General features: G+C 60.8%; 61 protein-coding genes and 1 tRNA gene (2 of these 62 cut by a window edge). 35 read left to right on the top strand and 27 right to left on the bottom strand.

The genetic code is table 11. The features are described 5' to 3' along the window. The 3 genes in view from DFR46_RS04780 to DFR46_RS04770 are tightly spaced (each overlapping or abutting the next) and all read left to right on the top strand, a layout consistent with a single transcriptional unit that may run on beyond the window. Window positions 1-465, top strand: partial view of an intermembrane phospholipid transport protein YdbH family protein gene (locus tag DFR46_RS04780; RefSeq protein ID WP_116235412.1) — the final stretch only. It extends 2,694 nt beyond the left edge of the window; 465 of the gene's 3,159 nt are visible here — the last part of the coding sequence; its start codon lies beyond the left edge, outside the window; its stop codon occupies window positions 463-465. Then, a complete protein-coding gene (locus tag DFR46_RS04775) occupies window positions 462-701 on the top strand; it encodes a YnbE family lipoprotein (protein WP_245953682.1) in 240 nt (79 codons plus the stop codon). The genes DFR46_RS04780 and DFR46_RS04775 overlap by 4 nt, the downstream gene beginning before the upstream one ends. Then, window positions 698-1,081, top strand: a complete 384-nt coding sequence (locus tag DFR46_RS04770; protein WP_116235411.1) for a YdbL family probable chaperone protein — start codon at window positions 698-700, stop codon at window positions 1,079-1,081. Before DFR46_RS04775 ends, DFR46_RS04770 begins: the two co-directional genes overlap by 4 nt. A gap of 6 nt (window positions 1,082-1,087) precedes the next feature. On the opposite strand, the gene DFR46_RS04765 is transcribed toward DFR46_RS04770, so the two are convergent. Further along, a complete protein-coding gene (locus DFR46_RS04765; RefSeq protein ID WP_116235410.1) occupies window positions 1,088-1,831 on the bottom strand; it encodes a PdaC/SigV domain-containing protein in 744 nt (247 codons plus the stop codon). Between the two features lie 196 nt (window positions 1,832-2,027). On the opposite strand from DFR46_RS04765, the gene DFR46_RS04760 reads away from it, so the two are divergent. The 5 genes from DFR46_RS04760 (at window position 2,028) to DFR46_RS04740 (ending at window position 4,618) form a co-directional block, all read left to right on the top strand. After that, complete coding sequence (locus tag DFR46_RS04760) at window positions 2,028-2,348, top strand: AtpZ/AtpI family protein (protein WP_116235409.1); 321 nt, start codon at window positions 2,028-2,030, stop codon at window positions 2,346-2,348. 80 nt (window positions 2,349-2,428) lie between these two features. Next, the gene (locus DFR46_RS04755; RefSeq protein ID WP_211306450.1) at window positions 2,429-3,181 is read left to right on the top strand and encodes a F0F1 ATP synthase subunit A; all 753 of its coding nucleotides are present in this window, start codon (window positions 2,429-2,431) and stop codon (window positions 3,179-3,181) included. A gap of 46 nt (window positions 3,182-3,227) precedes the next feature. Continuing rightward, window positions 3,228-3,455, top strand: coding sequence for a F0F1 ATP synthase subunit C (locus tag DFR46_RS04750; RefSeq protein ID WP_116235407.1), 228 nt, complete (start codon window positions 3,228-3,230; stop codon window positions 3,453-3,455). 73 nt (window positions 3,456-3,528) lie between these two features. Next, window positions 3,529-4,023, top strand: a complete 495-nt coding sequence (locus tag DFR46_RS04745; RefSeq protein ID WP_116235406.1) for a F0F1 ATP synthase subunit B family protein — start codon at window positions 3,529-3,531, stop codon at window positions 4,021-4,023. After that, window positions 4,016-4,618 carry a F0F1 ATP synthase subunit B family protein gene (locus DFR46_RS04740; RefSeq protein WP_116235405.1) on the top strand — a complete coding sequence of 201 codons (603 nt, stop codon included), beginning with the start codon at window positions 4,016-4,018 and terminating at the stop codon, window positions 4,616-4,618. The genes DFR46_RS04745 and DFR46_RS04740 overlap by 8 nt, the downstream gene beginning before the upstream one ends. A 69-nt stretch (window positions 4,619-4,687) precedes the next feature. On the opposite strand, the gene DFR46_RS04735 is transcribed toward DFR46_RS04740, so the two are convergent. Then, window positions 4,688-5,092, bottom strand: coding sequence for a cupin domain-containing protein (locus tag DFR46_RS04735; protein WP_116235404.1), 405 nt, complete (start codon window positions 5,090-5,092; stop codon window positions 4,688-4,690). Between the two features lie 137 nt (window positions 5,093-5,229). On the opposite strand from DFR46_RS04735, the gene uvrC reads away from it, so the two are divergent. Further along, window positions 5,230-7,155, top strand: coding sequence for an excinuclease ABC subunit UvrC (uvrC, locus tag DFR46_RS04730; RefSeq protein WP_116235403.1), 1,926 nt, complete (start codon window positions 5,230-5,232; stop codon window positions 7,153-7,155). Between the two features lie 9 nt (window positions 7,156-7,164). Here uvrC and DFR46_RS04725 read toward each other — a convergent pair whose 3' ends face one another. Beyond that, window positions 7,165-8,223, bottom strand: coding sequence for a hypothetical protein (locus DFR46_RS04725; RefSeq protein WP_211306373.1), 1,059 nt, complete (start codon window positions 8,221-8,223; stop codon window positions 7,165-7,167). A 94-nt stretch (window positions 8,224-8,317) separates the two neighbouring features. Further along, window positions 8,318-9,400 (bottom strand): GNAT family N-acetyltransferase, encoded by a 1,083-nt coding sequence (locus DFR46_RS04720; RefSeq protein WP_116235401.1) that lies wholly within the window; start codon window positions 9,398-9,400, stop codon window positions 8,318-8,320. A 118-nt stretch (window positions 9,401-9,518) separates the two neighbouring features. Between DFR46_RS04720 and DFR46_RS04715 the strand changes: the two genes are divergently transcribed. Together DFR46_RS04715 and DFR46_RS04710 are read left to right on the top strand one after the other, a co-directional pair. Beyond that, entirely contained in the window at window positions 9,519-10,475 is a 957-nt protein-coding gene (locus tag DFR46_RS04715) for a polysaccharide deacetylase family protein (protein WP_116235400.1), read from the top strand. Window positions 10,476-10,546: 71 nt separating this feature from the next. Further along, entirely contained in the window at window positions 10,547-11,374 is an 828-nt protein-coding gene (locus tag DFR46_RS04710) for a GNAT family N-acetyltransferase (RefSeq protein ID WP_147297617.1), read from the top strand. A gap of 9 nt (window positions 11,375-11,383) precedes the next feature. Here DFR46_RS04710 and DFR46_RS04705 read toward each other — a convergent pair whose 3' ends face one another. The 3 genes from DFR46_RS04705 to DFR46_RS04695 form a co-directional block, all read right to left on the bottom strand. Beyond that, window positions 11,384-13,687 carry a patatin-like protein gene (locus DFR46_RS04705; RefSeq protein ID WP_116235398.1) on the bottom strand — a complete coding sequence of 768 codons (2,304 nt, stop codon included), beginning with the start codon at window positions 13,685-13,687 and terminating at the stop codon, window positions 11,384-11,386. 51 nt (window positions 13,688-13,738) lie between these two features. Next, window positions 13,739-15,385, bottom strand: coding sequence for an ATP-binding protein (locus tag DFR46_RS04700; RefSeq protein ID WP_116235397.1), 1,647 nt, complete (start codon window positions 15,383-15,385; stop codon window positions 13,739-13,741). Between the two features lie 106 nt (window positions 15,386-15,491). After that, a complete protein-coding gene (locus DFR46_RS04695; RefSeq protein WP_342769823.1) occupies window positions 15,492-16,328 on the bottom strand; it encodes an LD-carboxypeptidase in 837 nt (278 codons plus the stop codon). 52 nt (window positions 16,329-16,380) lie between these two features. Between DFR46_RS04695 and DFR46_RS04690 the strand changes: the two genes are divergently transcribed. From DFR46_RS04690 to DFR46_RS04670, 5 genes are all read left to right on the top strand, one after another. Then, window positions 16,381-17,790 (top strand): UDP-N-acetylmuramate--L-alanine ligase, encoded by a 1,410-nt coding sequence (locus DFR46_RS04690; protein ID WP_116235395.1) that lies wholly within the window; start codon window positions 16,381-16,383, stop codon window positions 17,788-17,790. A 31-nt stretch (window positions 17,791-17,821) separates the two neighbouring features. Then, the gene (gene radA / locus DFR46_RS04685; protein ID WP_116235394.1) at window positions 17,822-19,195 is read left to right on the top strand and encodes a DNA repair protein RadA; all 1,374 of its coding nucleotides are present in this window, start codon (window positions 17,822-17,824) and stop codon (window positions 19,193-19,195) included. A gap of 9 nt (window positions 19,196-19,204) precedes the next feature. Continuing rightward, entirely contained in the window at window positions 19,205-19,732 is a 528-nt protein-coding gene (locus tag DFR46_RS04680) for a CvpA family protein (RefSeq protein WP_116235393.1), read from the top strand. 67 nt (window positions 19,733-19,799) lie between these two features. Then, window positions 19,800-20,231 carry an iron-sulfur cluster assembly scaffold protein gene (locus tag DFR46_RS04675; RefSeq protein WP_116235392.1) on the top strand — a complete coding sequence of 144 codons (432 nt, stop codon included), beginning with the start codon at window positions 19,800-19,802 and terminating at the stop codon, window positions 20,229-20,231. Then, entirely contained in the window at window positions 20,231-22,048 is a 1,818-nt protein-coding gene (locus DFR46_RS04670; protein ID WP_116235391.1) for a cation:proton antiporter domain-containing protein, read from the top strand. The genes DFR46_RS04675 and DFR46_RS04670 overlap by 1 nt, the downstream gene beginning before the upstream one ends. A gap of 3 nt (window positions 22,049-22,051) precedes the next feature. Here the strand turns inward: DFR46_RS04670 and aroB are convergent, their stop codons facing one another. Continuing rightward, window positions 22,052-23,152, bottom strand: coding sequence for a 3-dehydroquinate synthase (aroB, locus tag DFR46_RS04665; protein WP_116235390.1), 1,101 nt, complete (start codon window positions 23,150-23,152; stop codon window positions 22,052-22,054). Next, entirely contained in the window at window positions 23,149-23,706 is a 558-nt protein-coding gene (locus tag DFR46_RS04660; protein WP_116235389.1) for a shikimate kinase, read from the bottom strand. The genes aroB and DFR46_RS04660 overlap by 4 nt, the downstream gene beginning before the upstream one ends. A gap of 80 nt (window positions 23,707-23,786) precedes the next feature. Between DFR46_RS04660 and DFR46_RS14775 the strand changes: the two genes are divergently transcribed. From DFR46_RS14775 to DFR46_RS04640, 5 genes are all read left to right on the top strand, one after another. After that, entirely contained in the window at window positions 23,787-23,924 is a 138-nt protein-coding gene (locus DFR46_RS14775; RefSeq protein WP_162843394.1) for a hypothetical protein, read from the top strand. Then, complete coding sequence (locus DFR46_RS04655; RefSeq protein ID WP_147297616.1) at window positions 23,905-25,728, top strand: hypothetical protein; 1,824 nt, start codon at window positions 23,905-23,907, stop codon at window positions 25,726-25,728. The genes DFR46_RS14775 and DFR46_RS04655 overlap by 20 nt, the downstream gene beginning before the upstream one ends. A gap of 70 nt (window positions 25,729-25,798) precedes the next feature. Beyond that, window positions 25,799-26,653, top strand: coding sequence for a tyrosine-type recombinase/integrase (locus tag DFR46_RS04650; RefSeq protein WP_116237152.1), 855 nt, complete (start codon window positions 25,799-25,801; stop codon window positions 26,651-26,653). A gap of 10 nt (window positions 26,654-26,663) precedes the next feature. Continuing rightward, complete coding sequence (locus DFR46_RS04645; RefSeq protein WP_116235387.1) at window positions 26,664-27,608, top strand: acetyl-CoA carboxylase carboxyltransferase subunit alpha; 945 nt, start codon at window positions 26,664-26,666, stop codon at window positions 27,606-27,608. 80 nt (window positions 27,609-27,688) lie between these two features. After that, window positions 27,689-29,155 (top strand): M48 family metalloprotease, encoded by a 1,467-nt coding sequence (locus tag DFR46_RS04640; protein WP_116237151.1) that lies wholly within the window; start codon window positions 27,689-27,691, stop codon window positions 29,153-29,155. A gap of 77 nt (window positions 29,156-29,232) precedes the next feature. Here the strand turns inward: DFR46_RS04640 and DFR46_RS04635 are convergent, their stop codons facing one another. Together DFR46_RS04635 and DFR46_RS04630 are read right to left on the bottom strand one after the other, a co-directional pair. Next, complete coding sequence (locus tag DFR46_RS04635; RefSeq protein ID WP_116235386.1) at window positions 29,233-29,394, bottom strand: Flp family type IVb pilin; 162 nt, start codon at window positions 29,392-29,394, stop codon at window positions 29,233-29,235. Window positions 29,395-29,539: 145 nt separating this feature from the next. Further along, window positions 29,540-29,719 (bottom strand): Flp family type IVb pilin, encoded by a 180-nt coding sequence (locus tag DFR46_RS04630; protein WP_116235385.1) that lies wholly within the window; start codon window positions 29,717-29,719, stop codon window positions 29,540-29,542. A 74-nt stretch (window positions 29,720-29,793) separates the two neighbouring features. Here DFR46_RS04630 and DFR46_RS04625 point away from each other — a divergent pair, with 74 nt between their 5' ends. Continuing rightward, window positions 29,794-30,198, top strand: a complete 405-nt coding sequence (locus tag DFR46_RS04625) for a (deoxy)nucleoside triphosphate pyrophosphohydrolase (RefSeq protein ID WP_116235384.1) — start codon at window positions 29,794-29,796, stop codon at window positions 30,196-30,198. A 9-nt stretch (window positions 30,199-30,207) separates the two neighbouring features. Here DFR46_RS04625 and DFR46_RS04620 read toward each other — a convergent pair whose 3' ends face one another. Next, complete coding sequence (locus DFR46_RS04620; RefSeq protein WP_116237150.1) at window positions 30,208-31,068, bottom strand: methyltransferase domain-containing protein; 861 nt, start codon at window positions 31,066-31,068, stop codon at window positions 30,208-30,210. Window positions 31,069-31,112: 44 nt separating this feature from the next. Here DFR46_RS04620 and DFR46_RS04615 point away from each other — a divergent pair, with 44 nt between their 5' ends. From DFR46_RS04615 to DFR46_RS04595, 5 genes are all read left to right on the top strand, one after another. Then, window positions 31,113-31,862, top strand: a complete 750-nt coding sequence (locus DFR46_RS04615; RefSeq protein WP_116235383.1) for a ComF family protein — start codon at window positions 31,113-31,115, stop codon at window positions 31,860-31,862. A gap of 61 nt (window positions 31,863-31,923) precedes the next feature. Beyond that, a complete protein-coding gene (gene grxC / locus DFR46_RS04610) occupies window positions 31,924-32,181 on the top strand; it encodes a glutaredoxin 3 (RefSeq protein ID WP_116237149.1) in 258 nt (85 codons plus the stop codon). Window positions 32,182-32,190: 9 nt separating this feature from the next. Continuing rightward, window positions 32,191-33,027, top strand: coding sequence for a carbon-nitrogen hydrolase family protein (locus DFR46_RS04605; protein ID WP_116235382.1), 837 nt, complete (start codon window positions 32,191-32,193; stop codon window positions 33,025-33,027). Further along, a complete protein-coding gene (locus tag DFR46_RS04600) occupies window positions 33,024-33,488 on the top strand; it encodes a DUF1178 family protein (RefSeq protein WP_116235381.1) in 465 nt (154 codons plus the stop codon). Before DFR46_RS04605 ends, DFR46_RS04600 begins: the two co-directional genes overlap by 4 nt. Before the next feature lie 35 nt (window positions 33,489-33,523). Beyond that, window positions 33,524-33,600: transfer RNA gene (locus tag DFR46_RS04595), tRNA-Arg, on the top strand. A 46-nt stretch (window positions 33,601-33,646) separates the two neighbouring features. Here the strand turns inward: DFR46_RS04595 and DFR46_RS04590 are convergent. From DFR46_RS04590 to DFR46_RS04565, 6 genes are all read right to left on the bottom strand, one after another. Beyond that, window positions 33,647-34,147: a DUF411 domain-containing protein gene (locus DFR46_RS04590; RefSeq protein ID WP_116235380.1), complete on the bottom strand. Its 501-nt coding sequence runs from the start codon at window positions 34,145-34,147 to the stop codon at window positions 33,647-33,649. A 37-nt stretch (window positions 34,148-34,184) separates the two neighbouring features. Then, entirely contained in the window at window positions 34,185-35,246 is a 1,062-nt protein-coding gene (locus DFR46_RS04585; RefSeq protein ID WP_211306372.1) for a copper resistance protein B, read from the bottom strand. Further along, window positions 35,243-36,970 carry a copper resistance system multicopper oxidase gene (locus tag DFR46_RS04580; RefSeq protein WP_116235379.1) on the bottom strand — a complete coding sequence of 576 codons (1,728 nt, stop codon included), beginning with the start codon at window positions 36,968-36,970 and terminating at the stop codon, window positions 35,243-35,245. The genes DFR46_RS04585 and DFR46_RS04580 overlap by 4 nt, the downstream gene beginning before the upstream one ends. 81 nt (window positions 36,971-37,051) lie before the next feature. Further along, window positions 37,052-37,345, bottom strand: a complete 294-nt coding sequence (locus DFR46_RS14680) for a hypothetical protein (RefSeq protein WP_147297615.1) — start codon at window positions 37,343-37,345, stop codon at window positions 37,052-37,054. A gap of 40 nt (window positions 37,346-37,385) precedes the next feature. Then, window positions 37,386-37,775 carry a hypothetical protein gene (locus DFR46_RS04570; protein WP_116235377.1) on the bottom strand — a complete coding sequence of 130 codons (390 nt, stop codon included), beginning with the start codon at window positions 37,773-37,775 and terminating at the stop codon, window positions 37,386-37,388. Window position 37,776: 1 nt separating this feature from the next. Beyond that, the gene (locus tag DFR46_RS04565; protein WP_116235376.1) at window positions 37,777-38,049 is read right to left on the bottom strand and encodes a metal-sensitive transcriptional regulator; all 273 of its coding nucleotides are present in this window, start codon (window positions 38,047-38,049) and stop codon (window positions 37,777-37,779) included. A 264-nt stretch (window positions 38,050-38,313) separates the two neighbouring features. Here DFR46_RS04565 and DFR46_RS04560 point away from each other — a divergent pair, with 264 nt between their 5' ends. From DFR46_RS04560 to DFR46_RS04550, 3 genes are all read left to right on the top strand, one after another. After that, window positions 38,314-40,638, top strand: a complete 2,325-nt coding sequence (locus DFR46_RS04560; RefSeq protein ID WP_116235375.1) for a heavy metal translocating P-type ATPase — start codon at window positions 38,314-38,316, stop codon at window positions 40,636-40,638. A 187-nt stretch (window positions 40,639-40,825) separates the two neighbouring features. Continuing rightward, the gene (gene folE / locus DFR46_RS04555) at window positions 40,826-41,443 is read left to right on the top strand and encodes a GTP cyclohydrolase I FolE (protein WP_116235374.1); all 618 of its coding nucleotides are present in this window, start codon (window positions 40,826-40,828) and stop codon (window positions 41,441-41,443) included. A 16-nt stretch (window positions 41,444-41,459) separates the two neighbouring features. Beyond that, a complete protein-coding gene (locus DFR46_RS04550) occupies window positions 41,460-41,987 on the top strand; it encodes a hypothetical protein (protein ID WP_116235373.1) in 528 nt (175 codons plus the stop codon). Window positions 41,988-42,026: 39 nt separating this feature from the next. Here DFR46_RS04550 and DFR46_RS04545 read toward each other — a convergent pair whose 3' ends face one another. The 5 genes from DFR46_RS04545 to rpsF form a co-directional block, all read right to left on the bottom strand. Then, window positions 42,027-42,689 carry a Fe2+-dependent dioxygenase gene (locus tag DFR46_RS04545; protein ID WP_116235372.1) on the bottom strand — a complete coding sequence of 221 codons (663 nt, stop codon included), beginning with the start codon at window positions 42,687-42,689 and terminating at the stop codon, window positions 42,027-42,029. Window positions 42,690-42,691: 2 nt separating this feature from the next. Then, window positions 42,692-43,753 (bottom strand): sulfotransferase domain-containing protein, encoded by a 1,062-nt coding sequence (locus DFR46_RS04540; RefSeq protein ID WP_147297614.1) that lies wholly within the window; start codon window positions 43,751-43,753, stop codon window positions 42,692-42,694. Window positions 43,754-43,843: 90 nt separating this feature from the next. Further along, window positions 43,844-44,536 carry a 50S ribosomal protein L9 gene (gene rplI / locus DFR46_RS04535; RefSeq protein WP_116235370.1) on the bottom strand — a complete coding sequence of 231 codons (693 nt, stop codon included), beginning with the start codon at window positions 44,534-44,536 and terminating at the stop codon, window positions 43,844-43,846. 11 nt (window positions 44,537-44,547) lie between these two features. Then, complete coding sequence (gene rpsR / locus DFR46_RS04530; protein ID WP_116235369.1) at window positions 44,548-44,772, bottom strand: 30S ribosomal protein S18; 225 nt, start codon at window positions 44,770-44,772, stop codon at window positions 44,548-44,550. A 25-nt stretch (window positions 44,773-44,797) separates the two neighbouring features. Beyond that, complete coding sequence (rpsF, locus tag DFR46_RS04525) at window positions 44,798-45,160, bottom strand: 30S ribosomal protein S6 (protein ID WP_116235368.1); 363 nt, start codon at window positions 45,158-45,160, stop codon at window positions 44,798-44,800. Between the two features lie 403 nt (window positions 45,161-45,563). On the opposite strand from rpsF, the gene DFR46_RS04515 reads away from it, so the two are divergent. From DFR46_RS04515 to DFR46_RS04500, 4 genes are all read left to right on the top strand, one after another. Continuing rightward, complete coding sequence (locus tag DFR46_RS04515; RefSeq protein ID WP_116235366.1) at window positions 45,564-47,165, top strand: leucyl aminopeptidase; 1,602 nt, start codon at window positions 45,564-45,566, stop codon at window positions 47,163-47,165. Window positions 47,166-47,251: 86 nt separating this feature from the next. Then, complete coding sequence (locus DFR46_RS04510; protein ID WP_116235365.1) at window positions 47,252-48,064, top strand: hypothetical protein; 813 nt, start codon at window positions 47,252-47,254, stop codon at window positions 48,062-48,064. A 21-nt stretch (window positions 48,065-48,085) separates the two neighbouring features. Next, complete coding sequence (locus DFR46_RS04505; RefSeq protein WP_116235364.1) at window positions 48,086-48,643, top strand: pseudouridine synthase; 558 nt, start codon at window positions 48,086-48,088, stop codon at window positions 48,641-48,643. A 144-nt stretch (window positions 48,644-48,787) separates the two neighbouring features. Then, window positions 48,788-48,988: a hypothetical protein gene (locus DFR46_RS04500; RefSeq protein WP_245953679.1), complete on the top strand. Its 201-nt coding sequence runs from the start codon at window positions 48,788-48,790 to the stop codon at window positions 48,986-48,988. A gap of 21 nt (window positions 48,989-49,009) precedes the next feature. On the opposite strand, the gene DFR46_RS04495 is transcribed toward DFR46_RS04500, so the two are convergent. The 4 genes from DFR46_RS04495 to DFR46_RS04480 all read right to left on the bottom strand — a co-directional run bounded on the left by DFR46_RS04495 (window position 49,010) and on the right by DFR46_RS04480 (window position 53,192). Next, window positions 49,010-50,152, bottom strand: coding sequence for a cupin domain-containing protein (locus DFR46_RS04495; protein WP_116235363.1), 1,143 nt, complete (start codon window positions 50,150-50,152; stop codon window positions 49,010-49,012). A 32-nt stretch (window positions 50,153-50,184) separates the two neighbouring features. After that, complete coding sequence (tdh, locus tag DFR46_RS04490; protein ID WP_116235362.1) at window positions 50,185-51,219, bottom strand: L-threonine 3-dehydrogenase; 1,035 nt, start codon at window positions 51,217-51,219, stop codon at window positions 50,185-50,187. Continuing rightward, window positions 51,216-52,436, bottom strand: coding sequence for a glycine C-acetyltransferase (locus DFR46_RS04485; RefSeq protein WP_116235361.1), 1,221 nt, complete (start codon window positions 52,434-52,436; stop codon window positions 51,216-51,218). Before DFR46_RS04485 ends, tdh begins: the two co-directional genes overlap by 4 nt. A 102-nt stretch (window positions 52,437-52,538) precedes the next feature. Beyond that, window positions 52,539-53,192, bottom strand: a complete 654-nt coding sequence (locus DFR46_RS04480; RefSeq protein ID WP_116235360.1) for a hypothetical protein — start codon at window positions 53,190-53,192, stop codon at window positions 52,539-52,541. Between the two features lie 245 nt (window positions 53,193-53,437). On the opposite strand from DFR46_RS04480, the gene DFR46_RS04475 reads away from it, so the two are divergent. Continuing rightward, on the top strand, window positions 53,438-54,528 hold the 5' portion of the coding sequence (locus DFR46_RS04475) for a tryptophan halogenase family protein (RefSeq protein ID WP_211306371.1). It continues 442 nt past the right edge of the window; only the first 1,091 of its 1,533 coding nucleotides appear in the window; the start codon lies at window positions 53,438-53,440; its stop codon lies off the right edge, out of view.

The raw sequence follows: 54,528 nt of genomic DNA, 5'->3' as shown, positions 1-54,528 counted from the left end.
CCGATGGTCTTCGATATCAATGGCGGGCGGATTGAGGACGGATATCTGGTTTCCCGGGCCGGCGGCGGCACATTTTCCTATGTCGGCGAGATTAGCGACGTGAATCTGGGGCTTTTCGGCTCGCTGGCGTTCAACGCGCTGGAGCTGATCCGCTATTCGGAACTGAGGATCGATTTCGACGGCGCGATCGACGGCGAGATGGTCACCAATATCAGTTTTACCGGCGTTTCGCCGAATCTGGATCGGGAGGGCCAGGGCTTCATCGTCGGCGGCTTTACGCGGGAACTGGCCGAAATTCCCATCCGTTTCAATATCCGGATGAACGCGCCGTTCAACCAGATGCTCTATTCCTTCCGCCTGCTCGACGACCCCGGTTTTCTCGTCAATCAGGCAATTCGTGCCCGCATAAACCGAATACAGGCCGAACGTGATGTTCAGGCCACCGAAAGCGAAGATTTGCCATGAAGACTGCCATATTGACGTTGAAGGAGCGCAATGCGACCCATGGATGGATGAAATTGCCGCCTCTTTTAATCGCAGCAGCTTGCGCTGTGTTTACAAGCGGCTGCGTTCAGGTGTCGGCCCCAGTGGAACCCATTGTGATCGAATTGAATATCAGTGTGCAACAGACTGTCGACGTGAACTTGCAGGAAGATGTCGAGAATCTGATCGAAAATAACCCGGAGTTGTTTCCAGAATGACCAAGCGTAACAAAAGCCTCGCCGCCATTTTTGCCACTGCCGCGATTGTCGGTGGTCTCGCAACCATGGCCCCAGCCCAGAACAGTGCTGTGAGCCAGGCGATTTCGCAAGGAATCGTGGGCGAAACAGCCTCGGGCTATCTCGGTTTTGCGCAGACCCCATCGGCGGAACTGCGCGCCCAGGTCGATGCCATCAACCTTGGGCGCCGCTCGGCCTTTTCCGATCTTGCCCAGCAGCGCGGGACGACGCGCCAGCAGGTTGCCGAAGAAACCGCATGCAATCGTCTGTCTAGTGTCAGTCCGGGCCAGGCTTATCAGCTGCGTGACGGTGTCTGGCGGACCCGCGGCTCCGCGCCGATCCCGACGCCCGATTATTGCTAGGCTGGCCTAGCCGCCGGGCAGGGCGAAGCTCTCGCGATATGCAGGCTTGAGGGCGTCGATCATTTCCGCGGTTACCGGCACGTCGACATCGAACGAGCCGGCTGAATAGGGGCCCGCGATATAGGGCGGCACACGCACCCGAAATCCCGTGAAGGACACACCGTCTCCGCCCGTCGGCGCAATTGCGACCTGATCGAGCGAGGGGCAATCGGCCCAGAGATCATCCTCTGCAATATCGCCCATTCGTTCTCTCTGCTGATCGCGCAGCGCGGTACAGAAGGGTTGGTCGATCATCGAGAGTCCGTGATAGCGGTTGGCGAACAGGCCGAGGATACCGATCGGCCGATCGCCGGCCACATCCCAGATCAGGGCGTCGAACGCGGTATTGCCGTGCGCACCACCGGTATAGCTGAAGGTTTCGCTGTCCAGACCGATAAGCGCGTCGGTGCGTCCCGTAACCGTCCACTGCTGGCTATGCTGGTAGGCGCTCGCGGCAGCGGATTGCAATTCCGCCAGTTCGGCGCGTCCCCGGTCATAGTCCGACCGCGCGCGATCGCGCAGCGATTCGAGTTGGTTCTGCAATAGTGGCGCGGAATCGGGCAGCGTCGGAATCGTGAAGGTGAAGCCGCCATCTTCCGCTTCCGTCTGCTGGGCAGAGCCGGGTGCGGCAGGGAAGGCGGCAGCTATAGTCAGGCCAATAGCCAACATGCCGAGAAGAGCACCTCGCAAGCGGTTGTTTTGCGCCTTCATATCCTAACTCCCGGGTCAATTTTCGATACCATCGACAGTCGTCGATTTCGCCTGCGCAAACAATCCCCAAATGCCATGCCGCACTGCATCATATGCGGTTGACTTGAATAGGGCCGCTCACTAAACGGGCCGTGCCTTGGCGGGGTCGATCGCCTCCATGCGCGCGTCCGGCGTTATTTGGCCAATAGGAGCAAGCATGGCGGAGAAAGAAACCGCACAGGATCCCTTCGTCGCGGAAGATTCGCGGCTTGAGTCGCTTGAAGAGCGATTGCAGGCCGCCCAACGCGCAGAAGAGATACGGTCTGGCAAGCGCAACAAGGTTCCCGCCAAGGGTTATTCTCAAGGGAACCGTGTGCTTGCCGAAATGATCGGGGGTCCTGTTGGTGGGGGTGTGATCGGCTGGTTGCTAGACCTGTGGTTCAACACCTTCCCATGGCTGATGCTGGCGATGATGTTCCTCGGGTTCGCTGTCGGCATCAGGAATGTGTTTCGAATTGCCAAAGAGCGCCCGGAATGATCGTGCTGTATGATCTTGGGCGCTTTTTGACAGAATGAACGGGATGTTTGAGCGTGGCTGAAGGCGGCGAAATCGATCCGATGCACCAGTTTCAGGTGGAGCCGCTTGTCGGCGCCTGGGATCCAGCTGGCGGAAGCATCGTGTTCACCAACTCCACCATGTGGATGCTGATTGCGCTGGCCGCGATCTGGCTGTTCATGTGGGGCGGCATGAAGCGCGAACTGGTCCCTGGCCGTTGGCAGCTCGCCGTGGAAGGCCTGACCGGCTTTATAAACAATATGGTTTCAACCAGCATCGGGCCGAAGGGTAAGAAATATATTCCCTTCGTGTTCACGATCTTCATGTTCATCCTGTTCGCCAATATGCTGGGCCTGGTGCCGATTGGCGTAGTGGGTGGTCATCCCTTCACGGTAACGAGCCATTTCGTGATCACCGGTACGATGGCGGTGATGAGCTTCTCGATCGTGCTCGCGGTAGGTTTCTGGAAACATAAGCTGAAGTTTTTCACGCTGTTCATCCCGCACGGTACGCCGTTGCCGATGGTTCCGCTGATCTTCATGATTGAGCTGATCTCTTTCATGGTTCGTCCGTTCAGCCTTGCGCTGCGACTGTTTATCGCAATGACAGCCGGCCATATCCTTCTCAAAGTATTTGGCAGCTTCATCGTCCAGGGCATGAATGCCGGTGCGGAATATGGCCTGCTGGTCAGCCTGCCGAGCTTCCTCCTGATCGTGTTCATCAGCGCGCTCGAGCTGCTGGTTTGCGCCATTCAGGCCTATGTATTTGCACTGCTGACGACTCTCTACATCAACGATGCAGAAAACCTGCATTGATCCTTATTCCAACCATTATTCAGATACGACAAAAGGAGTTAATTCCATGGAACTTGAAGCTGCAAAAATGATCGGTGCCGGTCTTGCTGCAATCGGTGTTGGCGCTGCCGCCACCGGTGTGGGCAACGTTTTCGGATCGTTCCTTGAAGGCGCACTGCGCAATCCGGCTGCCGCCGATGCCGAACAGGGCCGTCTGTTCATTGGCTTCGCTGCTGCCGAGCTGCTCGGCCTGATCGCCTTCACCGTAGCCATCCTGATCCTCTTCGTATTCTAGTCTGATCTGGCGCTGCCTTCGGGCAGCGCCTGTTCGGTTTAGAGTTGAAGACAAGCGATAGGATTTCGGTCTCATGCCACAAATAGATCAGGTCATGATCAGCTACGCGTCACAGATTGTGTCGCTGCTCGTCGTGCTCGCCATTATCTATTTCGGTATCGCCAAGGCGATGCTGCCCAAAGTGCAAAATACGATCGACGCGCGCGCCAAGCGCGTGACGGACGATCTTGCAGCTGCAGAGGCAGCGCATCAGCGGGCGGACGAGATTGAGGAAACCTATCGCAACCAGATGAACGACGCGCGGTCGGACGCCAATGGCGTTACGACCGAGGCAAAGGCAAACGCTGCTGCCGAAAATGACAAGCGCGTCGCGGCGGCCGATGAAAAGCTTGATGCCAAGCTCGCCGAAGCCGAAGTTGCACTGGCCACGGCGCGCGCTGCCGCGCTGACCGAGATTGAAAATGTCGCTGTGGAGGCGACACAGGACATCGTGGCCAAAGTTTCCGGCGGTAAGGTTGCCAAGGCGGATGCCAGCAAGGCCGTAAAAGAGGTGATGGCCAATGGCTGAAGGTAACCCGGAACTGGAACAGGAACTTTCGAACGAAGTTCATGACGATTTGGGGCTTCCCGTTACGGAGGCCCATACCGAGGAGGCTGCGCACGCCGAGCCGACGGCCCTGTTCCTCGATGCCAATGGCTGGGTTGCGATGGCGATGATATTCGTCATTGCCGTGATGCTGTGGAAGAAAGTCCCGTCGATCATCGGCGCCGCGATGGACAAGCGCATTGCCGCTATTCGCGCCGAGATTGACGAAGCCTCGAAGCTGCGTTCCGAAGCCGAAGCGATCAAGGCCGAATATGAAGCCAAGACCGCCAATGCCGACAAGGAAGCCGCCGCGATGCTCGACCGGGCCCGCGAAGAAGCTGATAGCATTGTCGCTCAGGCGCACACCGATGCCGATGCGCTTATCGAACGTCGCAGCCGCCTTGCGGAAGACAAGATCGCAGCTGCCGAGCGCAGTGCAATTGCCGAAGTCCGTGCCAAGGCTGCAAGCGCTGCGACCGCTGCCGCCGCAGCGCTGATCCAGCAGAAGCATGATGCCGATGCGGACAAGGCGCTGATCGACAGCACGATTTCCGGCATGGATGTGCGCCTCAACTAGGCTGCTCGATTGCCCGAAAGTTTTGATCGCCGGGGCGGATCGTTTGGAAACGGAACGATCTCGCAATCGTCAGGATTTCGGTTCGACAATCAGGTAGACGCCCGTTTCCGTACCGATATTGACCGCTTCATGCCAGTCGACGCCGTCACTCCACCAGGATACACCGCTTTCCAGCCTGCGCTCTTCCGTGCCATCGGCATCGGTAATCCGCATGGTGCTGCCTTCCAGGATATAGCCCCAATGCGGGGGGTGGAAATGGCGCTCATGGCCGATTTCGGGCGGAAATGTACAGCGCCCGACGCGCATATCGTCATTCTCGTATAGCAGCTCGCACACTTCTTCGCCCTGCCAGCCCGCATCGAACGCGGTTGGCAATTCTTCGGTGGTTTGCGCGGCAAGCGAAACCGCACAGCCGAATGCGACGAGGAAAAGCGGCGCAAAAGATATCGTCTTTGCGTTCGGATATGCAGGCATGTGGTTCGTTCCTCCGGGAAAGTTCTCGCTGGTAGAAGTTCGTGGTGTCGCGGACAATGCGGTTGACTGCAAAACGGGCGCTGCGGGAATTTGGATTGCCGTTTGCGGCCGGGTCGCCAAACTCCTAAATCCCTCCTGTGAACGATCAACCCAACGCCCCGGACCGGTTCAATGAAGACAAGGCCACCTTCACGGTCAAGGGCAGCGATATGCCCGATCTCGACGCGGGTGTAGCGGCAATCCGCGATGTCGTGAAAACGCTGCCCGCACGGCCCGGCGTCTACCGGATGCTCGATGCGCGCAGCGATGTGCTTTATGTCGGCAAGGCGGCGAGCCTGAAATCGCGCGTGCCTAATTATGCGCAAATCCAGCAATTGCCCAAGCGGCTTCAGCGCATGGTCGCCCAGACCCGGGCGATGACGATCGTAACGACCGAGACCGAGGCCGAAGCGCTGCTGCTCGAGGCGCAGCTGATCAAACGCTATCGGCCGCCCTATAACGTCCTGCTGCGCGACGATAAGAGCTTTCCGTTCATCCTGCTCCGCGAGGACCATGATTTTCCGCGGATCATGAAGCATCGCGGTGCGCGTCGCGCCAAGGGGCAGTATTTCGGGCCGTTCGCCAGCGCCGGTTCGGTAAACCAGACGATCAATGCCCTGCAGAAGATGTTCCTGCTCAGAAACTGCACAGACAGTTTTTTCAGCAATCGGGACAGGCCATGCCTGCTTTATCAAATCCGCCGCTGTTCGGCGCCCTGTGTCGGGCGGATCAGCGACCAGGATTATGGCGAGCTCGTTGAAGATGCGAAAAGCTTCCTCTCTGGCAAGAGCACCGCTGTGCAGAAGAAGCTTGGCGTACAGATGGAGAAAGCCTCGACAAATCTCGATTTCGAGATGGCGGCGGTTTACCGCGACAGGCTAAAGGCGCTGACCTTCATCCAGGGCAGTCAGGCGATCACGGCGCAGGGGGTGTCGGACGCCGATGTTTTCGCTCTGGCGAGCAAGGCGGGAACGGTTGGTATCCAGGCGTTTTTCATTCGCGGCGGCCAGAATTGGGGCCATCGCAGCTTCTTTCCCGCGCACACCAAGGACGTTCCCGAGGAGGAAGCTTTGCAGGCCTTCCTCATGCAATTCTACGAAGAGGTCCCGCCACCCAAGCTTGTCTTGATCGACCGCGAATTGCCGGATGCTGCTCTTCTGGCGGAAGCTCTGGCCGAGCGCGCGGGCCGGAAGGTCAGGCTCAAGATTCCGCAGCGCGGCGATCAGCGCAAATTGCTAGAGCAGGCGACGCGCAATGCGGCCGAGGCGCTCGAGCGCCGGTTGGCGGAATCCTCGAGTCAGGCGAAGGTGATGCGCGAATTGACGGAACTGTTCGAACTGGACGATCTTCCCGACCGGATCGAGATTTACGATAACAGCCATGTTTCGGGCACCAATGCTGTGGGCGCGATGGTGGTCGCAGGGCCGGAAGGGTATCGCAAATCCAGCTATCGCAAATTCAACATCAAACGGCCTGAAACCGCGCCCGGCGATGATTTCGCGATGATGCGCGAAGTGTTCGAACGGCGCTTTGCCCGGGCCGAGAAGGAAGATCCCGAGCGGCGCAAGGGCGAATGGCCCGATCTCGTGCTGATCGATGGCGGCAAGGGACAGGTGAGCGCGGCGGCAAACACGCTTGAGGAAATGGGGATCGGCGATGTTGCGCTGATCGGTATCTCCAAGGGGCCGGATCGCAATGCGGGGCGCGAGCATTTCCACTTTCCCGACGGGAGGGAAGAATTGCTGCCGCCGAACAGCGCCCTGATGTTCTACCTCCAGCGCCTGCGTGACGAAGCCCATCGTTTTGCCATCGGTGCACACCGGCAGAAACGGGCCAAGGCGATGGGCACGAGTCCCCTCGATCAAGTTCCCGGTATCGGTCCGGCGCGCAAACGGGCCTTACTCCTTCATTTCGGTACGGCGCGCGCCGTGAAATCGGCGGGGCTGGAGGACATCATGCGTGTGCCGGGTGTTTCAAAAGCGATGGCCCAGGCAATTTACGACCATTTTCATGCAGGGGGATAAGCTTCGGGTTCAGGCCCGTTCTGGAGTCGGGCCGTCCGGAGCGGTGCCGAAATAATAATAGGCGGCAAAGGCGAACAGGCCGATCGATATGAAGAGTTCGCGAAACTCCGTGGCGTCCGGCAGGTCGAGCATGTGCGGTCCGAAATAGAGGACAAGGATCTGGCCGACGGCAATCAGTACCGCGATGCCGGCAAACAGCATGGCTTCGGCTCTTTCGCCGCGCCGGCGCGCGCTCAGCGCAAATGTCAGCATGGCAAACAGAGCAGTGAAGGTCAGCATCTGGATCGGCACGAGGCTCCAGTGACCGTAGCTGAAGATAACCATTGGCGCGCTGAGCGCAGCGACCGCGCGGTTGGGAAAGAAATCCGAAAAAGTGGAAGCGATTTTCCAGTGGCGCAGTGCTGGCCTGGCCAGCGGCAGGACGATCAGGAACAACCCGGTACCGAAATAGTAGGCGAGCTCCGAAATATCGGTATGGATATTGTGGAAATTAAACTCGCTTTGCCAGTTGCGGGCGGCAATGCCGTCTGGCGTCTCGAAACCGAAAATGCGCTGGCCCCAGGAAATCTCCTCCATGCCAATCAGGAAATACAGTCCGGCGAATCCGACGGGGATGAGAAGGCCGACAAGGATCGCACCAAAACCGTCGAACGGCTTCCGTGCGCGGCGTAGAACCGCGAGCGCAAGGAAGGCTGCTCCGACCAGAACGAATAGTGCCGATACCCATTCGAGAATATTGTCTTCGCGTGCAAACCAGTGGAACAACGGCGGATTCCAGGCCAGTATCGCTACTGAAATGGCGGCTACGGCTGCGGTTAGCGTGCCGTTGCGGATTTCTGTCGGATCGAGGGCCGTCACGTCATCGGCGACGCGGTGAAGCCAGGGCCGGGCCAGCACAGCGGCCAGAAAAGCAGACAGCAGCATCGAGAACAGCATTCTCGCGAAATGATATGCCGAAAAATCGGCCGGCTCTTCCCGTGCCGGGTGCCAGCCAAAAGCGCTCATCTCACAGATCGAGATGGCGCCCATGCCAATCAGGGCCGCCGAGGCAGCCACAAGTATTGCCATGTGCTTGGATGTGGCGTCTGGTTTGGTGTCGAGCATCGGCCGAGAATAGCTACGGATGGTAAAAATGCCCTAAATGAAGGCCTATCCGGGCTTCCTACCCTTTGCGAAGGAAAAGGGGACGGAGCAGCGTTGCCAAAATCCGGCCGCGCACGAACAGCAGGTCCTGGATTTCAGGGCCCGGTTCGGCGCCCATTTCGGTCTTGTAGCCGGCATCTCCGGCACCCCAGCTGACGGTATCGACGCCGCGGCCGGTTGCGAATGCGAAATCCTTGTAAAGCAGCAACTTGCCCGGCCCGAACTTCGAAAAGCCATCGTCGTAGTTATTGGCGATGTAATAGCGGCAATTATCGATCTCGAGCCCGAAACTGAAGGCGATAGGTTTGTCGCCGACCGTCATGAGGCACGCGAACAGGCGTTGCGATAGTATTGGATCGGCGATCATTTTTTCCCAGACGGCCCGGTTTTTGGGGTCGAGAAATTTGGTATCGCCGCCGCCATCGAGTTTGGCGAGCCAGCTCCCGGCTTCGACTTCGGCCATGGCATCCATGCGCGCCTTGTCGATCTCCGGACCAATCAGGAAATGATAGTTCAACTCTCCATCGGCCGAGAGTTTGCGTTCGCGCGCACGGTTCTTGCGGGCCGTAGAACCTTTGGGCCATGGCCCTGCTGCGTGAAGGGCAGCGAGATCGAGTTCATAGCAGGTGGCCAGCGGTTTTTCGATGACTTGCCAGCCATTTGCGCGGGCAAGCGGGACAAGGCGCGAGCGTACCGGATCGTCCGAATAGACGGGCCCGAAGCGGAATATCCGGCCGATCGCGCGCTGCATCGCATTGCCACCGAGCGCCAGGCCCAACTCCGCATCGCTCATGTTGCTGGCAACAGGAAAGCTACGAAACGGCCAGTAGCTGCCCGGTATTTCACTGATCCGAAACGGCCCTATAGAGCGCGCGGTAAGCGGAATTGCCACAATCGGCGTTCCATCCGGGCGGCGAACGCCTGCGATTTTATGGGACTGTTCGGTCGCGCCAAACCAGCCTGATGTGAGAAAGGACTGTGCTGGATGCGCGGCGGCCGTCACCGCATCGAGATCGGATGCGGCGAACGGGACGACATCAATTGCCGGCAGTTCGCTATCAATGGCTGCGAGAATATTCAGGCTGAGCCGCTCCCTCGTCACGCTGAAACATGTCCATTGTCTAGGCGTGCATGCTTAAGATCGCGTTTATCCGCTGCATGACGCGCGGAAATTTGCGGATGTTTACGAATATTTTCAGCCTTGGGCTTATGGCGAAGGCATGGGAACGCGGACCATTTTGACCATCGATACTGAGCTGACCTGGCGCCATCACATCGCCGGATCGGGCTGGGAAGAGAATTATGCGCGCAGCGTCGAGCCTGCGGGCGTCGGCCTTAGCTATCAACTGGCCCAGCTGGCCCACCACGGGCTCAAGGCCTGTTTTTTTGTGGATCCGATGCCGGCGCTGGTGTTCGGGATCGATCCCGTGCGCCGGATGGTTGAGACCATTACCAGCGCCGGGCAGGAGGTGCAGCTGCATATCCATCCGATGTGGGAACAGGCGCGGACGGATGGCACAGTGGCGGAAGGAACGGTGTTCGAGCTGATCGATCACCCGTTTGACAAGCAGCGCGCCCTGATTGCCGAAGCGCGGGCTCTTCTTGTCGAAGCCGGTGCCGCCGATCCCATCGCCTTTCGATCCGGCAGCTATGCTGTGAATGAGGATAGTCTGCGTGTCCTGGCCGCGTTGGGCATTCGCTACGACAGCAGCCACAATGGCTGCGAGGGGCCTTGGCCGAGCGCCTTGTCATTGCCGCTCGATCAGACCGCACCGGTGGAGCATCAGGGTGTGATCGAGATCCCGGTATCTCAGATGCGGACCGGAAGCGGCGGGTTGCGGCATATGCAGATTTGCGCCGTTTCGCTGGCGGAAATGGCGCATGCGCTGGATCATGCCGTTGCCAATGGGCATCCAACATTCGTTCCCGTTGGCCATAGTTTTGAACTGGCCACCCGCGACGGGCTCCGCCCCAATCCGGTGGTCAGGAAACGGTTCGACGGGCTGTGCGCCATGCTTGCGGATCGCGCCGACCGGGCACCGACCATGCATTTTGCCGATCTCGATACCTTGCCGCTTGGCGGGGCACTGGAGCCGGTACCAGCATCTCTGACACTGGTGGCCGGGCGAATGGCCGGGCAGCTCTGGTCGAACCTTATCGAGAAGCGCGCCGCGTGACATCGGCCATATCTCTTCCTCTGCGCTTTCAGGTCGGCGCCCGCACGGTGTTGTCCGTCAGGCGACGGCTTGTGCGTACCGGCCTTTCCCTGGGGGAGGCGATGCGTGGAGAGAGTTTCGAGACCCCAAGACTTAACCCGGCCGACCATGGTTATCTGATCACCTCGCTTCGCGAAGACCGGCTGGCGGCGATCACGGCGCAGCATCCGGGCATGCTGGCGCTTGTCCGCCAGCGCTATTCCCGGCGCTATGCGGATATGTCGGGGAGCTACGATGCGTATCTTGCGACCTTTTCGGGCAAGAGCCGTTCGACGCTTCGTCGAAAGGTGCGGAAGTTTGCGAAAATTTCGGGCGGAGAACTCGATATCCGTATCTATCAAAGTCCGGAGGAAATGGCCGAATTCCAGACGCTCGCTCGGTGCGTTTCCGCTAAAACCTATCAGGAGAAGCTGCTCGATGCCGGATTGCCCGACGATCCGGAATACAAAGCCCAGATGATGCGCGCTGCGGCCCGGGGAGAGGCCCGCGCCTGGCTGTTGTTCGTCCAGAATAAACCCGTCAGTTATCTCTATGCGCCTGCCGATGGCGACACGTTGATCTATGCCTATCTTGGCTATGACCCCGAATGGGCCCGGCACTCGCCCGGAACCGTGCTGCAGATAGAAGCCATGAAGCAGATTATCGAGGAAGGACGGTTTCGCCGTTTCGATTTTACCGAGGGCGACGGGCAGCATAAAAGGCTGTTCGCGACGGACGGGATTGCGTGTGTCGACCTGTTGCTGCTCCGCAAGACGGCTGGCAATTATCTATTGGCCGGCGCTTTGGCGGCTTTCGACCGCGGCGTGGATTTTGCCAAGCGGCTGGGTCTGCGCAAATGGGTCCGCCGTTTCTCGCGCTAGCGCCACTCGCTAGCCGATTTCCTCGTCCAGCTCCCCGAACAGGGCCGCAATATGCGTGAGGCGAGGGCGTTCTTCTTCGAGAACCGCCCGGAATGCCCGTTTCTTGACCGCCATGACCTCGTCTCCCGACAGACCCTTGTCTTCCGGAACCGTGGACAGAAGAATGTCGATCAGCCTGTCCGCGCCGTGCAGCCGGCCCCAGAGAAAGTCATTCTCGCGATAGGCGCGGCTGAAGAACGCGCCAAAGCTGTTGAACTCGATCCCCCTGAGGGTCGCTTCAGCACCGCCTTCGCGGATCGATTGGGCGTCTTCCGGAGCGATGCGATCAACCTTCACCGGGTCGAACTCGTCCAGCCCTTCGCCCTGCAGCAGGGGAAGTGTGGCAATGTCGTAAAATGGGAAGCCCAGATAGGCGAACAACATCGTTCGCCTTTTCGGCTTTGGCAGGGCGGCCAGCCCGGTTGCCAGTAACTCTTCTCCCTGCATATCGACGGTCTTCAGATTGCGGGTTTTGGCCAGCATTTCGAGCGCCGCTTCGGGCGCTGTCGCCGCGTTGAGGGCGGCTTCCACCATATCGTTATCGTAAAATTCCAGCCTTTCGCGCTCGAGATAGAGGCCCAGTGTTTCGTAAATGGCGTCGCGCAGGACGTTCAATGCATCGGGATCGCATTGGCCGCTTTCCTCGATCTGGGCGACGCTGCGCAGCATGAATCGCAGCCGGCGCGTCCGGAACAAAAGGTCATGCTGCCGGAAAAATGCTATGGCGCTTTCATTGGCACCCGAATTGGAAAGCGCTTCGGAGTCGCCAAGCCCCATTGCGCCGACCGCGCTCCAGATGGCGCGATGCAGGGACCGGTCTTCCATACTGCCATTGTCGGCAATGCTGCTGAGCATGCCGACAATCTCGTCGATGATGCCAGACAGTTTGAGCTGGCCGTAGGAGACATAGGCATAGCCCGCTTCCTTGGCGGCGAAATTCTGGGCTTTTGCGCGCCATGCTGCGAGGCGTTGCGGGGTCGGGCGATTGAGGAACAGCGTCCGGCCAAAATCAATCTCGATCGCGTTCTCGACCTCGGGACGGATTGCCTCGACGATCCGCCGCATCCGCAAAATCCGCTGCGAATGCTCCTCAATCGCTTCCAGATTGTCGCGAATGGGCTGCTCGCGCGGGATATCGGAAAGCGCTCCGAAAATTGCCCGAAAAAAACCGGGGCTTCCGCCGTCGCCATCGCCCATTTCGATGCTGCGGACGCCGGGCTTGGGATCGATATAGACGAAACGCCGGTCGACCTCCCGGTGGGCGGGGCGGTCCCGCAAGGCGTCGATAGCCGGGCCGAAGGGCGCATTGGCCAACACCGAACCGTCGATGAGCGGTGTCGATTCGGCGGTCCCGGCTGCGAAGTGACGTGGCAAGACCCGCTGGAGAAAAGCGGTGCGACCGGGCCAGTCGATCCCGCGGTCCGCCAGCACGGCGTCGAGTTCCTTGACTGTAAACGGTGGAAAGGCGCCGGGAAAACTGGCCGTTGCCCGGGCTGCAAAGGTCAGTTCGGGAATGCTTCCCAGATTCCGGGGCGCCATCCCGTGATCGGTGAAGGGAAGGGTCAACCGATGCTCCGTTTCGATGATTTCGGGCGGCGAGTTCAGATGCAGTTTCTGCGGATGGCCATGAAAGTCTGTCACCGTCACGAACAGGTCGAGTGGCTGGCCTTCCGGCAGCAGCGGCTTGGTGGCTGGCATCGTGTCCATTGCTTCGAACGCATCGATGATAAGATTGGTAAACCCCTTGCCTCCAAAAGGGGGCTGAAACCATTTGGCCCGGACAAAGCGGGAGAGCTTGGCGCTGACCTCATCCCAGGCTGCCGGATCGACTGTAGCCTCAATGGTGCCGCCCCGGCGGCGTGCCACGGCCCAGGCGATTGGAACGGCCCAGAATTTGGTAAAGCGGGAAATCGGGCGTTTGTCCGGTGCGATCAGGATGTCGACATCGGCCTTGTCGAGCCAGAGGTCGGTCAGGGGATCGAGCGATTTTCCCGAAGCGATGGCTTCCGCGAGAAACACGCCGTTGATGCCGCCTGCGCTGGCCCCAGCGACGATGTCGACCAGCGCGCGCAATTTGATGCCGCTGCGCTGTTCGATCGTGTCGAGCAGTTCGCGGTACACGCGTTGCGAAGTGTCTGTAGGTACAAGATCGTCATGAAAGGCGCGGCTGGCCCGGGTCAGCCGCCAGATTTCCTTGGTGATCCCATGCATGTAGATTGCGAGACTGATGCCGCCATAACAGACAAGGGCCAGGCGCAACTCTTTCTCTCGCATACCAAGATTCTGGCAGGTGTGAGTGCTGTTGTCGAGCGTTTGCGGCGCGACTTAATGCTCAGTTTGCGCGCTGTCCTCCGTGTCGTCGCGATGGACAGGCAGAAAGAGTCTGACAGTCGTGCCGACGCCCAGCACCGAGGCGATGTCGACATGGCCGCCGGATTGTTTGGCAAACCCATAGATCATGGAAAGGCCGAGGCCGGTGCCTTTGCCCACTTCCTTGGTTGTGTAAAACGGTTCGAACGCTCGTGCGATAGTTTCTGGGGCCATGCCAGAACCGGTGTCGATGACGGAGATGGTCGCATAGTCTCCCGGCATCAGTTCCGAATGGCCATTTCCAATTTCGGTGGCTTCGGTTTTGAACCAAAGCTGGCCACCTTCGGGCATCGCATCCCGGGCGTTGAGGGCAAGGTTCAACAGGACATTCTCGAGCTGGTGGCTGTCGATGCGGATATGTTGCATATTCGGCGCGAGATCGGCTGCGAAGATTATGTTCTCGCCAATCGTGCGCTGGATCATATCGCCGACATCGCCGATCAGCTGGTTGAGGTCTGTGGGGGCCGGAGCCAGTGATTGGCGCCGGGAAAATGCCAGAAGTCGCTGCGTCAATGCGGCGGCACGCTTGGCTGCCGCTCCTATGCTCGCAAGGTTCCGATGCACTTTGGCGTCATCAATGGCGGCCAGGCGCAGTCCGAGCAGCTCTACGCTTCCCGAGACTACCGTCAGCAGATTGTTGAAATCATGGGCGATACCGCCGGTTAGCTGGCCTACAGCTTCCATTTTCTGGGCCTGCATCAGAGCTTCCTCCGCGGCTGCTCGCTCGTCCAGGGCTTCCTCGATGCGGGTCTCGAGGGTTTCGTTGAGCAAGGCCAGCTGTTCTTCCGCCGCGTGGCGCGCTGTGTCATCGCGCATGGCCAGCACTGCGCCAGCCTGGTTGCCGTCAGAATCGAACAATGGCCGGGCCGTGCCTATCGCCAGAATTTCCGAACCGTCCGGCCGCCTTATTCGCCAACGCGCATCCTCGACCGTTTGTCCCTGGAGAACGGCGCGGGCGAGTGGAAGTTCGAGCGCAGGATAGGGCTCGCCATCGACCGTGAACAGCCGATAGGATTCGGCATAGTCTTTCGGATCGACATCAAGATTGTGCACGCCGTGCAGTTTGACGGCCGCGTCGTTGACGAAGATGATCTGCCCGAGTGTATCGGTAACGATGATGCCTTCGCCGATCTGATCCATGATCGAGGAATATTCCAGCGGGCGTAGCATTGAGCCCGATATTGGAACGACTTTTTCGCGGCTGTTGGGGCGCAGATCGGTGATATCTGCGTGAAGGACCGTCCATGAGCGGATTTGGGTGGCCTGATCGAATTGCGGAACGGCATTCCATGCAACGCGTTTCCATGTGCCGTTGCGATCGCGGATCCTGTGTACACGGACAAACTGCGCACCTTTCTTGCTGGCGATGCTCCATTCGTTTTCAGTTGTTGCGAGATCGTCTGGATGAATCGTTTTTTTCCAGCCATCGCCTTCGTAGTCGGCACGCGTCTGACCCGTCATCACAGTCCAGTCCGGTTGTGCCCCTTCAAATTTTCCTTCGGCTGTGAAAGACAGGATCAGCGTCTGTGCTTCGGCAAGGGATTTCCGGAGCGCCTTGTACCGGCTCTCGTCGAGCGATTGTTCGTGACTGATATCGGCCATGATCGGTATCCTTGCCCCCTGCGCCGTGGAAATTTCGCGCCTCCGACAGGGTTCTCACCGAAGATGGTTAACTATGCGTAAACGCGAACCATTTTTCGCGGTATTTTTATACACTTCCGAACGGGACAATCCGGTTTTCAGTATCATGCCCGATATTGGCTGCGCCGAGAAAGGGGATATTCGTCACCGAAGACCAGTGCCGGACAATTTCTTCGCCGGTCATGCCGAAATCCGTATCGTTGCTCGTGATATCGCTGCATCGGCCCAGCCGAATGCCGGCGACCTTGCGGACGTCGGGATTGGCCGTAATGTGATGCATGGTTCGATCAATTTTATACAAATATTCAGATACTTCTTCAAGTATTAGAATGTAGTTTGTTAAGTCTGGCTGGAGTGCGGTACCGAGTATCTGGCTGAATGTAATCATGTTAAAGGCGGCGGCCGGGCGACCGTCCGCCAGTGACGGTTCCAGGGTATCGGGGGCGCGATCGACCAGCCAGCGCAGCGCCCGGTCGATGGCTGCTTCGCCACCGTCCCGCACTATGTCCTGGCACATGGGTCCGTGCGCGACAGTGCAGCCGGCTTTGTGAAGCCCCGCGAGCAGCACTCCGGCGTCGCTATAGCCAAGATACTGTTTTTTCCGCGCCTCAGGCTCCAGTCGATCCAGAACCCTTTGGGCGATCCTGCATGCGCCATAGCCACCGCGGGCAAACCAGAGCGCGTCGAACGCCGGGTCGTTGGCGATGTCGAGAAAGGCTTCGGCCCGTTCGGCATCATTCCCGGCAAAATGACCATGTGCCAAAAAACTGTTGGGATGGACATAAAGCTCGGGCGGATCGTCCGGGAAAAGCGCGTTTGCCTGCGCGATGACGCGCTCCGCCGTTTCCCGTGTGAAGGGCGAACTTGCTGCAACTATGCCGATCCGCATCGCTTTTTTTAACACCCGATGCCTTTCCGAAATTGAAAAACCGCCCCGCTCCCCATAGCGAGGCGGGATGACAAACGACAAATCCTATTTCTTCTGCGGCATCGGCGGGAGCGGAATGTTGCCGCTGGCCAGCATATTGCGCGGGCGCGGCTTTACGGTGGCTGGCTCCGATCGCGCGCTCGATCAGGGACGCACGGCGGACAAGTTCGAATGGCTGCGCGGTCAGGGCATTGCCATATTCCCGCAGGATGGCAGTGGGGTAACCGATAAAACTCAGATACTTGTGGCGTCCGCAGCGGTGGAGGACACGGTCCCTGACGTCATGGCGTCACAACGCCTCGGGCTGGAACGGATGACGCGGCCCGAGCTGCTGGCGAGCCTGTTCAATGCGGCTCGCCGGAGCATCGGGGTTGCAGGCACCAGCGGCAAATCGACGGTGACCGGGATGATCGGCTGGATCCTGCATGATTGCGGGCTTGACCCGACGGTGATGAACGGCGCGGTGATGAAGAATTTCATTTCCGATGAGACGCCGTTCGCCAGTGCCTTGGTGGGGCAAGGCGATGATTTTGTGAGCGAGGTCGACGAAAGCGACGGCTCGATTGCGCTCTACGAGCCGGACATCGCGATCCTCAACAACGTGTCGCTCGACCATAAGTCGATGGAAGAGCTGCGGGAGCTTTTTGGCGCGTTCCTGGGGCGAGCCGGAAAGGCAATCGTCAATATCGACGACTCCGAAAGCGCGCGGCTGGCCGAAGGGCTGGCGCCCGGGCGGCGCTGTACCTTTGGTTTCGGCGATTCCGATGCGGATATTTACGGCAGCAATATCGTCGAAGCACCGCTGTCCGTGGCTTTCGATGTTCGTGAGCGGGAGGAAAACTACCGCGTCGAGCTGGCCGTGCCGGGTCGGCATAATGCGGCGAACGCCCTGGCTGCGCTGGCGGCAGCAAGGGCTTGCGATATTCCCCTGGACAAGGCTGCGGCCTCTATCGGCTGTTTTCAGGGCCTGCGGCGTCGCTTCGAGATTGTCGGCACGGCCGGCGGGGCGACGGTTATCGACGATTTCGGGCATAACCCCGACAAGATCGCCGCGACGCTGAGGACGTTGCACGCTTTTCCCGGGCGGCTTTTGGTGTTTTTCCAGCCTCATGGCTACGGACCGCTCAGGAAAATGGGTGCGGAGCTGGTCGATTGCTTTGCTGGCAATCTGACGGAGGAAGATCGCCTAATTCTTTGCGATCCTGTCTATTTTGGTGGAACGACGAATCGCAACGTTGGCAGCGGATCGATCATCGATGGTGTGGTCGCGGCGGGCCGGCAGGCCGAGCATATCCCCGATCGCGATGCGTGCGGTGCCCGGCTTGCCACACTCGCTCAGCCTGGCGACCGCATCCTGATCATGGGCGCGCGCGACGACACGCTTTCGACATTTGCTGCAGAAATTCTCGACCGTATCGAACAGCAGCGAACAGACTAGTATTCCCCTTTTGTTCTCGTTAGGATGCGCCATGGCAAAGCCCCAGAAACGATATGTCTGCCAATCCTGCGGGTCGGTTGCCTCGAAATGGCAGGGCCAGTGCGCGGACTGCAAGGAATGGAACACGCTGGTCGAGGATATGGGTGGCGTCGTGACGCCATTTCAGGCCAAGCATAACCTGCAATCCGGCGGGAAAGCGGTTTCGCTTGTCGAGCTGGATGCCGATATTGCGCTGCCGGATCGTATTCAAACGGGCATTGCGGAACTCGACCGGGCCCTGGGCGGCGGACTTGTGGAAGGCTCTGCTACTTTGCTCGGCGGCGATCCGGGCATCGGCAAGTCGACGCTGCTGCTCCAGGCCTGCGCGATTGTCGCGAAAACGGGCCATGACGTCACCTATATCTCGGGCGAGGAGGCGGCCGACCAGATCCGCCTGCGTGCCCGGCGATTGGGGCTTGGCGATGCGCCGATGAAGCTCGCCGCAGCAACCTCTGTGCGCGATATCCTGACGACGCTCGGCGCCGACAAACCGCCCGCTCTGCTGATTATCGATTCAATCCAGACGATGCACAGCGACCTGATCGAGGGTGCGCCGGGCACAGTGAGTCAGGTGCGGGCATCCGCACAGGAGCTGATCCGTTTTGCCAAAGAGCGGGGAACGGCGGTGGTGCTTGTCGGCCATGTCACCAAGGACGGCGCGATCGCGGGGCCGCGCGTGCTCGAGCACATGGTCGATACCGTGCTCAGCTTCGAAGGCGAGCGCAGCCACCAATACCGGATTTTGCGGGCGATCAAGAACCGGTTCGGCGGTACCGACGAGATCGGCGTGTTCGCGATGGCTGAGCAAGGACTGGAAGAGGTCGCCAATCCCTCCAGCCTGTTCCTGACAAGCCGCAAGGAGGATGTCAGCGGTGCGGTGGTCTTCCCGGCGCTGGAAGGCACAAGGCCGGTACTGGTGGAGATACAGGCGCTGGTGGTGCGCCTCGCCAGCGGCGCGACACCGCGCCGTGCGGTCGTCGGCTGGGATTCAGGGCGTCTCGCGATGATCCTTGCGGTGCTGGAGGCGCGGTGCGGGCTGAGTTTCGCGACATCGGAGGTCTATCTGAACGTTGCCGGCGGCTACCGGGTCGTCGATCCGGCGGCCGATGTTGCGGTTGCCGCTGCGCTCATTTCGGCCCTGTCCGAACAACCGATTGCCGCCGACACCGTGGCGTTCGGAGAAATATCCCTGTCGGGCGAAGTGCGCACCGTCTCGCATGCCGGGCTGAGACTCCGGGAAGCATCGAAACTCGGCTTTTCCAAAGCGTTGCTGCCGGCTTCCGTCGAGAGCCGGGAAAGCGGTATGGCGCTCGAGGGCTTTTCCGCCCTGCGCGCACTGGTTGACCATTTGCTGGGCCGCGCTTAGCGCGCTGGCATGACTGCGCTTGATGCTATTGTTCTGATTCTTGTGGTCGGCGGCGCGATCCGCGGCGGTATGCGCGGTTTCACCTATGAAGTGCTGACGCTGCTTTCCTGGGTATTCGGCGTTATCGCGCTGCGCGTTTTTCACGGCTCGGTTACAGAGTTCCTCGCGGGCATAGTCGGGGACGACGGCGCGGCGCCGATCCTCGCCTTCGCGCTGCTCTTTGGCGGCGTGTTTTTCGTCAGCCGCTTCATTGGGCGTAAACTGGGCATCGGCGTCCGCGAATCGCTGGTCGGGTCGTTCGACAGGATCCTCGGCTTCGGGTTCGGAGCCGTCAAAGGGCTGATCGCGATCACCTTGCTCTTCCTGCTCGCCAATCTGGCGACCGATATCGCCTATGGAGGAGATGCCGAGCGACCGGACTGGATGTTGGACTCGCGGACTTTCCCGCTGCTCAACGCCAGCGGCCGGGCAATTATCGATTTCGTCGAGATGCGGCGCGAAGCGGGGGACGCCGGCGAACCGGCAGCGGCAGAGTGAATCTTCCAGTTCGTTCGCAAATAACCGCTTCACTGGTATTTATTCCCGAACCGATTAAATCAGGCTCATGTCCGCAGCACTCTACAACGCTGAGATCCTGCGCCTCGCGGTAGAGATTCCGCATCAGGTGCGGCTCCCGTCGCCCCATGCCAGCGTCGAAAAGCGTTCGCCTGTCTGCGGCAGCCGCGTGACTGTGGATCTCGAAATGGGGCCGGACGGGCGGGTCGCAGTACTGGGGCAGGAGGTACGCGCCTGTGCTCTCGGACAGGCTTCCGCCTCCCTGATGGCTCGCCATGCGATCGGTCGGACGCTTGCCGAACTATCCGATGCACGCGATGCTCTGACCGATTTTCTCGCAAGCCGGCGCAGCGATCCGGGCGGCTGGCCGGGGCTGGAAATTTTCGCTCCCGCCATTCCGCACAAGGCACGCCACGCTTCAATCCGGCTGGCCTTCGAGGCAGTGGCCGAGGCGGCCGCGCAAGCCCGGGTTTCAGTCTGATGGCGGCCGAAAAAGCCGCCGAAGAACTTGGCGGCGGCCATGGCATCACCGGCGAACTGATGTTCGACGGTTTCATCCTCCTGGGGGCATCGCTCGGCTTTGTCCTGCTGTTCCGACGCCTCGGTCTCGGCGCGGTTCTCGGCTATCTGATCGCCGGGATTGCGATCGGTCCGTTCGGCCTGGCGCTGGTGGGTCGCGGCGAATCAATACTCTCGGTGGCCGAGATCGGAATCGTGCTCCTCCTGTTCCTTGTCGGGCTCGAGCTTGCACCGGCCCGGCTCTGGAGGCTGCGGCGCGACATATTCGGGCTGGGTCTTTCCCAGGTTGTCCTGTGCGGGTTGGCTGTGACCGGACTGGTCCTGCTGGGGACGAACCTCACCATCGCCGCCGCTCTCGCCATCGGGTTGCCGCTCGGCCTTTCATCGACGGCACAGGTCCTGCCGCTGCTCCAGTCTGAAGGCCGGCTCAATACGCCGCTGGGTGAGCGCGCCTTTTCGGTCCTGCTGTTTCAGGATCTGTCGATCGTGCCGCTGCTGACCGTGGTGGCGGTTCTGTCTCGCGCACCTGCCGATCCCGGTGCGCCGCCAGGCTGGCTCCTCGCCATCTATGCGGTTGCGGCGATTGTCGGGCTCGTCGTTGCGGGGCGTTACATTCTCAATCCCCTATTGGCGCTGGTCGGCCGCTTTGCAGAGCGCGAACTGTTCATCGTAACCGGCCTGTTCACCGTCTTCGCCGCCGCCGCACTCATGGATTCGCTTGGCCTGTCCATGGCGCTCGGCGCCTTTGTCGCCGGCGTCATGCTCGCGGACTCGCCCTATCGCCACGAACTCGAAGCGGATGTCGATCCGTTCCGATCCATCCTGCTGGGTCTGTTCTTCCTGGCTGTCGGCATGATGCTCGATGTCGATGTCGTGCTTGCACAGCCGCTATTCGTGATCGGGATGGCGGCAGCGCTGGTTGTCACAAAAGTCGCAATCATTTTCGGTCTGGCGATGGCTTTCGGTGTCAGGGCACGGGCGGCTTTCGTGCTCGGCCTGCTGCTCAGTCAGGGCGGTGAGTTTGCCTTTGTCCTGTTTACCGAAGCCGAACGCGCGCTGCTGGTGACCGATGCCGCGTCGAGCCTGTTCGGTGCTGTCGTCACCCTGTCCATGGCCACGACACCTTTCCTCATGGCCCTTGCCAAGCGTTTCGGCGGTGTTCGGGCATCCGCCCGCGATGACATGGAAGGCCCCGAAGATGCTCCGACACCCGGGGCAATTGTTGTGGGACATGGGCGTTTCGGCCAGACGGTCGCGCAGATGCTGACAGGGGCCAATATCCCCGTGACCCTGATCGATTCCAAGCCCGACCAGATCGACCTGTCAGGTGAATTTGGACGCAAAGTCTATTTCGGGGACGGACTGCGCGTCGATCTGTTGCGCGAGGCAGGTGCCGAACATGCCAGCGCAATCCTGTTCTGCAACGACGGCACGGACCTGGACAACCACAGGCTGGACGCGGTCCGGATGGCCTTTCCGAACGTCAAAATCCTCGCGCGGGTTTTCGATCGTCGCCATCTTCTCGGTCTGGAACAAGGCCAGCTCGACGGAGTTTTCAGGGAAGTTCTTGAATCGGCGATTGCCATGGCGCGCAAGGCGATGGAGCTTGTCGATCTGGACGAGAGCCTGATCGATCGGGTCGAGGAAGAGTATCGCAAACGCGATTGCACCCGCCTGGCCATGCAAAGCGCCGAAGGGAGCCTGCATGCGGGATCGGAAATGAGCTTTGGCGCTGCGGACTCGCTCGATTTCGACGGCGCGGACAAGCCGGGCGACTAGGGCTTAGTCGGCGCTGTTCAGGAACGCGGCTACATCTTCCAGATCGACATCGCGGGCGAGAAAGGTCTCGCCGATCCCGCGCGCCAGAAGGAAGGGAAGGGTGCCGCCCTCCATCTTCTTGTCATGCATCATATGGGCGCCGAGCCGCTTGCCATCGGCGCGAACACCGGCACTGGACAGGCCGTGAGGCAGCCCGGCAGCTTCGAAATGCGTGGATACACGCTGCGCATCGTCCTCGCTGCATAGCCCCTTATGCGCGGAGTAGCGGAAAGCGAGAACGATTCCGGCAGCGACGGCCTCGCCATGCAGGAGGGCATCGGAAAATCCGGTTTCGGCTTCAAGAGCATGGCCGAATGTATGCCCAAGATTGAGCAGGGCGCGCCGGCCGCTGCGCTCCGTTTCATCCTCTCCGACAATGCGTGCCTTGGCAGAAACGCTACGCTCTATCGCCTCGATCTGTGCCGCGCGCTCGCCGGCGAGCACATCAGCGCCATGGGTTTCACACCAACGGAAAAAATCAGCATCGTCGATCAGGCCGTATTTGACCGTTTCCGCATAGCCCGCGCGCAATTCGCGTGGCGGCAGGGTATCGAGAACGGACGGATCAATCAGGACAAGGGATGGTTGATGAAAGGCGCCGACCAGATTCTTGCCGGCCCTGCTGTTGATAGCGGTTTTTCCGCCGACCGAGCTGTCGACCTGCGCCAGCAAAGTGGTGGGTATCTGGACAAACCCGCAGCCGCGTTTGAGGATAGCTGCAGCGAAACCCGTGAGATCGCCGATGACGCCGCCACCCAGCGCCACGACATGATCACCGCGCTCTATACCGAGTTGCAGGAGCTGGTCCGTCAGCATTTCGAGCTGGGCCCAGCTTTTCGTTCCTTCGCCCGCAGGCAGAACGATAGGGTGAATGGTGATCCCGGCGGCGTCCACGCTGGCTTTGAGGCGAGGCAGCTGGCGCTTGGCGACAGCCTCGTCGGTAACGACAACCATGCGTTCGCGTGTCACAAATGGCGCAAGAACATTCATTGCACGGTCCAGAAGCCCGTCTGCAATCTCGATGTCATAGCTGCGTGTGCCCAGCTCGACAGGGACGGTGGTCATTTAGCCAAGGCCTCCAATATGCGGTCGACGGTTTCATCATGCGCGCCGTCTCCGCTCTGTACATGGATCGGGGCCTGTGAATAGAAAGGATTACGCTTTTCGGCGAGTTCGGTCAGCACCATCTTGGGGTCTAAATCCCGAACAAGGGGGCGGGTATCGCGCCGTGACACCCGTTCCGCCAGAACATCTATGTCGGCGTTGAGCCACACAGCTGTCGCGACTTTGAGGACCAGCTCGCGCGTTTCTTCCTGAACGAAAGCGCCGCCGCCGGTGGCGATGACCTTCGGCGGCCCTTCTATCAGGCGGGCGATAACCCGGCGCTCGCCGTCGCGGAAATAATCCTCGCCATAATGTTCGAACAGCTCGCCAACCTTCATCCCCGCGGCGGCTTCGATCTCGTCATCCGAATCGACGAATGGCATGCCAAGCCTGCTTGCCAGCCGCCGGCCGATCGTCGATTTGCCGACACCCATCAGGCCGACAAGCACTATGGGCTTGTCGATATGGGATTTTATCGCTGTAGGCGACGAATTCGGGGATGGGCTAGGCGTCATGGGAATAGGGGTATAAACTGTCTGCTTGGTCGTATCAAAAGCTCAAAAAAGAGCTGGTCATCATAAGGTAACTCACGGATATGTCGCGCTCGCTTTGGATTTTTCTCCTATTTTTGCTGGGTTTGATGATCTTCGTCTATTATCTCTCCACAATCGACACCGAGGTCGAACCCCAGCTTGTCGAAGAACCGGTGGCCGATGAAGTTCTGGAAAACTAAATCGCTGATGGCATTGGGTGTCGGCGTCAGCGTCTATGCGCTGATCGTGCCGGCCTTTGGCCAGGATGCGCCTGAATCCCTTTTGCCGGAGGGGTTCGGCGATCCGGTCGCGCCCACGCCGGCCCCGCCGCCTCCGCCCCCTGCTCCGACACCATCGGCGCCGGCAGGTCCCACGCCGTCGGCCCCGGTCTCGCCGTCGCCCGACCGCGAAGCCGTCCTGCAGGGTGAAGGCGATATTGACGAGTTCGATATCGGCAGCCTGGAATTCGAGGATATCCCGCCCGAATATGAACTGCCGCCTCAGGCGCGCCGCTCGCTTGCGCTGGTCGGGCCGCTGACGCCGGGCAATGGCGGTTATGGCGAAGAGGCATTTGCCGGAGCCGACGGCCGGTATATTTCGCGCCTGATGCGCGAACTGGATGCGCCGGGCCCCTCGCGATGGATGCATATCAGCCTGCGCCGGGCGCTACTCAGCCATGTGCCGACACCCAATGGGGTTGTGGCGCCGGACTGGATAGCCGAACGGGCCTGGCTGCTGCTCAGGATGGGGGAGGTCGATGGAGCGCGCATGCTCGTGCAGCGCGTCGATAGTGATCGCCACACGCCGAAGCTGTACGCGGTTGCAATGCAGACCAGCCTCGCTGCTGTCGATCCGGCGGGATTCTGTCCGCTGGTTACGGGAGCCAGGCGCAGCGCGGAATCTCCGGCTTGGATAATGGCGGACGCGATTTGCGCCGGGCTCGGCGGCGAAAGCGCACGTGCGACAACGCAAATGGCCGGGATCCGCGATGCGGGGCTGACCAACGGTTTCGACGTGCGGCTCGGAGATCGGGCGGTGAATGCCGGCGGCAGTTCGAGCGCGATCCCGATCGACTGGGCGGGCGTCGAACAACTCAATGCGTGGCGATTCGGTATCGCCAACGCCACTGGCGCGGAAATCCCCGATACCGTCTATGCGACCGCAGGCCGGCAGGTAGCGGCATGGCGGGCGCGGACGCCTACCATCGATCTGGCGGCCCGAATAGCGCCGGCACGTACCGCGACTGTGATGGGCGTGCTTTCCAATCAGGCGCTTGTTTCGATGTACAGCGCCCTGTTGGCGCAGCTCGATCCGACGGCCATTCCGGGCTCCACCACCGATATTCTCCGAACGGCTTATGTCGAGCCGGACGAGGGCGAACGCATCGCTGCCATGCAAACGCTCTGGACCGAAGAAGATGGTGTCGATGGCCGTTATGCGGGCCTGATCCTGACTGCCCGGGCGGCGGCGCGAATTCGGCCGGTGGGAGATCATGCCGGCGCCGCGCAAGATCTGATCGCTGCGATGATGGCGATTGGCCTCGATTTGCAGGCCGCGCGCTGGGCATCGGTTGTCGATGACGACGAGAGCGGCGATGCCTGGGCTCTGCTCGCCGTGGGCGCGCCGCAACCGGTTGTCGGGATCTCGTTTGCCCGCCTGGAAGATTATGCCGGAGAAGCAGGGGCGGCCGGCCGCCACCGCGCCCGGTTGCTGGCTGCTGCGCTGGCCGGACTCGGGCTGCTCAATGCCGATGAGATCGGCGACGCGGATCGCGCATTCGGCCTGAATATCGACGAAGAGGATATCTGGTCCCGCCAGCTCGAGCGCGTGGCACGGGGGCAGCGCGTCGGTCTCGTCGCGCTGATCTCGGCGATCGGCATGCAAGCCGACAGCTGGTCCGGTATTCCGCCGCGCCATCTCTATCATATCGTGCGGGCTTACCGGCTGGCCGGACGGGAACCCGAAGCCAGGATGATTGCCGCCGAAGCCGTTACGCGCGCCTGAACCGGTGGCCGGAGATCGCATCGCCCAGCCATCCGGAGAAGATGCCCGCCTGATTGCCCGCTTCCTGGAAATGCTCGCTGCCGATGCCGGAGCGGCGCGCAACACGCTGAGCGCCTATGAGGCCGATTTGCGCGGAGCATCGTCGGTGCTCGAAGGAAAACTTGCGACCGCCCAGCGCGCTGACCTGGAGAAAGTGGGGGCGGAATGGCGGGCGCTGGCGCGCTCGACCGTTGCACGCAAATCCGCTGCACTGCGCCGTTTTTTCGGATTTCTGGCCGATGAAGGCCTGCGGGAAGATGATCCCTCTGCGGCCTTGCCGCGGCCGGGGAGCGGTCGTTCTCTCCCCAAAACGCTGAGCCATGCCGATATCGGGCGGATATTCGAGACGCTTGATCGGGAGGTCGCGACGCAAAAGCCGCTGGCTTTTCGGATGGCGGCGCTTGTCGAGCTGCTTTACGGGTCGGGTATGCGGGCCAGCGAGCTGGTTGCGCTCCCCAAGGCATCGATCCGGCGCGGGGCTCCTTTTTTGATTTTGACGGGTAAAGGCGGGCGCGAACGGCTCGTGCCGATATCGGATCGCGCACAGGATGCCGTCGACCGCTGGCGCGACCATATTCCGGACGATACCCGCTGGCTCTTCCCGTCCCGTAAATCGCATCTGAGCCGAATTCGGCTCTACCAGCTGGTTAAGGAGCTGGCTGCAAAGGCAGGCGTTCCGCCCGGTCGGGTCAGCCCGCATGTCCTGCGTCATGCTTTCGCCACGCATCTGCTGGAAGGCGGCGCGGATCTCAGGACATTGCAAACCCTGCTCGGTCATGCTGATATTGCGACCACGCAGATATACACTCATGTCGACAGTGCGCGGCTCGTTGCGCTCGTCAATGCCCGTCATCCCCTCGTTGACGCGGCCAACCGGGAGGCTTAACCGCGCGACCATGCAGCATTATCTTGATTTCGAAAAACCCATTGCCGACTTGCAGGCCCGCGTGGCCGAACTGCGGACGACGGCCGATTCCGGTTCGCTCAATATCGATGGCGAAGTGAAGCGCCTCGAGGCGAAATCGGAAAAGATGTTACGCGACACCTATGAGCGGTTGACCCCCTGGCAAAAAACCCAGGTCGCAAGGCATCCAGATCGGCCACATTTCAAGGACTATGTCGCCGGTTTCGTCGAGGATTTCATGCCGTTAGCCGGTGACAGGGGCTTTTCCGACGACCTTGCGATTATTGGCGGATTCGGGCGCATCCACGGCCGCCGCGTTCTGGTGATGGGGCATGAAAAGGGCGACAATACGGAAAGCCGCCTCAGACATAATTTCGGCATGGCCAAGCCCGAAGGCTATCGCAAGGCGATCCGCCTGATGAAGCTGGCCGACCGGTTCGGCCTGCCGGTCGTTACGCTGGTCGATACACCGGGGGCTTTTCCGGGAATTCAAGCCGAAGAACGCGCCCAGGCCGAAGCGATCGCCCGGTCCACCGAAACCTGTCTGCAGCTCAAGGTGCCGATTGTTGCGGCGATCGTGGGCGAGGGAGGTTCGGGCGGTGCGATTGCGCTTTCGAGCGCAAATACCGTGCTGATGTTCGAACATGCCATTTACTCGGTTATTTCGCCGGAAGGCTGTGCATCCATCCTGTGGCGCACGGCGGACAAGGCGGCCGATGCGGCCGAAGCGATGAGGATCAGTGCGCCCGAGCTGAAAAAGCTGGGCGTGATCGACAGGGTCGTGGCCGAACCGGTTGGCGGTGCTCATCGGGAGCCCGATGCGGCGATCGCAGCGCTGGGAAAGGCGATTAGCGATGAACTGGGGAAACTTGCCGGTGTTTCGGGCGAAAAAATCCGGCTGAAACGCCGCGCCAAATTTCTCGATATGGGGAAATAGAGGGCGCTTTCGGATATCAACGGAACGAACCGCCCGGTTCCGTAGTTGTTTCCCCAATATCCGTTCTGATGGAGGGCCTGATGGTGAAACTTCGAATTGCGCTTTTACTCTCAACCGTTGCCGTAACGAGCAGCTGTGCAGGCTTGCCCTTGCCGGGCTCTGGCCCCGCACCCGGCGAAGCGATTTCGCAGCAGGAACGGCAACAGGGCGCGCAGGCCCATGCCCAGCTTCTGCAGCAATTCGGCGATGTCTATTCGGGCCGCCAGTCGGACTATGTCGTCCGGGTCGGACAACGGATTTCCATCCAGTCCGGGCTTTCCGATGCCCAGAATGATTTTACCATCAGCCTCTTGAATTCCCCGGTTAACAACGCCTTCGCGCTGCCCGGCGGCTATGTTTACATAACCCGCAATCTGGTTGGGCTAATGAACAGCGAGGCCGAGCTTGCTTCGGTTATGGGGCATGAGGTCGGCCATGTCGCGGCGCGCCATTCCTCGCAGCGCAGCAGCCGGAACACGATTGGCCAGCTATTGGCGCTGGGCCTCGGCCTTTTGACCGGCAGCGGCGATATCGCGAATCTCGCTGGGCAGGCCGCCCAGCTTTATACATTGCGCTATTCCAGGCAACAGGAATATCAGGCGGACGAACTTGGCATTACCTATCTCACCAGGGCGGGTTACGATCCCTTTGCAGCGGCCGACATGCTGAGCTCGCTTGCCGCACAGACCCGTCTTGATGCCAGTGCCTCAGGGCGCAATGCGCGATCGCTGCCAGAATGGGCGAGCACCCATCCCGATCCGGCCCAGCGTGTTGCGCGAGCCCGTGCCGAGGCCACGGAGCGCGGCGCCGTTCCCGGGGCGGGAACCCGCGATCGCGATGCCTTCCTGAATGCGATTGACGGTATGCTCTACGATGACGATCCGAGCCAGGGCATTGTCGATGGCAACACCTTCCGTCACCCGGATCTGCGCCTGCAGTTCACGGTGCCGCAGGGCTACACGATGCAGAACGGATCGACCGCCGTTGTCGTAACCGGTTCCAACGGCCAGGCGCAATTCAGCGGCGGGACGGATTCAGGTAATCTCGCAACTTATATCGACGGCGTATTCCGCCGGCTTGCCGGCAACAATCAGCAGATCAACTATGGCAATGTCAGGACTGCGCGGATCAACGGCCTGCCTGTGGGTCAGGCTACGGCACGCGTTGCCAGCGGATCGAACCAGGTTGATGTCACGGTTACGGCCTATGATTTTGGCGGGAACCGGAAATATCATTTCCTCACGGTGACGCGCGCAGGCCAGGGAATCGGCCCGTTCGGTTCGATGCTGAACTCCGTATCGCGGCTTTCTAGCGCGGAGGCCGCGGCGATTCGCCCACGCGTTATCGATGTGGTGACGGTGCGCTCCGGCGACACCATCAGCGGATTGGCGTCGAGAATGGCTTATCGCGACTATCGGGAGGAGCGGTTTCGCGTGTTGAATGCTCTGGGATCGGGCAACGCCTTGCGTGCCGGGCAGCGGGTCAAGATCGTAGTATATGGCCGGTAGCGGCGTCTGCGATGCCCAAAAGAAAACGGGCGGCGAATTGCTTCGCCGCCCGTTTCCCAATTTCCGTGAAGTGAGACTTAGCTCATTTCATCCGAAACGTTGTTGAACGTGTTGCCAAGCGTGTTGCCCAGCGTGCTCATTGCAGTGATGGCTGCAACAGCAATAAGAGCGGCGATAAGGCCATACTCAATTGCAGTGGCGCCCTTGCTGTCTTTCAGCATTTTTACAAAATTCTTCATTTCTGGTCTCCTTAAGGTTCCAAATACCCCGCCAATCCAAAGTTTACCGAATTGACGATTAGGGCTTGTAAACGGCAGATCTTGCGAAACTCTTAAAGCCAAGGCTTGCGGCAAAATTTACCAACTTGCAGGCTTGGCACGCTGTCTAGCGGCTATTGCTGGCCGAAACCTCGTTCGAAACATCGTTCCACATAGTGGTGGTCGAATTGCCCAGAACGGCCAAGGCGCCAACCATGGAGATAACGATCAGCGAAACGATCAGGCCATATTCGACCGCCGTTGCGCCGCGTTCATCGTGTAAAATGTTTCTAATCAAGTTTTTCATGGCAGCATATCCCAAATTTCCATACCCCCGGAAGCCACTCGCATTTTCGGTTTAAGAAAGTGATAACCTTGCCCATGAATACATCATTTCTGACTGTTTCTGCCGCTGCGCTTGTCGATCGGGATGGCCGGCTGCTTGTCCAAAAACGCCCCGTGGAGCGCGCGATGGCCGGGTTGTGGGAGTTCCCCGGCGGCAAGTGCGAAGCGGGGGAGACGCCGGAAGCCGCCTTGATCCGGGAGCTCAAGGAAGAATTGGGTATTGAAACGCACGAGTCCTGCCTGGCGCCGGCCTGCTTCGCCAGTGAGCCGCTGGGCGATGTGCATCTGCTGTTGCTGCTTTATGTTTGCCGCAAATGGAAAGGGGTTGTGCAACCGCTTGAAGCGCCCGAACTCAGATGGGTGTATCCGCGCGAACTCTATGCGCTGGACATGCCGCCCGCAGACAGGCCGCTGATCGGATTGCTCGAAGCCCTGATCTAGGTTTTGACATTAGCTGGGCGGCTTCAGCGCGTCCGCGAGCGATACGGTGCCGCTGCCACGGGCCGCCGGCCTGGGTTGGTCCGGCGCCGGGGCCCAGCCCGTCAGATAGACGATTTCAAAGCTCTCTGCCGTTTTCCCGTCGATCCACTCCGCATCGAAGGCGGCATGGGCCGCTGTCAGAGCCGCTCGCGAGAGCGCGGGCGCACCCAAAAGGCTGGCATTGGCCGATCCGCGCAGATCGGCAACGAGCCCCGAAAGGCCAGGATAACGGACCTGTAGCGACTCGCCGTCGGCTACCTGCAGGGCGAAACCCGCCCGGCCGAGAAGGTCGCCGGCGGCGCGGATATCGATCTGCGGATGAAGGCGCGGCGCGGCGGCCCCCATCGTCTGATCCGCCAGGTACATCGCCTTGCGCAGGACCGGCAGGCTGCCCGACCCGAGAAAAGCGCCAAGAAACAGGCCATCGGGTTTCAGCGACTGCCGGACCAGCCGAAGTGCGCCGGGAAGATCGTTGACGGTATCGAGCGTGCCCACTGCAATCACGAGATCGAAACTGGCATCGGCAAAGGGCAGTCGGTCTTCGTCGCACTGAACGCCGCCAGCGGCGCGGGCCAGCGCGAAGCCGGGATCGGCCGTCACGACATCGATCTGCATTGCCTGCAGCGCGGTAGGGAGGGCATCGCCGGCAAAGCCAAGGATGAGCGCGCGGGAAAATTCCCGCTGCACGCCGTGCAGCCGCTCGACCAGTTCGGCGGCCATATGCGCCTGCAGAAAGCCATGCGCCGCCCAGCCCTGCGAGGCCCGGTCTCTCCGAAGCCTTCGGCGCGCGCGGTTGAACGGCGTGTCCTGGACGTCAGGTACGGTTTCCATGAGCGGGCTTGTGCCCGGCTGCGCGTTGCGGGACAAGATCGGGAATGGCCGGGTCGTCCAATATCCTCATCCGTATCGCCAAGCCGATCGTCGACTTTGCTCTGCCTGCGCGGTGCCCGGCCTGCGGGGAGATTGTCGACGGCGACGACCGTTTCTGCCTTGGCTGCTGGGAGCAACTCCAGCATCTCGACCAGGGATGCATGCAATGCGGCGATCCGGCGATTGCGCTTGCGGACAGCAATTCGCTGTGCGGGGCCTGTCTTTCGGATCCGCCCGCCTTTGACACGATGCGGGCGGCGGTGCGCTATGGGGATGTCGCGCGGACGATAGCGCTGCGCCTCAAATATGGTGGCCGGGTGGGCCTCGCACGGACGGTCGCGGCCGCCATGCAGCGCCACATGACCGGGCTGGGCGACGCCCTGATCGTTCCCGTGCCCCTGCATCGCAGCAGGGTGTGGCGGCGCGGCTATAATCAGGCCGCCCTCATCGCGCGGGCTCTGGCGGGTGAGAATCGCGAGCGGCTGGCCCTTGAAACCCTGATCCGGACCCGCGCAACCCCCTATCTGCGGGCGATGAGTGCGAAAGAACGGGCGAAGACGGTGCGCGGAGCCTTTGCCATTGGCGAGAAGCACGGTGCGGCAATCCGCGATCGCCGGGTCATCCTGATCGATGATGTCTATACCAGCGGTGCGACGGCCAAAGCCTGTGCGAAAGTCCTTAAGCGCGGCGGGGCAACGGAAGTTCATGTGCGCTGCTGGGCCCGCGTTGCACTGGCCGATGACGACGTTTATTGAAACGGCAGCTATCGAAACGACGGCTATTGACTGGGAACACAGCGCTTCACACATTGGCATCATGGCAAAAGTCGAAATCTATACGAAATTTCTGTGCGGCTTCTGCGTCCGCGCGAAAAACCTGCTCGCAGCGAAAGGCGTGGAGATCGAGGAAATCGACATCACCATGGATGCCGTCAAGCGGGATGAAATGCTCAGCCGCAGCAATGGCCAGTTCACGGTGCCGCAGATATTCATCGATGGCCGCCATGTCGGTGGGTCGGACGACCTTGCCGCGCTGGAGGCGTCCGATCAGCTGGACGCCATGCTGGCCTCCTGAACGCAGCCCGTGCGCATAGCCCTTCTTCAGATGAACAGCGGGATCGATCCCGTACAGAATGGCCAGGCCATCGTTGAGGGAATGCGCGAGGCGAAGGCCGGCGGAGCCGAAATGCTGTTCACGCCCGAGATGAGCGGATTGCTGGACAGCAACCGCAAACGCGCGGCGGCCCAACTGTTGCCGGAAAACGAGGACGCGGTTCTCGCATCGGTGTGCCGGGCAGCGGCCGAACTGGGGCTCTGGGTCCATATCGGGTCGCTGGCGCTCCGGTCAGACGTCGATCCGGACAGTGGGCGCCTCGTCAATCGTGGGTTCGTGATCGATGGCAGCGGCACCATCCGCGCCCGCTATGACAAGATCCACCTGTTCGACGTCGATCTCGATACCGGAGAAAGCTGGCGCGAATCCTCGATTTATGATGCGGGCGATGCCGCTGTGATTGCTGAAACGCCGCTCGGAAAACTCGGCCTGTCGGTTTGTTACGATCTGCGCTTTGCCGATCTCTATCGCTCGCTCAGCGATACCGGAGCCAAGGTTATGGCGATTCCCGCCGCTTTCACCGTGCCCACAGGCAAGGCGCACTGGCATGTGCTGATGCGCGCCCGGGCGATTGAGTCCGCCGCCTTTGTCGTGGCCGCCGCGCAGGTCGGTCGCCATGAGGATGGCCGCGAAACCTATGGCCATAGCCTTGTGGTCGATCCCTGGGGCGAAATCCTGCTCGATATGGAGGATGAGGCCGGGCTCGGCTTTGCCGAAATCGATATGGCGCGTGTTGATGAGGTCCGCCGCCGCATTCCCGTGATAGCGCATCGCCGTATTTTCATACCAACGGAACCATCAGCATGATTGTTTTCGATCTTCAGTGCGAAGGGGCCGGCCATGTTTTCGAAGCCTGGTTCGGCTCCAGCGCGGATTTTGAAGATCAGCGGGAGAGGGGGCTCGTCGCCTGTCCGCTCTGCGGGTCCGATAAGGTCAGAAAGGCGATCATGGCTCCTGCGGTTGGCGCCAAAGGCAACAGGCAAGGCAGTGAGGGCAAGGAGCTGGCCGTCTCCAACGACATGCCGGAGCCGGCGCAGATGAAGGCGATGCTCGAAACGCTCGCCCGGGAACAGGCCAAAGCCCTCGAAAAATCCGATTATGTCGGAAAAGATTTCGCCAGCGAGGCGCGCGCCATGCATGATGGCGAGATCGACGACCGCCCGATCCACGGCCAGACCTCGCTGGATGAAGCCAAGGCGCTGGTGGAAGACGGTGTTCCCGTCGCGCCGCTACCCCTGCCGATCCGCCCGCCAAAAACCGACAATTGACCGTCTCCATGCAGGCGCTTAACGAGCGGCTGGGAGCGCCCGTAGCTCAGTAGGATAGAGCACCAGATTCCTAATCTGGGGGCCACAGGTTCGAATCCTGTCGGGCGCACCACATCCAGACCTGTCTGGCCGGCTATGGACGGCGATTGCCGGGCCGCTCAGCTGGCCGGATATTGGGCGTAGTTTTCTATCCGCCCGGAGCGATCGAACAGCAATACGGCATAGGCGTCCCGGCGGTCGCCCATTTCCATGCCGGGCGAACCGAGCGGCATTCCGGGGACGGCCAGGCCGGCCGCTTCGGGTCGTTCGGTAAGAAGTCTGTGGATTTCTCGGGCGGGGACATGGCCTTCTATCGCATAGCCGTCAATCTCGGCCGTATGACAGGAACGCATTGTGTTAGGCACGCCGAGCCGCTGCGCCATGGGGGTCGTGTCCGCGACATCATGGACGCGGACCCCGAACCCTTCGCCGCGCAGATGGTCGATCCAGTCCCCGCAACAGCCGCAGGTCGGCGTCTTGTAGACGACCATGAGCGGCAATGCGGAGGACGAAGCCGGGTTTTCGGCCTCCCGCGACAAGAGCTCGTCCGCACCGGCCGAACAGGCGGTAAGCGCGATCGGTATGGTGACGAGGAAATTCCGGCGGTTCAGTGTGATCATGATGTTTCTCCTATGAGATGATGATGAGGCGACGTGTTCAAAACCAGATTTTCAGTCCAGCCAGAAAGACGATCCGATCGGGATCGCCGCCCGCGATGCGCGTGAAATCGGCGGTGTCGCCGAACTGGCGCTGCCACTCGGCGCCGATATAGGGCGCAAATTCGGGAACGATTTCGTAACGCAGCCTGAGGCCTGCCGCGAGATCGGACAGGCCCGATCCGATGCCGATCTCGGGAATATCCTGCGCAGCCAGGTCGAGTTCGATCCGCGGCTGGAGGATCAGTCTCTGCGTGATCCGCTGATCATATTCGGCCTCGATCCGCGCCGTCAGGTCGCCCGCATCGGACAGGAAACCCGCCACGTCGATCTCGAAGAAATAGGGTGCGAGTCCCTGTATACCGAGGACCGCGTGCGCCCGGTCGGCCCCATTTTGAGCCGAATTCGGTCGGATATCGTAACGGATACCGGCCTGGACATCGAAATAGGGCCCGATGGCGTGACTCCAGAGCGCCTGGATTTCGGCTTCCTCCAGAGAACCTCCAAATTCGCCTTCGCCCTCGCTCTTGATCCACAGCCTGTCGATATCGCCGCCATACCAGGCGTTGAGTTCCCAGACATAACCGTCTTCGCCGTCCGCAAGCTGCGCTTCGAAACGATCGACACTCAAGAGCCGGTGCATGGCTCCGCCCAGTTCGGGCAACAGCGCCGCGCGGGCTTCCGCCATGATCTCCGGCGCAAACAGCGTGTCGGCAGCGTGCTCGGGGCCCGTAAAGGCTTCGGGCGGCGGGCCGGATTGCGGGATTGCCGCTTCCTGGCCGCCCATATCGTGATCCTGATGCGTGCCGGGCGATTGTGCGGCGTCCATCTGATGGCCGGTATGGCCCGAATGATCCACAGGCGGATCATCGGGGGCGGTTCGGTGCATGCTGTGGTCGGGCTCTGCCGCGGCCTCATTCTGCATGTGATGACCGGTATGCGTGTCGGCGGGCGATGCGCCATGTTCGCTCTGCTCGGTGGGCACCGGTCGGTCGTGCCCCTGATGCTGGGCGAGGGCAGGGGTGGCTGCAAGTGCCGCGGCGAGGAGAATGAGCGTCTTCACGCGCCGTCTCCATCAAGCGGGCGCACGGTGACGATGTTGAACATCCCGGCATGCATATGCATCATCAGATGGCAGTGGAAAGCCCAGTCGCCGGGCGCATCGGCGGTGAAATCGAACCGGACGAAACCGCCCGGCAGAACATTGACGGTATGTTTGCGCGGATGGCGGCCGGGATGGCCGTTGACGACCTCGAAAAAATGGCCGTGCAGATGGATCGGGTGGGTCATCATCGTGTCGTTGACGAGCTTGACGCGGACGCGCTCGTTCCGGGCGAAGCGGAAGGGTTCGATCTGTTCGGAGAAGCGGCGGCCGTCGAACGACCACATATAACGCTCCATATTGCCGGTCAGATGGATTTCCAGCTCGCGCGACGGCGGCCGCGGATCGGGATTGGGCGCGAGCGCGACGAGATCGGTATAGGTCAGGACGCGGTGGCCGACAGCGTCGAGACCGAGGCCGGGATCTCCGGTCCTGTCCTGCGGCATCGGCACGACCATCTCGACACCGGGCGTAAGGGCCACTCCCGGTGCGCGTTCGCCGTCGCGCATGCCATGCTCCATCGCGCCATCGCCGGACATATCGTGTCCCATGGCGGCATGATCCATGGCGCCGTCATCGGCCATACCCATGTCCCGCATCGTCAGCGTCGGGCGTTCGCGGAGCGACGGGACGGGTGCTTCCATGTCCGGCCGCGGCGCAAGGGTCGCCCGCGCCATGCCGGACCGGTCGATACTCTCGCCGACCAGCGTATAGGCCCGATCTTCGGCGGGCGTGACGATCACATCATAGGTTTCGGCAACCGAGATCTGCAATTCGTCCACCGTAACCGGGCGGACATTCTCGCCATCGGCGTTGACCACCGTCATCGGCAGGCCGGGAATGCGCACATTCATGATCGACATGGCCGAGGCGTTGATCATCCTGAGGCGAACGCGTTCGCCGGGGCGGAACAGGCCGGTCCAGTTTTCCTGCGGGCCATGGCCGTTGATCAGATAGGTGTAGGTAGCGCCGGTCACGTCGGCGATGTCGGACGGCATCATCCGCATTCCGGCCCATGTCAGCCGCTGTTGGAGGGTCTGGCCTTCGCCGGCGAGCAGGCCGGCCAGCGTCTGTTGCTGCCGGTTGAAATAGTCGGGACTCTGCTTTAGCCGCTGCATGATCCGGTGGGGATGCATGAAACTCCAGTCCGAGAAGACGATCACATGTTCGCGGTCATGGTGAACGGGATCGGGCCGGGCAGGGTCGATAACGATCGGCCCGAAATGGCCCATGGCTTCCTGCAGGCCAGAATGGCTGTGATACCAATAGGTTCCGGCCTGGATCACCGGAAATTCATAGGTAAAGGTTTCGCCCGGGCGGATGCCGGGAAAGGAGATGCCGGGCACGCCGTCCATCTGGAAAGGCAGCAGCAGGCCATGCCAATGGACCGAGCTGTCCTCGTCCAGGGTGTTGGTCACCGCGATCCGGGCATCCTGGCCCTCGCGAAGCCGGATCAGAGGCGCGGGCAGGGTGCCGTTCATGGTCACGGCATGCCCGGTGCGCCCGCCTACCGTGAACGGCGTTCGGCCGATCTCGAGGGCGATGGTCTCGCCGGACAGCTCGGGGCGGATGCCCGGCGTGCCGCTTTGCGCCCAGGCGGGGAAGAGGCCGGAAAGACCAAGCCCGGCGACGCCCATTGCTCCGCTTCTGAGTATGGTTCGCCGGTCGATGGATTGTATAGTCATATCAGTTTTCGCACGGCACTTGCGTCCCGGCGCTCCATTTCCTGGATATTGGGTGAGGCGGCGTGACGCCGCCTCCACCGCTTATTGATCGTCTGCCGGATTATCCGAATGAGCGCTGCGATCGTCTTCACCGCTCTCGCCGTGGCCGTCATGCGCGCCATCGCCGTGCATCCGTTCGGCGTCGCAATCGCCCATATCATGGCCCATGGCCCGATGCCGTTCGCGGCAGGCCTCACGTTCCTCGGCACTGCCGTGGCAGCACATCATCGGTTGTGCGTCTTCGCCGCGCATCTCATGGCCCTGCATTTGGTGATTGTCGTACGCGGCAGCGGGGACGGCGATCGCCAGAGCGATCGCAGCGGATAGATATTTCATGATCGTAAACTCCGTAAGAATGTCGAAAAGGTTCGAGTTCTCAGGCGTTTCGAGGAGGAGGGGGGTCTGCGTCACGCGTCTGTGCGTGGGGCGAGGCGGCGACATTGGGGAGCGGCGCTTCGACCGTACTGCCGAGCTGCAACTGGAAAACCGGCACCTGAACGGCAAGCGCCGCGCAAGCCTTGAGGCAATCGACCGTGCGGTCGGAACCGTCCCGGTCCGTCTGCTCGTCAGGAGAGGAGCAATGTTCCATCGCCGCCATATCCATGCCGTTCATTGCCGCAGCATGTGCGTCGGCCATGCCGAGCATACCGAGCGGCGACACAAGAAGCGCCAGGGCAACGAGAAGCGCGATCACCGGCGTTCGGCGCCCGTCACGGCCCAACCGGAACCGGGATGGCCCGGCGCCAAGGGTCGCGATCCGCATCATCCTAGCGTCCGACCTTTCCGAACAGATCGATCAGCTCATCGAACTTTTCGCGCTGGTCGGCCGCATTGCCGCTTTGCACGGCATCTTCGATGCAATGGCCGGCATGGATGGAAAGCACTTTCGATTTGGCCGAGCGGAGCGCCGCTTCCATTGCCGACATCTGGTTGATGATATCGATACAGTAGCGGTCGTCTTCCATCATCTTGGCAATACCGCGCGCTTGGCCTTCGATCCGGCGCATCCGCGCAATTTCCTTGGAGAATTTCTCGGACATACATTCCCTATCGCATCAAGCGTGACCATAGTATACCCTTGCCGGGTATAGTAGGCAAGATACGGCCCGCTCGCCCCGTAAGGTACGACCGGATGTAACAACCGAATCCGGTCATCTTGAATATACCCCCTATAGGTATTATTGTCTTTCCGAGTCTGTGCCGGTCGTTCGGCGCAGCGGAGCCGGCGCGATGACGCGCGGGGCGCAGAAGGACGCCGGCTCGGCGATGGAGATTACCACTCCGGGGTATATCAGGAATTGGTCATGGGCGATGCGTGTTGCGATCAGGAAAAGAAGCTAGTCGATCCCGTTTGCGGGATGACGGTCGATCCGGAGACCGCGGAGCATCGCGCTGAACATGAAGGGGTTGCCTTTCATTTCTGTTCGGCACGTTGTCGCGAAAAATTCCTCGCCGAGCCCGAATCCTATCGACACGGCTACGCGGCCAAGCCCGAACCGCAGATGCCGGAGGGCACGGTCTACACTTGTCCGATGCATCCCGAGGTTCGCCAGGTCGGCCCCGGTTCCTGCCCGATCTGCGGCATGGCGCTGGAACCGGAGGAGGTTTCGCTCGATAGCGGTCCCGATCCCGAATATATCGACATGCGCCGCCGTTTCTGGGGCAGCGCGGCCTTCACACTCCCGCTGGTGATCTATGTCATGGGCGCGATGCTCCCGGGCAAGCCATTCGAGGGGTTTGTCGCGCCCGATGTCGCGCAGTGGATCGAATTCGCTCTGGCGACTCCGGTTGTCCTGTGGGGAGCCTGGCCGTTCTTTGTGCGCGGCGCCCAGTCGGTCCGTTCGATGAACCTCAACATGTTCACGCTGATCGGCCTGGGTGTGCTGGTCGCTTATGCGTTCAGCCTGGTCGCGACCATCGGCCCGGATATTTTTCCGGACGCTTTCCGCGATACGAACGGGCGGGTCGGTGTCTATTTCGAGGCTGCGGCGGTCATCACGACACTCGTGCTTCTGGGGCAGGTGCTGGAACTGAAAGTACGCGGACAGACATCGAGCGCCTTGCGCGCGCTGCTTGAACTGGCGCCCCCGGTTGCCACCCGCATTGCCGAAGACGGCACGGAGAGCGAGATTTCGCTGGACGAGGTGCAAACCGGCGACCGGTTGCGCGTCCGGCCCGGCGAGAAAATTCCCGTCGACGGTATCGTGCTGAGCGGCGCGAGCACGATCGACGAGGCGATGGTAACCGGCGAACCGGTGCCGGTGCGCAAGGAAAAAGGCGACGATGCCACCGGCGGCACGGTGAACCAGACGGGCAGTTTCACGATGGAAGCGCAGCGCGTCGGCAAGGATACGCTGCTCGCCAAGATCGTGCAGATGGTGGCGGACGCGCAGAGAAGCCGCGCGCCGATCCAGAGGCTTGCCGACATCGTTGCCGGCTGGTTCGTGCCCGCCGTCGTCGGCATTGCCCTGTTGACGTTCGGGGTCTGGTCGATCTGGGGACCGGCGCCAGCGATGGCCTTCGGTCTGGTCAACGCGATTGCCGTGCTGATCATCGCCTGTCCCTGCGCGCTGGGGCTCGCCACGCCGATGTCGATCATGGTTGGCACGGGCAAGGGGGCGCAGAATGGCATTCTGATCAAGAATGCCGAAGCGCTCGAAACTTTCGAAAAGGTCGACACGGTGGTGGTCGACAAGACGGGTACGCTGACCGAGGGCAGGCCGAAGCTTGTTGCGACCGAAACCGTGCCGGGCGTGGACGAGGACGAGATGCTCCGGCTTGTCGCCGCGGTCGAGCGCGCCAGCGAGCACCCGCTCGCCAACGCTATCGTTCAGGGTGCGCGGGAACGCGGACCGGAGCCGGGCGAGGCCAGCGCCTTTTCTTCGATAACCGGGGCGGGCGTGGAGGCCAGTGTCGAAGGCCGCACTGTCGCCATCGGCAATGAGAAAATGATGGAGCGGGTGGATGCGCTGGACAAGGACCTTCTGGCGCGCGCGCGGGAAGTCCGCGAGCTTGGTCGTACGGTAATGTTTGTCGCGCTCGATGGCAGGCCCGCGGGAATTTTCGCCGTGGCGGACCCGATCAAGGAAAGCAGTGCCGGTGCGATTGACAGCCTCCATCGCATGGGCATCCGCGTCGTCATGCTGACGGGAGATACTGAAGGCACGGCGCAGGCCGTTGCCCGGCAGGTCGGTATCGACGATGTCCGGGCCAATGTCTCGCCCGAGGATAAGCACCGGATCGTCGGCGAACTCAAGGCGGAGGGCCGGATCGTTGCGATGGCCGGCGACGGGATTAACGATGCCCCCGCGCTCGCCGCCGCCGATATCGGCGTGGCGATGGGCACGGGCACAGATGTTGCGATGGAAAGCGCCGGGATCACGCTGGTGAAAGGCGATCTTACGGGCATTGCCAGGGCGCGGCGGTTGAGCGCGATGACGATGCGCAATATCCGCCAGAACCTGTTTTTCGCCTTCGTCTACAACAGCCTGGGCGTGCCGCTTGCCGCCGGCATATTGTACCCGGTTTTTGGCCTGCTGCTCAGCCCGATGGTCGCCGCTGCCGCAATGAGCCTGAGTTCGGTTTCGGTGATCGGCAACGCGCTGCGACTGCGGTCGGCGAAATTGTGATCCATGAGGATGGCGCTTAAAGTGCCGGTTCGTCAGCCTTGGCGACAGCGCGGGCGGAGGCTGTATGAGGGCGCAACGCAGGATTATGTGGCGCTCGCCGGATTTCGGTCGTCCACCAGCTTTACGAACCGGCCCGAAGTACCTAGCTAGTGGACTATCCCGCCATTATGAGGAAAAAAGGCCAATCATGAGCGATTTTGACCATGCGATCGATGGCGATTTGGACCCTTTGCCCGGCAAGATTGCGGTTCCCGATGACGTGCAGGAGGCGATCAGGACGCTGATCCGCTGGAGCGGAGACGATCCGACGCGCGAAGGGCTGATCGATACGCCGCAGCGTGTCGGTCGCGCCTGGAAGGAATATTGCCAGGGCTATGAAGAAGATCCGTCGGTTCATCTTTCGCGCACGTTCGAGGAAGTTGGGGGCTATGACGAGCTCGTGCTGCTGAAGGACATTCCGTTCCAGTCGCACTGCGAACATCATATGGCGCCGATCATCGGCACGGCGTCGATTGCCTATATGCCGAAGGAGCGGGTTGTCGGCATTTCGAAGCTGGCGCGGGTGTTGAACGGCTATGCGCGGCGGCTGCAGGTGCAGGAACGGATGACGGCCGAGATTGCCCAGTGCATCTGGGACCATCTCCAGCCGAGCGGCGTTGCGGTTGTCATCTGCGCAAGCCATAGCTGCATGACGGCGCGGGGCGTGCGCACACCGGGTGTGCGGATGATGACATCGCGTTTGCTGGGCTGTTTCCTCGACGATGACAGGAGCCGCAAGGAAGTCCTGTCTCTGATGGGCTATTAGGATAAAGACCGGAATTATGAACGATAACAGGCATGTCACGGCCCGGAACTGGATGATCGCAGCAGGCGCATTGGCGCTCGGTGCGTGCGGGGACGGCCAACTGAGCGAAACCGAAGTGACGACCAATGGCATGGCGGAAGATACGGCCGAAGCGCCGCAGCTGCTGACTCCGGTCGATACCGTGCCGGAAGTCGCCGCCCCCGAACTGGCGCCGATCTCCTATGCGGATATCGAGGCCGAACTTGAAGCAGGCGCGGGTTGCAGCGTCGAAGATGATGGCAAGGCGCTTCTCGTGGCCGTGGAAGGCGATGCGATTGCCTTGCCCAATGGCACATTACGGCATTTCGAATTTGACGGCGACCTCGATGCGATGTGGGATGGCGGCACGTTCACGGCCGGCGTATTCTCAATCACCGTCACGCCGGGCGAAGGCGAGGGCGAACAGATCGAAGAGGTTCGGGTGAAGCCCGCCACCGTCGTGATCCGGGAAGAGGGGCAGGACGGCGAGACGGAAATGCGCGCCGAATGGCACTGCGGGTCGTAAGGCGGATAGGGCTGGAGGAGCGCGCCTGACGGCGGCTTCCTAGCATTCACCCCAGCGACGGAACAGATTCTGCTGAACCGTTTGAATACGGGTGAAATTCTCCGCCGACATGTTCGCGCCTTCGAGCGCCGCGACCTCGTTCAGCTCGTATAGCAGTTCGCGTTTGGCCGGGTCGGCAACCTGGCTCTCGATAAAGGTGATGCCGACTATACGTTCGCCTTTCGTAACCTCTTCCACCTCGTGCAGGGTAGTCGACGGGTAGACGATCGCCGAGCCCAGCTCACCCTTGAAGCGCATATGCCCGTCGGCTTGCTTGATATGCAGCGCGCCGCCCTCATACTTGCTGGGATCCTGCAGGAAGAAGGTGCAGCTGATATCGGAACGAACGGGGCCGTCGACCGATTGCATGAACGCCATGTCCGGATGCAGGCCGTAACGCATACCCTTGTTGTAGCGCGTGACCAGCGGCGGTGCGATCTTGCGGGGAAATGCGAAAGCCCGGAATTCCTCGCTGCGCAGCAAGGCATTCGTCATGATCGTCGATGAGCGCTCATAGGCCTCTTCATCGTTCAGGTGCAGATTGTCCTTCACCAGGGAATGCGGATTGCTGATCTTGCCGTCGACAAATGTCGCGGTCTCGATGATCTCGCGCAGTTCCTTGATATCCTGGCCGTTGAGGAGGCCGTAAATCATCTTGAACATCGTTATGCCCTCGCATGTTCCGTCATTAGCCGTGCTATTGTCTCATGCTGCGCGGCCGCGTCTTTGAGCCAGGTCAAACCTTTGGCAATGCCCTCTTGATGGGTCGCCCGGGCCTCGGCAAGCAGCTTCTCCCTGATATCCGGACTATAGTCATGTTCGGGCGCCTTTGAGTATTGCGTCATCAACGGGCCATTGGCGATCGCCGAAAGCCTGTCCTTGCCGCTGTCCAAACCATAGAAAGCGGCAATTTCGCCAAGCCGGGAAACCGGGTCTTGCAGGAAATCGTCAAAGTCGAGCCAATGGATATTCCCGGTCGGCGCGGTTTGAGCCGTCGCGTCGAGCGCCATCATCTCGCTCAGCCAGCTCATCGCCGCGCGCACGGGCTCGGGCAGTTCCCATAACTTCCAGTTGTCCGACCCCAGTCTTTTGTGGAGCCGCTGCAAGCGGGGAGAGGCGAGCATGGCCAGTTCCTGCCGTGAATTGTCGCCGGCAAGGATCGTTTCGATATAGCGTTCCGGCGATAGTCTGAGGAACAGCGCCTTGCGCGTCTCGCCCAGCATCGGCGCCGCGATCTCGCTGACAAAGCTGCTGGCCTTGATCAGCGCGCGGTCGCTCTGTGCAAAGGTACGGGACAGCCAGCCGATCGCCGTTTCGAGCCGTGCATCGAAACGCCTGGGCGACCATAGTGCATGGGGTGCGCCATTCTGCGCCGCAAGATCGGCAAAGTTGCGCAGAATCTGCGGTTCGCGGAGCGCGAAAACGCCGTCCAGCTCGCCAAGCAGCCGGGCGATCAGCGTCGAGCCAACATGGCCTATATGGAAGATGAAATAGGCGTCCGCCCGTCCGGCCTGATCGGCGGCTTCCAGCTCTGCCCATTCGGCCCATTGCGGCTGGTTTTTCTGGTTCAGCATCCGCTGGTCGAGAAAACTGGCTTGCCGGTAATCTTCTTCTGCCATCCGCACGAGCAGGACGCGGTCGGTCGCCGCGTCCATCTGTTGTGGAAACCAGGTGGGGCCCTGGGCAAAAGCCTGGGTCAGGGGGGATTGGGAGGGCGGTCTTGTCATTGGCCGACCATCCCTAAAAAAGAAGCGGGCGCAGCGCCAGTCCTGTAAGACATGGTGCCGCGCCCGCTCTTGTTTGCGTTTCGCGAAAATTCAGGCGCTTTTCTCGTCGCCATCCTCTTCAGCAGCAGCTTCTGCGTCGGCCTCATCGGCGTCTTCAGCTGCGGTATCGTCGGAAGCTTCGGGAGCCGGAACCGGTTCCACGAAATCCTCTTCTTCGCCGACAGCGGCAATTTCGCCGGGCTCTGCATTGGGATCGAATTCTTCGGTGAAGCCCTGTTCGTCTTTCTCGAACATCTGCTCCAGAACATCGACGCCCTGTGCCTGCAGTTCAGCTTCTTCCGGCGAGCGAGCAACATTGACCTTGATCGTTGCATCGACCTCGGCGTGCAGCGCGATGCGCACTTCATGCACGCCAACCGCCTTGATCGGCCGTTCGAGAACGACCTGCTTCTTGCTGACCGCTTCGCCTTTGGCTTCGAGCTCGACGATAATGTCGCGTACCGAAACCGAACCGTAAAGCTGGCCGGTGTTGGATGCCTGGCGGATGAGCTCGATGGTCATGCCGTCGATTTTGGCACCTTCGGTCTCGGCCACCGCACGGCGTTCTTCATTTTCTTTTTCAAGCTGTTCGCGATTGGCTTCGAAAATCGCCTTGTTCGCCTTGTTGGCGCGCAGGGCTTTCTTGTTCGGCAGCAGGAAGTTGCGTGCGAAACCGTCTTTCACGGTTACGACGTCACCAATGGTGCCGAGATTGCCGACGCGTTCGAGCAGAATGATATCCATGGTATCCGCTCCTATTTAACGATGTAGGGCAGCAAGCCGATATGGCGCGCGCGCTTGATCGCACGGGCCAGCTCGCGCTGCTTTTTCGCCGAGACGGCGGTGATGCGGGACGGAACGATCTTGCCGCGCTCAGAGAGAAAACCCTGAAGCAGTTTGACGTCCTTGTAATCGATGACCGGCGCATCATTGCCCGAAAAGGGGCAGCTTTTGCGGCGGCGGAAAAATGGGCGTGCCATATTCTATATCTCCTTCTTCGCCGGTCTAGCGGTCGTCGTCGCGGCCGCGACGCTTGGTGTCGCGCTCATTCTTGCGCATCATTACCGACGGGCCGTCTTCATGCTCGTCGACACGGATCGTCATATAGCGAATGACGTCTTCGTTGATGCGCGTCTGGCGCTCAAGTTCCTCGACGACATTGCCCGGGCCATCGACATGGAGCATCACGAAATGCGCCTTGCGATTTTTCTGGATCGGGTAGGCGAGCGATTTGAGACCCCAGGTCTCGGTGCGCGTTACCTTGCCGTCGTGGTTTTCGATGATCTTGGTGGCTTCCTCGGCAAGCGTATCGACCTGGGCTTGTGCCAGGTCCTGACGCGCGAGAAAGACATGCTCGTAAAGAGCCATGCTTCTTTTACCTTTCTGGCCGATCGCTGACGCCGCACCATGCGAACGCCCCTCCGGCTTTCTTCAAAAATCGCAGGGCAAAGCGCAGGCGCTTCACCCCGGAAGCGGGCCAATTAGGGCTTTCGCGTGGCTTTGGCAAGCAAATATGCCGGGCTGCCGGAAACTTCTGTCCAAGTTGACATTGGCTGAAGCAGGCCGGGGATAGGCGGCGCAAATCAACGTCCTGTTGGGAACCAGCTGGGCATTGGCAGCATCCTGGACTCGTGCCGCGCAATCAACCGAGACAGAATGGTTCATGAAGGCGAAGTGACAAACCGGCTTCGCAATAATAAGCTGAATCGCGCAATCTAGTTTACATTGAGCATTCTCAGTCTCTTCAAATTTCGCAAAAAATGAGGAATCCATGAGCCCATCTGCACTCGCCCGCCTCAGCCTATCCCTGGTATCCGCTGCTGCTTGTTCAGCTCTGGCCGTTCCAGCGGTAGCCCAGCCCGCCGCGATGGCGCAGGCAGCGTCCCAGGAGGTTCGCGCGGTTCAGTTTTCCCCTTCGATTGCTGCACAACGGGGAGTTCTTGTGGTGCCGTTGGCGAGCATCGACGAACTTCCGGCGCGCACTGCCGAGCTGACAGCAGCGGAACGGCAGCCGATTTCGCGCGCCCTCGAAACGTCGGAATTCACATTCGCGGAAGGGCAACGGCTGTCTCTGCGCGGAATCGGGGAATGGCGGCAAATTATCGTCGTCGGGCTTGGCGATGATCCGGGGCTGGCCGATTATCAGATGATCGGCGCCGTAACCGGCCGTGCACTGCTTGAAGAAGCTGACGCCATAACCGTTATCGCAAGCGGGATGACAGGCGAGGCGGCAGCGGCTCTCGCGACCGGAATGGGACTCGGCGACTATCGCTCCGATCTCTACAGCGCGCGCGCGGAACAGGAAGGCGAACGCGGCGGGGTGACGGTCGTTTCCGATGCCGCATCGGCCGCGCGCTCCAGCTATGAAAACCGCGGTGCCGCCATGATTGCGGCCATGAACTGGACGCGCGATATCTCGAACGAACCGGGTAATGCCGTCTATCCGGAATCCTTTGTGGACCGCGCCCGCTCGGCTTTTTCCGGACTGTCCGGCGTCGGCATCGAAGTGCTCGATGAAGAAATGATGGGCGAGCTTGGTATGGGCGCGATTCTGGGGGTCGGCCGGGGATCGGAGCGGCCGCCGCGCATGATGATCGTGCGCTACCGCGGCACCGGTTCTGCTGCCGAAAACCCCATTGTGCTCGTCGGCAAGGGGATCACCTTCGATACTGGCGGTATTTCCATCAAATCGCGCGACAATATGGAAAATATGCGCATGGACATGTCCGGCGCGGCGAGCGTTGTCGGTACCGTATTGGCGCTGGCCCGGTCGCGGGCTCCGGTGAACGTTGTGGCAGTCGCGGCACTGGCGGAGAATATGCCCGGCGGCCGGGCCATTCGCCCCGGCGACGTCCTGCAGGCCATGAACGGCAGGACAATTCAGGTGATCAGCACGGACGCCGAAGGCCGACTGGTTCTTGCCGACGCCTTTTCATGGGTCGAGCGCAATCTCGATCCGGCGGCGGTGGTCGATGTCGCGACGCTGACAGGGTCTGTAAGAGGCGCGCTTTCGGATGATTATGCCGGGCTGTTTTCGCGGCACGATGCGCTTGCCGGGCAATTGGCTGCGGCAGGCGAAATCGTCGGTGAACCGCTTTGGCGTTTGCCCATCCATGAGAGTTACGCCGATGATATGCGTTCGACGATCGCTGATCTTCGCAACACCAGTTCGGGGAGTGGAGGCGGTGCCGGAACGGCCGCCTTTTTCCTTGGCGAGTTTTTGAGCCGGGATTTGCCCTGGGCCCATCTCGACATCGCCAATATGGCATGGTCGGGCGCCAATGACTGGAAACCGGACGGCTCGGCCGGTTTTGCGGTTCGCCTGCTCGACCGGTTCGTCCGCGATTTCCGGCATGTCGAACGCAGCGAGTAGCCGGGCCGGCTGAACGTCGGCTCGCCCACCTCGCTTGCCTTGAGGCAGCCAGTCTCACATAGGATTGGCGGTGAGGGGAATTGGCAATGGCACGGATATGGTATGGATGGGCCGCGGCGCTGCTGGCGGTCTGCTTTTTTTCGGCCGCCGCCCCGGCTCAGGGGCCGGAGCCGATGGAGCTGCCGACCGCGCCGGTTATCGACGGACAGGCTTATCCCGACTGCCGCTATGAATATCGCGAACGCAATCTGGCGCGATCCCGGGTTGAGGATATCGCAGCCTGTATCGAGCGGATCGACCGATATTATACCGACGTCGTGACGCCATTCGCCCTGGGGCTGGAAGCCGATGGCCAGACGGCGGAGGAGGATGACGCCGCCTATCGCGCCGTCGAAGCCCGCTACCGGGACGACCGCGAATATCTGAGCGAACGCTATTGCCGCTATGCCGAGTGCGAAGACTATGAACCGACCGCGCTCAGCGGCGAGCGCGACCTGGCGGACGGTATGCAGCAATGCGGCGAGCCGGGAGACACGATCTATCTGGAAGGCCTGATCGGCCTGCTGGTAAACCGGGCGCGGCAGATCGATACCGGCACGAATTTTACCGGTGCGCTGATAGGTTTTGCATGTCGGCTGGAGCCTGAAGAACGCCAGGCCGCCGCTGCAGCGAGCGACGAGGTTATCGCCCGGGAAGAGGTCGGCGCGACGGCTGCATGGGTCAGCCCTTCGCGGGAAGAAGTCTCAGGCTCCTCGACCGTCACGGCCATGAATTCGGAACCTTCGGGTGCTACCTGCCTCGATATTACGGACGTTATCATCATTGGCGGCGAGGAAGAGCGCGCTACGCGCAGGATGTGCCGTGCGCCGGGCGAGAGCCGCTACGTTCTGCAAGGCTGACGGACGGCGAGGGGAGGGATCATGCTGATCCTGTTCAACAAGCCCTATGGCGTGCTTTCCCAGTTCACCGACAAGGGAACGGAAACGAAACGGCCGACGCTTTCGAAGCATATCGATGTGCCTGGCGTCTATCCCGCCGGGCGGCTGGACCGGGATAGCGAGGGCCTGTTGCTGCTGACCGACGATGGCAGGCTGCAGGCGCGGATCGCCGATCCGAAGTTCAAACTGCCGAAAACCTATCTGGTGCAGATCGAGGGAGAAGCGGACGAGGCCAGTCTGGATCGGCTTAGGCGCGGCGTTGAACTGAAAGACGGCATGACCCGCCCCGCCCGGGTCGAGCGGATCCCCGATCCCGCTCTCTGGCCCCGCGATCCTCCGATTCGCGTTCGCAAAACCGTGCCCGATTGCTGGCTTGAACTGACGATCCGGGAGGGGCGCAACCGGCAGGTGCGGCGGATGACAGCAGCCGTCGGCTATCCGACGCTGCGGTTGGTCCGATGGAGTGTCGGAGACTGGGCGGTGGCGGGCTTGCAACCCGGAGAATGGCGGAAGGCGGAAGGCGGTATCAGTTGGCGTTGAATGGACGGCAAATTTGCTTTTCTGTCGGCGAAATGCGGGTTTCTCCTGTCCAAATCTTTGATTTAGCAGGAAAATGTGTTAAAGTTGTCCGTGTGACAATTTCTTCACATTTCCCATCCATGATGAGGGGAGGAGGCGTGGCTTATGATTGCGCTTGTCAAAGCTCTGATACCCGGAGCTATATTGTCCCTGGCAGTGTCCCTGTTCGTCGGTTCGGGCGGGTCGCGCGGCGGCTTTCTCAATGTTCATCAGGTCACGCTGGCCGGTTATGACTTTCACTGGTCATGGCCGTTATTCCTCGCGGGAACGGCGTTGGCCTGGGCCATTTTGCTGATGATGGACTGAGGATCGCCGAGCATTCGTTTTCTATCCGAAGGCAAGGCTGCCCTGATTGAACAACGCGGCGACCAACGCCAGCAATCCAGCCGACTCCAACTGACCCGTATCGAGCGTGAACTGCGACTGCGTGCACAGCTGCTGCGCAAACGCGGCGGTTTCCGCTCTGCAGGCAAAAACCTTTCCGTCGACGAAAAGCGACACGGTATCGCCGCTGCCTCCGATATAGGAAAAGCGACTGGCCGGATTGCGGCATAGGGCATCGCCTGCTGCGCAGCGGGTGCGCAACTCCCCGGGTGCAATCGGTGCGTCCGGGCGCCAGTCCATATCGGGATATTTGGGTGTGCTGACGTAGCGCCCCAGCCAGCGCGCGAACCTGTCGCGGTCATAGAGGGTTTCGGCAACCATCGCGTGGAGCTGTTCGATCGCCGCTTCGGAAATTTCGCCCGGGTTGGCTTGCAGGGGCAGATCGGGATCGCTGTACCGGTCGTCTGTCGCCATTTCGCCGAGCAGGTCGTCGCACCAGTCGCCGATAAGCTCGCTGCGGGAAGGGGCCCGGAAACCGATAGAGTAGGTCATGCAATTGTCGCCGATGGCAACGCCGTCATGGGCGATCCCCGGCGGCACGTAGAGGATATCGCCCGGTTCCAATATCCATTCGTCTTTTGCCTCGAACGCCGCGAGCAGGCGAAGATCGTCGTGCGGCAACAGCGCGCTCGTCTCGTCGCATCGCCCGCCGATCCGCCATCGACGCCGGCCCGAGCCCTGGATCAGAAACACGTCATACTGGTCGAAATGCGGGCCGACGCCGCCCTGATCAGCGGCGCAGCTCACCATCACATCGTCGATCCGCCAACTCGGTATGAAGCGAAACGGCTCGATGAGCGCGGCGACTTCCTGCACATAGTGATCGACGGCCTGGACGAGCAAGGTCCAGTGACTCGGGCCCAGCGTGGCAAATCGCGCTTCGGGGAGGGGGCCGTGTTCAACGGCCCAACTCGCATCTGTCTGCTCAATCAGGCGCGACTCAACTTCCGCTTCGCAGGCAAGACCCGCAAGCTCATTCGGTTCGAGCGGGTTTTCCCAATTGTCCCACGGATTTTTGATCAGCAGCGGCTTTTTCTGCCAATAGTCGCGCAGAAAGGCTTCGGAGTTGAAATCGCTGATATGCATGGTTTTTTTGCGATGAATGCACCGACCGGGCGTTAGCTCGCTGCGCTCCAGTCCAGAATCACTTTTCCCGATTGCCCGGAGTTGATCGTTTCAAACCCTTCCGCGAAATTTTCGGCGCTCATCCGGTGGGTTATGATGGGATCGATGTCGAGCCCACTCTTGATCATGGCGCTCATCTTATACCAGGTCTCGAACATGCGCCGGCCGTAAATGCCCCGAATTTCAAGGCCTTTGAAGATCACATGATCCCAGTTGATCCCGGTGCCGTCGGGAAGCAGGCCGAGAAGCGCGATACGACCACCATGGTTCATGACGTCCAGCATCTGCCGGAAACCGGATGGAGCACCGGACATTTCGAGGCCGACATCGAACCCCTCCGTCATGTTGAGTTCGGCCATTACGTCGCGCAATTCTTCACGGGAGACATTGACGGTGCGGGTTGCGCCCAGCGTCTTTGCGAGATTCAACCGGAAATCATTGACGTCCGTGACGACGACATTCTGGGCGCCGACATGCTTGGCAATTCCCGCCGCCATCGCGCCGATCGGGCCGGCGCCGGTGATGAGGATGTCCTCGCCCACCATATCCTGCGCAAGAGCGGTGTGGACCGCATTGCCAAAGGGATCGTAGAGAGCGGCGATATCGTCGGGTATTTCGTCTGGAAATTTGTAGACGTTGAAGGCGGGAACGGAGATATATTCGGCAAATGCGCCGGTGCGGTTTACGCCGATGCCTTGCGTTTTCCGGCAGAGGTGACGGTTCCCCGCACGGCAGTTCCGGCAGCTACCGCAGGTGATATGCCCTTCGGCTGAAACACGGTCGCCAACGGCGAACCCGCTGACTTCGGAGCCCAGTTCCACGATCTCGCCCATGAACTCATGACCAACGATCATCGGCACGGGGATGGTGCGCTGGGCCCAGTCATCCCAATTATAGATGTGCATGTCCGTACCGCAGATCGCGGTTTTTTTTACCCGGATCAGGACATCGTTATGGCCGATCGCCGGCATGGGGCTGTCTTCAAGCCAGAGCCCCGGTTCGGATTTCGCTTTGACGAGAGATTTCACGAGGCTGCCTCTCCCGGCACGATACCCAGTTCCGCGCCGATTTTGGTAAAGGCGGCAATTGCGAGGTCGATCTGCTCGTCGCTATGGGCCGCCGACATTTGGGTGCGAATACGCGCCTGTCCCTTGGCGACGACGGGAAAGGAAAACCCGATCACGTAAATGCCTTCATCCAGCAGCCGGGCCGCCATGTCCTGCGCGAGCTGGGCGTCGCCGAGCATAACCGGAATGATCGGATGTTCGCCGGGCAACAGGGTGAAACCGGCGGCTTCCATGCCGGCGCGAAAACGCTGCGAATTCCGTTTCACCCTTGCGCGCAGGCCATCGCCTTGCTCGACCAGGTCGAACACCTTGATTGAGGCCGCCACCAGTGGTGGGGCCAGGGCATTGGAGAACAGATAGGGCCGTGCGCGCTGCTTGAGCAGGTCGATCACATTTTGCCGCGCGCAGATAAAGCCGCCCATTCCGCCACCCAGCGCCTTGCCGAGCGTGCCGGTCAGAATATCGATCCGGCCTTCGACCCCTCGGTACTCTGCCGTTCCGCGGCCATGCTCGCCCAGAAAGCCGCTGGCATGGCAATCGTCGACCATGGTGAGCGCATCATATTCATCCGCAAGATCGCAAAGCCCGGGCAGGTCCGCGATGGTTCCGTCCATCGAAAACACACCGTCGGTAACGATCAATATGGTTTTCGAGCCGTCCGCATGCGCCTGTTCGAGCTGGGCACGGAGATCTGCCATATCGTTATTGGTAAAACGATAGCGTTTGGCCTTGCACAGGCGCACGCCATCGATGATCGACGCATGGTTCAGGCTGTCCGAGATGATCGCGTCTTCCGCGCCGAGCAGGGGTTCGAACACCGCCCCGTTGGCATCGAAACAGGCGGCAAAGGTCACCGCATCGTCATAGCCGAAAAACCGGGCGATCCGCTGCTCCAGCTCGCGGTGCATATCCTGCGTTCCGCATATGAAACGGACCGAGGCCATGCCGAACCCGTGGGTTGCCATGGCTCTGGTCGCAGCCTGGATCAGCTCAGGATCATCCGCGAGGCCGAGATAATTGTTCGCGCAGAAATTCAGGACGCTGCGTTGCCTGTCGCCATCGACAACCTCGATCTCGGCGTTTTGCGGGGAGCAGAGTATCCGTTCCGGTTTGGTCAGTCCCTGTGCTTCGATTTCCCGCAGCGTGTCATCGACCCGTCCATAAAATCCGGCAGACATGGATGAAGTTCCTTTTCGCCTAATGTTCGGTGCTGCTTTATCGCGCTTTCCGTCATCATGCGAGATGCCCATCCACGTTTCCGGTCCGGCCGCGGTTGATCTCTACTCCGTCCGCCGGGTCGCCATCCACGCCGCGATGCCGGTTGTAAGCGCTGCGGCAGTGCCAGCCGCCCCGGCTGGAAACACAAAACCCATGCCTTGCGGAATGGCGTAAATGTTCAGCGCAGCTGCGATCAGACCGACAGCGATGCTCAGGATGCCAGCCACCTTTGCAGCCGTGCTGGCGCTGGAAAGCAACACGATACCCAAGCCTATCCCAGCGAGCGCGATCAGCGCCTTGGCGAAGAAGTAGAAGAGAAAAGCCCCGGCGACGACAGTCAGGAAAACGGGTGCCAGCGCTTCGCCGGCAAGCGCCGCAGGTCTGAACATCGAAAGGCCGATACCGACCTGGAGAATGTTGAAGGTGGCCGCCAAAAACAGGGCGGCCCAGGCAACTGGTGCGGCGGCGCCCCGAGTCAATGCCGTGAGCGCGGCAACTGCGATGACGGCAAAGGCCGCGAGTTCGATCGTCCAGACAGTGGCAACTTCCGACCAACGATCGGTAAAATAGGCAACCACATCGGCATTCGTTATCCCCACTGCCGGGTCGGAGGGCTGGGGCCCACCGAGCGTGACCATGTAAAAGATCTGCGTGATGATCGAGATGATCAGTGCCGCGGCAATCAATGTGCCCGCTTGGCGTATCGTTGAATTCATGTGTGAGGCCCTTGCTTGCTAGTCGTGAGAAATCCGGTTCGGCGCATTTGACTGAAAGGTTACGTTCGTTTGTGGAATCGGCATTCGACGAAGAGCCTGACTGCTCGTCCGATGACGAGGCTCGCGCGATTGCCGTTGTGCTTTGGTGGCGTTAGCGACTAGATTTCTCTTTCGATGGCACGGCAAAACACCAAACCTTTCAAGTCCGCCTCGCTCATGCGGAGCGGAGAGCGGGGAGTCGCGGTTTGAGCGATCCTGTCGGCCGGCCTGTTCGCGATATCGTCATTATCGGCGGTGGGACGGCGGGATGGATGGCCGCTGCCGCGCTGGCCCACAGATTTGGCGGGACGGAAACGTCCATAACCCTGGTCGAATCGGCGGAGATCGGGATCGTCGGCGTCGGTGAGGCGACTTTGCCGCAGATCCGCTATTTCAACCGCTCGCTCGGTATCGATGAACGCGAAATGATGGCGCGGACCAGCGCGACCATTAAACTTGGCATTGAGTTTTGCGACTGGGGCAAGGCAGGGGATCGGTACACCCATCCCTTCGGTGCCTATGGAGAGACTATCGGCCCGGCCGATTTCCACCATTATTGGGTGCGCCAGAATACTGGTGGCGATGCCCATGACTTTGGCGAGTATTGCTACCCCATCGTCGCGGCGCGCAATGACCGTTTTGCCCTGCCCGATGAGGACCCGGCCTCACCCCTCGACGCCTTTTCCTATGCCTTCCAGTTCGATGCGAGCCTCTACGGCGTCTTTCTTTCCGACTTCGCGAAGCAGAAGGGCGCAAAGCGGGTGGAGGGGAAGGTCGTTTCGGTTCAGACGGATGGCGAAACCGGCTTCGTTGCGGGGATCGCGTTGGAATCCGGCCGGGAAATTGCTGGCGACCTGTTTGTCGATTGTTCCGGCTTTCGCGGCTTGCTGATCGAGCAGGAGCTGGAAACCGGATATGAAGACTGGAGCGAATATCTACCGTGCAACCGGGCCTATGCTGTCCCCTGCGCGATTACGGATACGGTAGGCCCCTATACCCGCGCAACGGCGCGCAAAGGGGGTTGGCAATGGCGGATTCCGCTCCAGCACCGGATCGGCAATGGCCATGTCTATTGCGACCGCTATATCAGCGACCAGGAGGCCCTCGACCAGTTGATGACGACGCTTGAGGGCGAGCCACTGGCCGATCCGAAACAGCTTTTTTTCAAGACCGGCAAGCGACGGAAACTCTGGAACCGCAATGTTGTCGCGATCGGTCTGTCCGGCGGGTTCCTGGAACCGCTGGAATCGACGAGCATCGATCTCATCCAGAGCGGGATCGTCAATCTCCTGGCCCT

Origin of the sequence: Parasphingopyxis lamellibrachiae, assembly GCF_003385775.1 — a bacterium.
Classification (GTDB): domain Bacteria; phylum Pseudomonadota; class Alphaproteobacteria; order Sphingomonadales; family Sphingomonadaceae; genus Parasphingopyxis; species Parasphingopyxis lamellibrachiae.
Note: the sequence above shows the minus strand (reverse complement) of the source record. Positions and strands in the feature narration are given on the sequence as shown.

Excerpts from the sequence above, each read along its gene's own strand:
- DFR46_RS04775 (WP_245953682.1), top strand. The coding sequence starts at position 462 with ATGAAGACTGCCATATTGACGTTGAAGGAGCGCAATGCGACCCATGGA.
- DFR46_RS04770 (WP_116235411.1), top strand. The coding sequence starts at position 698 with ATGACCAAGCGTAACAAAAGCCTCGCCGCCATTTTTGCCACTGCCGCG.
- DFR46_RS04765 (WP_116235410.1), bottom strand. The coding sequence starts at position 1,831 with ATGAAGGCGCAAAACAACCGCTTGCGAGGTGCTCTTCTCGGCATGTTG.
- DFR46_RS04760 (WP_116235409.1), top strand. The coding sequence starts at position 2,028 with ATGGCGGAGAAAGAAACCGCACAGGATCCCTTCGTCGCGGAAGATTCG.
- DFR46_RS04755 (WP_211306450.1), top strand. The coding sequence starts at position 2,429 with ATGCACCAGTTTCAGGTGGAGCCGCTTGTCGGCGCCTGGGATCCAGCT.
- DFR46_RS04750 (WP_116235407.1), top strand. The coding sequence starts at position 3,228 with ATGGAACTTGAAGCTGCAAAAATGATCGGTGCCGGTCTTGCTGCAATC.
- DFR46_RS04745 (WP_116235406.1), top strand. The coding sequence starts at position 3,529 with ATGCCACAAATAGATCAGGTCATGATCAGCTACGCGTCACAGATTGTG.
- DFR46_RS04740 (WP_116235405.1), top strand. The coding sequence starts at position 4,016 with ATGGCTGAAGGTAACCCGGAACTGGAACAGGAACTTTCGAACGAAGTT.
- DFR46_RS04735 (WP_116235404.1), bottom strand. The coding sequence starts at position 5,092 with ATGCCTGCATATCCGAACGCAAAGACGATATCTTTTGCGCCGCTTTTC.
- DFR46_RS04725 (WP_211306373.1), bottom strand. The coding sequence starts at position 8,223 with ATGGCAATACTTGTGGCTGCCTCGGCGGCCCTGATTGGCATGGGCGCC.
- DFR46_RS04715 (WP_116235400.1), top strand. The coding sequence starts at position 9,519 with ATGGGAACGCGGACCATTTTGACCATCGATACTGAGCTGACCTGGCGC.
- DFR46_RS04705 (WP_116235398.1), bottom strand. The coding sequence starts at position 13,687 with ATGCGAGAGAAAGAGTTGCGCCTGGCCCTTGTCTGTTATGGCGGCATC.
- DFR46_RS04700 (WP_116235397.1), bottom strand. The coding sequence starts at position 15,385 with ATGGCCGATATCAGTCACGAACAATCGCTCGACGAGAGCCGGTACAAG.
- DFR46_RS04690 (WP_116235395.1), top strand. The coding sequence starts at position 16,381 with ATGACAAACGACAAATCCTATTTCTTCTGCGGCATCGGCGGGAGCGGA.
- radA (WP_116235394.1), top strand. The coding sequence starts at position 17,822 with ATGGCAAAGCCCCAGAAACGATATGTCTGCCAATCCTGCGGGTCGGTT.
- DFR46_RS04680 (WP_116235393.1), top strand. The coding sequence starts at position 19,205 with ATGACTGCGCTTGATGCTATTGTTCTGATTCTTGTGGTCGGCGGCGCG.
- DFR46_RS04675 (WP_116235392.1), top strand. The coding sequence starts at position 19,800 with ATGTCCGCAGCACTCTACAACGCTGAGATCCTGCGCCTCGCGGTAGAG.
- DFR46_RS04670 (WP_116235391.1), top strand. The coding sequence starts at position 20,231 with ATGGCGGCCGAAAAAGCCGCCGAAGAACTTGGCGGCGGCCATGGCATC.
- aroB (WP_116235390.1), bottom strand. The coding sequence starts at position 23,152 with ATGACCACCGTCCCTGTCGAGCTGGGCACACGCAGCTATGACATCGAG.
- DFR46_RS04660 (WP_116235389.1), bottom strand. The coding sequence starts at position 23,706 with ATGACGCCTAGCCCATCCCCGAATTCGTCGCCTACAGCGATAAAATCC.
- DFR46_RS14775 (WP_162843394.1), top strand. The coding sequence starts at position 23,787 with ATGTCGCGCTCGCTTTGGATTTTTCTCCTATTTTTGCTGGGTTTGATG.
- DFR46_RS04655 (WP_147297616.1), top strand. The coding sequence starts at position 23,905 with ATGAAGTTCTGGAAAACTAAATCGCTGATGGCATTGGGTGTCGGCGTC.
- DFR46_RS04650 (WP_116237152.1), top strand. The coding sequence starts at position 25,799 with ATGCTCGCTGCCGATGCCGGAGCGGCGCGCAACACGCTGAGCGCCTAT.
- DFR46_RS04645 (WP_116235387.1), top strand. The coding sequence starts at position 26,664 with ATGCAGCATTATCTTGATTTCGAAAAACCCATTGCCGACTTGCAGGCC.
- DFR46_RS04640 (WP_116237151.1), top strand. The coding sequence starts at position 27,689 with ATGGTGAAACTTCGAATTGCGCTTTTACTCTCAACCGTTGCCGTAACG.
- DFR46_RS04635 (WP_116235386.1), bottom strand. The coding sequence starts at position 29,394 with ATGAAGAATTTTGTAAAAATGCTGAAAGACAGCAAGGGCGCCACTGCA.
- DFR46_RS04630 (WP_116235385.1), bottom strand. The coding sequence starts at position 29,719 with ATGAAAAACTTGATTAGAAACATTTTACACGATGAACGCGGCGCAACG.
- DFR46_RS04625 (WP_116235384.1), top strand. The coding sequence starts at position 29,794 with ATGAATACATCATTTCTGACTGTTTCTGCCGCTGCGCTTGTCGATCGG.
- DFR46_RS04620 (WP_116237150.1), bottom strand. The coding sequence starts at position 31,068 with ATGGAAACCGTACCTGACGTCCAGGACACGCCGTTCAACCGCGCGCGC.
- DFR46_RS04615 (WP_116235383.1), top strand. The coding sequence starts at position 31,113 with ATGGCCGGGTCGTCCAATATCCTCATCCGTATCGCCAAGCCGATCGTC.
- grxC (WP_116237149.1), top strand. The coding sequence starts at position 31,924 with ATGGCAAAAGTCGAAATCTATACGAAATTTCTGTGCGGCTTCTGCGTC.
- DFR46_RS04600 (WP_116235381.1), top strand. The coding sequence starts at position 33,024 with ATGATTGTTTTCGATCTTCAGTGCGAAGGGGCCGGCCATGTTTTCGAA.
- DFR46_RS04590 (WP_116235380.1), bottom strand. The coding sequence starts at position 34,147 with ATGATCACACTGAACCGCCGGAATTTCCTCGTCACCATACCGATCGCG.
- DFR46_RS04580 (WP_116235379.1), bottom strand. The coding sequence starts at position 36,970 with ATGACTATACAATCCATCGACCGGCGAACCATACTCAGAAGCGGAGCA.
- DFR46_RS14680 (WP_147297615.1), bottom strand. The coding sequence starts at position 37,345 with ATGAAATATCTATCCGCTGCGATCGCTCTGGCGATCGCCGTCCCCGCT.
- DFR46_RS04570 (WP_116235377.1), bottom strand. The coding sequence starts at position 37,775 with ATGATGCGGATCGCGACCCTTGGCGCCGGGCCATCCCGGTTCCGGTTG.
- DFR46_RS04565 (WP_116235376.1), bottom strand. The coding sequence starts at position 38,049 with ATGTCCGAGAAATTCTCCAAGGAAATTGCGCGGATGCGCCGGATCGAA.
- DFR46_RS04560 (WP_116235375.1), top strand. The coding sequence starts at position 38,314 with ATGGGCGATGCGTGTTGCGATCAGGAAAAGAAGCTAGTCGATCCCGTT.
- folE (WP_116235374.1), top strand. The coding sequence starts at position 40,826 with ATGAGCGATTTTGACCATGCGATCGATGGCGATTTGGACCCTTTGCCC.
- DFR46_RS04550 (WP_116235373.1), top strand. The coding sequence starts at position 41,460 with ATGAACGATAACAGGCATGTCACGGCCCGGAACTGGATGATCGCAGCA.
- DFR46_RS04545 (WP_116235372.1), bottom strand. The coding sequence starts at position 42,689 with ATGTTCAAGATGATTTACGGCCTCCTCAACGGCCAGGATATCAAGGAA.
- DFR46_RS04540 (WP_147297614.1), bottom strand. The coding sequence starts at position 43,753 with ATGACAAGACCGCCCTCCCAATCCCCCCTGACCCAGGCTTTTGCCCAG.
- rplI (WP_116235370.1), bottom strand. The coding sequence starts at position 44,536 with ATGGATATCATTCTGCTCGAACGCGTCGGCAATCTCGGCACCATTGGT.
- rpsR (WP_116235369.1), bottom strand. The coding sequence starts at position 44,772 with ATGGCACGCCCATTTTTCCGCCGCCGCAAAAGCTGCCCCTTTTCGGGC.
- rpsF (WP_116235368.1), bottom strand. The coding sequence starts at position 45,160 with ATGGCTCTTTACGAGCATGTCTTTCTCGCGCGTCAGGACCTGGCACAA.
- DFR46_RS04515 (WP_116235366.1), top strand. The coding sequence starts at position 45,564 with ATGAGCCCATCTGCACTCGCCCGCCTCAGCCTATCCCTGGTATCCGCT.
- DFR46_RS04510 (WP_116235365.1), top strand. The coding sequence starts at position 47,252 with ATGGCACGGATATGGTATGGATGGGCCGCGGCGCTGCTGGCGGTCTGC.
- DFR46_RS04505 (WP_116235364.1), top strand. The coding sequence starts at position 48,086 with ATGCTGATCCTGTTCAACAAGCCCTATGGCGTGCTTTCCCAGTTCACC.
- DFR46_RS04500 (WP_245953679.1), top strand. The coding sequence starts at position 48,788 with ATGATTGCGCTTGTCAAAGCTCTGATACCCGGAGCTATATTGTCCCTG.
- DFR46_RS04495 (WP_116235363.1), bottom strand. The coding sequence starts at position 50,152 with ATGCATATCAGCGATTTCAACTCCGAAGCCTTTCTGCGCGACTATTGG.
- DFR46_RS04485 (WP_116235361.1), bottom strand. The coding sequence starts at position 52,436 with ATGTCTGCCGGATTTTATGGACGGGTCGATGACACGCTGCGGGAAATC.
- DFR46_RS04480 (WP_116235360.1), bottom strand. The coding sequence starts at position 53,192 with ATGAATTCAACGATACGCCAAGCGGGCACATTGATTGCCGCGGCACTG.